The sequence below is a fragment of the Streptomyces sp. AC512_CC834 genome, from assembly GCF_019049325.1.
GTDB lineage: Bacteria > Actinomycetota > Actinomycetes > Streptomycetales > Streptomycetaceae > Streptomyces.
This window is the reverse complement of sequence record NZ_JAGMUO010000120.1, coordinates 112718-170160: the sequence shown is the minus strand read 5'-3', so window position 1 is coordinate 170160 and position 57443 is coordinate 112718. Positions and strand designations below refer to the sequence as shown.

The following is a 57443-nucleotide window of genomic DNA, read 5'->3' as shown; positions in this document are numbered from 1 at the left end:
TGGATGCGGGAGAGGGCGAGGGCGAAGAGGAGGTTCGTCGCCAGAAGCGGCTCGACGAGGGTCAGTTCACCGCCGCCCAGGGCGATCGCGCCCAGTACCATGCCGGCCACCATCAGCCCCATGCCGGCCAGCCAGCGTGGCACCCGCACCAGGTCGAGCAGGAGGCGGGGCGAGAGGAAGTCGCCCAGCGGAGCGCGCTGGGCCGCGTTCTGCTGGAGGACGAAACCGAAGCCCAGACAGCATGCGGCGCTCACGGCGAGAACCAGAACCAGAACCGACACGCTGCGTACCTCGATCGTCAGTCGGGTCACGGGGTGCGTCGGGGACGACTCTAGTGCGGGCGGGCGCCGGGTGCCGGGCGAGTGGCGCATTCGGGGTGGGGGAGAGGGCGGGTTCGGTGACAAGTTCCCCTGGTGTCACACGAGTTGACGCGTGTAACGGAGCGATTCCTCTTGACGTCAAGCCTTGGCTGCCGGTTTGCTGTGCGTGATCAGTTCATGGCAATCAGTTCATGGCGATCAGTTCATGGCATTCCGGTCATGGCAATCCGGCTACGACGACCTACCGCGTCGCGTGAGGAAGTTTCCCGCGGTGTCCCCACCTCCGCCTCCCCTCGGCCGCGGCCGCAAACGCGCGGCCCAAGCCTTCGACGAGGCCCTCGACGACGCCGAACTCGTTGCCGTCCGCGCCGCGTTGGCCCAGGGACGATGGCAGTCCGTCCGTTCCTTGCTGGTCCACACGGGTGACGACTGGGACCGCCGCGGGCACCGGGTGGCCGTACTCGCCGGGGAGCCCCACTGCGCGCCCTGGGCCCGCGAGTGGCTGCTCGCCGAACCCGACTCCGCCGACGCGTCCGTCCTGCTTGCCCTCGCCCTGGTCCACCGCGCCCTGCGGGGCAAGGAGAAGCCCGCGCGGGTCCGCGAGGGGTGCCGGGACGCCGCCGCCCTCGTGCCGGACGATCCCACGCCCTGGCTCGGCCTGCTCATGCTGGAGCGTTCGCTGGGCGCCGACGCCGACGTCGTCCGTGTCTTCGACGAGGTGCGAGCACGGTACGCCGATCACCATCACGCCCATCACCTGATGGTGGCCCGGCTCGCCGAGCGCGGCGGCGACGGGGGTCCCGACCCGCTGCACGAGGTGTACGACTTCGCCACCTGGGCCGCCGAGCAGGCCCCCGCCGACTCCCCGCTGGCCATCCTCCCCGTCGTCGCGCACGCCGAGCGCTACCGCGTACTGGCGGCCGCCGGCCACGAGTCCACCGACCCGAACGCCTGTGGCCACTGGGTCGGCCGGCGCGCCCGGCTGGTGATGAAGGCGGCCTTCGACTGGTGGCTGGAGTGGGAGCAGGACGGCCACCCGCGCCGGCTGATCGACCTCAACTTCCTCGCCCACGCCAAGTCCTGTGAGGGCCGCGGCGCCGAGGCCGCCGCCCTCTTCCACCGAATCGGCGAGCACGCCACGCCCGCGCCGTGGTCGTACCCGGACCGCGACCCGGTCTCCGCCTTCCGTGCCGCCCGGGCAGGCGCGCTGGGCACGGCCTGACCGCCCGACGACCCGACGACCCGACGCACACCACCCACACCACCCACACCACCGACACGAAAGAAGGACGTCCTGCGATGACCACGGGCAGTTCGAACACGAGCAGATCCGCGAGCGGTGGCGCCATCAGCACCTTCAAGGGGGAGGAGCGCGCGCTGCGCGCCGACCGGCTGGGCACGGGCGGACTCCTCCTGTCCGTGCTCGCCGCCACCGCCCCGCTGATGGTGGTCGCGGGCGTCATGCCCACCACCTTCGCGGTCATGGGCATCGTCGGACAGCCTCTGCTCTTCGTGGTGCTCGGTGTGGTGCTGATCCTCTTCAGCGTCGGGTACGCCGAGATGAGCCGGCACGTCCACAACGCGGGCGCCTTCTACGCGTACATCTCCCGCGGACTGGGCGGCACCGCCGGCGCGGGCGCCGCCCTGGTCGCGCTGGTCGCCTACAACGCCCTCCAGGTCGGCATCTACGGCATCTTCGGCTTCGAGGTGTCCGGGCTCCTGTCCACCTACGCCGACCTCGATGTGGCCTGGTGGATTCCGGCCCTGCTGGCCGTGCTCGCCGTCGGCGCGCTGGGCTGGCTGAAGATCGACGTCAACGCGCGCGTGCTGGGTGTCCTGCTGCTCATCGAGGTCGTCCTGGTGGTGGTGTTCGACATCGCCGCCGTCGCCGATCCGGGGGCGCAGGGCCTCTCGCTGCACGCCTTCAACCCGGACACGCTGACCGGCGCCGGTGTCGGGACCGCGCTCTGCTTCTGCATCGCCGCCTTCCTCGGCTTCGAACAGGCGCCCGTGTACGCCGAGGAGACCAGCCGGCCGCACGTGCTGGTACCGCGTGTCATGTTCCTGGCAGTGGGCGGGGTCGCGGTCTTCTTCGCGCTCAGTAGCTGGGCCCTGACCGTGGCCACCGGGCCCGACAAGATCGTCGGCACCGCACAGGAACAGAGCGCCGGACTGCTGTTCTTCCTGACCGAGTCACGGCTCGGCGGCACCTTCACCGACGTGCTGCACGTCCTGTTCGTCACCGGCATGTTCGCCGCGCTGCTCAGCTTCCACAACGTCGTCGCCCGCTACGCCTTCGCCATGGGTCGCGAGGGCCTGCTGCCCGCCGCCTTCGGACGGACCAGCGGCTCCAGCGGCGCGCCGGGCACCGGGTCGCTGCTTCAGACCGCCGTGTCCGCGGTCGTGGTCGTCGGGTTCGCGATCGCCGACGACAAGCCGAACGGCGACCCGACCCAGCCCGTACTGCACCTGTTCACCTGGGGCGGCAACATCGGTGCCCTCGGGGTGATCGTGCTGATGGCCGCGGCCTCGTTCTCCGTCGTCGCCTTCTTCGTCCGGCGCGGCGCCGCGGGGGCCCAGGGCGTGCGCCTGGTCACCTCCGCCGTCGCGGGCGTCGCCCTGCTGGTGATCGCCGGTTACACCGTCAAGGACTTCGACGTCCTCGTCGGCGCGGGACCCGACTCCGCCCTGAGCTGGGTGCTGCCCGGCATCATCGGCCTCGCCGCGGTCGCCGGCGTGGTGCAGGGCCTCGTCCTGCGCTCGCGCGCACCCGAGCGGCACGCCCGCATCGGCCAGGGCAACGAGGCGTTCCAACTGGACAAGGCCGCGTCCTCCTGACCCGCACGGGGACGCGCACGCAGGGTCGTCGCGTGAGCGGGTCGGGGGCGGGTCGGGGGCGGCGCGTACGACAGCGCCGCCCTCCCGGACCGCTCCCTCGGTGACCGTCAGGCGTCGGGCTCGGCGGCGGCGGGCTCAGCGTCGAAGGGCTCCGCGTCGGCGGGCTCCGCGGCGAAGTCCAGCAGCACCTTGCAGGACCGGCTCCGGTCCGCGGCCAGTTCGAACGCCGACTCCGCGTCCCGCACCGGCACCACCGCGCTGACCAGCGCGTCGAACGCGGGCTCGGCCGCGAGCAGCAGCAGCGCCTCGTCGAACTCGCCGTCGAAGCGGAACGCCCCGCGCAGCTCGATCTCCCGGCTCACCACCAGGTTCCCCGCGAAGGGGCTCTGCCCGGGCGGCAGCATGCCGAGTTGGACGACCACGCCGCCGCGCCTCACCAGCCGCAGACAGGTGTCGAGACCTGCGGCCACCCCGGACGCCTCGATCGCCGCGTCCACTTCCACCGGCCAACCGGAGTCGTCCGGGTCGTCGGCCCGTACGAGGGAGTCGGCGCCGACGGCCCGCGCGTACTCCAGAGCCGCGGGCAGCAGGTCCGTCACCGTCACGTGTGCCGCGCCCGCCGCCTTCGCCGCCGCGACCACCAGGGCGCCGATCGGCCCGGCGCCGGTGACCAGCACGTGCCGGCCGCTCAGATCCCCGGCCCGGCGTACGGCGTGCAGCGCGACGGAGAGCGGTTCCGCGAGGGCGGCGCGACGCGGGTCCAGGCCGGCCGGGAGGGGGCGCAGTTGGTCGGCGGGGACGACGATCCGCGCCGCGAAACCGCCCTGGACGTGCGGGAAACGGGCCGCGCTGCCCAGGTACCGGGTGTCCCGGCAGACGTTGCGCCGCCCGTCCACGCACTCCGGGCACACTCCGCACGGGGTCGCCGGATGCACGGCGACGGCCGTACCGGCAGCCGGGCCCGGCGGGTCCGCGTCCGGCAGGTCCGCGTCCGGCAGGTCCGCGTCGGGCAGGTCCGCGTCCGGTTTCGGGGAGCCGTACGCCAGGACCGTCCCGACCACCTCGTGCCCGAGCAGCATCGGCTCCCTCAGGCGGAAGTCGCCGACGCCGCCGTGCCGCCAGTAGTGCAGGTCGGAGCCGCACACGCCGCCGTAATGGACGGCGACCAGCGCCTGGCCGGGGCCGGGGCGCACGGCGGGCAGTTCCGCCACCCGCAGGTCGCCCGCGCCGTGGATCACGCAACCGAGCATCGAAGCCGCCTCCCCGGGGGCGAGCGCGGCGTTCACAGGACGCTCGTCATTCCGCCGTCGACGTACAGGATCTGTCCGCCGACGAAGTCCGCGGCGGGCGAGGCGAGGAACAGCAGCCCGCCCACCAAGTCCTCCGTACGACCCCAGCGCCCGGCCGGAGTGCGCCGGCGCACCCAGGCGCTGAACTCATCGTCCTCGACGAGGGGCCGCGTCAGCTCGGTCTCGATGTAGCCGGGACCGAGCCCGTTGACCTGGATGCCGTGCGGGCCCCAGTCCGCGCACATGCCCTTGGTGAGCATCTTCAGGGCGCCCTTGGTGGCCGCGTAGGGCGCGATGCCCGGGCGGACCACCTCGCTCTGCAGCGAGCAGATGTTGACGATCTTGCCGCGGCCGCGCTCCGTCATCCGGCGCGCGGCCTCCCGGCCCACCAGGAAGGCGCTGGTGAGGTTGGTGTCCAGGAGGCGGTGCCAGTCGGCGTCCGCGAACTCCAGCAGAGGCGCCCGCAGTTGCATGCCGGCGTTGTTGACCAGGATGTCGAGCGGACCCACCCGCTCCTCGACCTCCGCGATCCCGGCCGCCACGGACGGACCGTCGGTCACGTCGAACGCCGCCGTGTGGACCTCGCCGGGCAGGTCGGCGGCGGCCTTGGTGAGGCGGTCGCCGTCGCGTCCGTTGAGGACCACCCGGCAGCCGGCCTCCGCGAGGCCGCGGGCCAGGGCCAGCCCGATGCCCCGGCTGGAACCGGTCACCAGGGCCGTGCGCCCGCCGATGTCGAAGAGAGGGTGGGTCGTCATCGTCGTACTCCTCAATGCCCCGTCGGCAATGTCCCGTCGGCAGTGTCCCGTCGGCCGGGCGGCTATATGACCAGGGACAACAGCAGGACCAGGCCACCGGCGACCACCGAAATGACCGTCTCCATGACGGACCAGGTCTTGATGGTCTGACCGACGTCCAGGCCGAAGTACTCCTTCACCAGCCAGAAGCCGGCGTCGTTGACGTGGCTGAAGAAGAGCGAGCCCGCTCCGACGGCCAGGACCAGCAGGGCGGCGTGCGCGGTCGACATGTCGGCCGCCAGCGGCGCGACCAGACCGGCCGCCGAGATGGTCGCCACGGTCGCCGAGCCGGTCGCCAGCCGGATCGCCACCGCGATCAGCCAGCCCAGCAGCAGGGCGGGGATCGACCAGTCCTTGGAGATCTCCAGGATCATCTGGCCCACGCCGGAGTCGATCAGCGTCTGCTTGAAGCCACCGCCCGCGCCGACGATCAGAAGGATGCCGGCGATGGGTGCGAGGCCCTTCTCCACCAGGCCCGACAGCCGGTCCTTGCCGAACCCGGCGGGCCGCAGCAGCGTGAAGATGCCGACGATCACGGAGACGAGCAGGGCGATCAGCGGGTTGCCGATGACGTCGAAGGTGCGCTGCACCAGGTTCTCCGGGTCGTCGACGATGATGTCGACGAGCGCCTTGAGCAGCATCAGCACGACCGGCAGCAGGATCGTGGCCAGGGTGGCGCCGAAGCCCGGGCGCTTCTCCAGCTCCTCGGAGGCGCGCTGCGGGATCATGCGGTCGGGGGCGGGAACGTCCACCCAGCGGGCCGCGTACTTCGAGAACACCGGACCGGCGATGATCACTGTGGGGATGGCGATCAGCACACCCAGCGCGAGCGTCACACCGAGGTTGGCACCGATCGCGTCGATCGCGACCAGCGGGCCGGGGTGCGGCGGGACCAGGCCGTGCATCACGGACAGACCGGCCAGGGCCGGGATGCCGATCCGCATCAGGGAGTAGTTGCCGCGCTTGGCGACCATCAGCACGACCGGGATCAGCAGGACGATGCCGACCTCGAAAAACAGCGGCAGCCCGATGACGGAGGCGATCAGCACCATCATCCACGGCATGGAACGCGGGGTCGCCTTGGCGAGGATGGTGTCCACGATCTGGTCGGCGCCGCCGGAGTCGGCGAGCATCTTGCCGAGGATCGCGCCTAGGGCGATCAGGACGCCGACGCCCGCGACGGTGGAGCCGAGCCCGGCGGTGAAGCTGGTGATGACCTTGTCCAGCGGCGCACCGGCGAACGCGCCGAGCGCCAGTGACCCGATGGTCAACGACAGGAAGGCATGCAGCTTGAACTTGGTGATCAGCAGGACGATGACGGCGATGCCCAGGAGCACGGCGATGCCCAGTTGGGCATGTCCTGCCGAGGTGATCGGCTCGACGGTGTCCGCTGCCAGCATCTCGAAGCTGAGTCTGGTCACGGTGGTTCCCTTGCGGTGATGCGGATTCGGGGGAGACCGGGGCCGTGCGCGCGGGAGGCGGCACGCCCCCAGGGGGGAGGTGCCGGGGGGTTACCGGGCCGGCTCGGGAAGACCCTTCAGGGCGTTCATCGCCCGTTCGGTGATCTCCTCGGGGGTGCCGGCGACGTCCACCGCGACTCCCGCCTCGTCCGGCTGGAGCGGCTGGAGCGTGGCGAACTGGGAGTCCAGCAGGGCGGTCGGCATGAAGTGGCCCTGCCGGTGAGACATCCGGTCCTCGATCAGTTCACGGCTGCCCGTGAGATGCACGAAGACGACACCGGGAGCAGCGGCCCGCAGCCGGTCGCGGTACGACCGCTTCAGCGCCGAACTGCTCACCACCCCGCCCAGCCCGGCACGCCCGTGCGCCCAGCCGCCGATGGCGTCCAGCCAGGGCCGCCGGTCCTCGTCGGTGAGCGGGGTGCCGGCCGTCATCTTGGCGACGTTGGCCGGGGGGTGGAAGTCGTCGCCCTCGGCGTAGGGAACGCCGAGCCGCGCCGCGAGCAGGGGGCCGATGGTGGTCTTTCCCGTGCCCGCCACGCCCATGACCACGACCACGTGGGGGGTGTGCAGTTGCTGCATCGCACTCTCGCTGTCTGCTGTCTTCGTCGACATGTGATGTCGACGTAACTGAAACCCATTAGGTACGACGACTTCAAGAGTCTGTGACATATAAGTCTGACTTTTTATTCCCGTGACGTGCCCCGTACGCTGAGTGCATGAGCACATCGGGCCGGGGGCTGCACGGCCGCGTACTTGACACCCTCGGCCCCGCCATCACAGCGGGCGAATACCCCGCGGGCAGCGTTTTGCGCACGGACGAACTCGCCCAGCGTTTCGAGGTGTCGCGCTCCGTGATGCGCGAGGCGGTCCGGGTGCTGGAGTCCATGCACCTCGTCGAGTCGCGCCGCCGCGTGGGCGTCACCGTCCTGCCCGAGTGCGAGTGGAACGTCTACGACCCGCAGGTCATCCGCTGGCGCCTGGCCGGCACCGAACGCCCCCGGCAGCTTCGCTCCCTCACCATGCTGAGATCGGCGATCGAACCCGTCGCGGCGGGCCTGGCGGCACGCCTCGCCACGCCGGAGCAGTGCGCCGAGCTGACCGAGTGCGCGCTCGGCATGGTCGCCAACTCACGCGGTCACCGGCTCGAGGAGTACCTCTTCCACGACGTGGCCTTCCACCGCGTCATCCTGACCGCCTCCGGCAACGAGATGTTCGCCCGGCTCGGCGGCGTCGTCGCCGAGGTCCTGGCCGGCCGCACCCACCACGACGTGATGTTCGAGGACCCCGACCCGGCCGCCGTCACCCTGCACGTCCAGGTCGCCGAGGCGGTCCGCGCCCGTGACGCCGAGCGCGCGGAGGCGCTGACCCGGGAGATCACGGTGGGGGCACTTCAGGAGCTGGACATCCTGGCGCCCTGAGCGGCGCCGGCGGAGGCGTCAGCCGAGGACGTCCCCGTCCACGTACACCCACGCCCCGTCGACCCGCTCGAACCGGCTCCGCTCGTGCAGCGAGCCACCCCGGTAGGACGCCCGGAACGTCACGGTCCCGGCGGAGTGGAAGGCGGACCCGTCGCCCGTGCCCAGGATCTCAAGGCCGGTCCACCGCGTGCCCGGATCGAGGTCGAGGCGCTCCGGTCGCGTCCCGGGGTGCCAGGTCCGCAGCAGGTACCCCGCGTCCAGGCGCACGAAGGCGCTGTAGCGCGAGCGCATCAGGGCCTCGGCGGTCGGCGCCGAAGCCGCCCCCGAGTGGAAACGGCCGCAGCACTTCTCGTACGGGTCGGGCAGTCCGCAGGGGCAGGAACGCGTCGTCATGGCGGCCATTGTGCCCGCTCGCCGAAGTGCTGAACCGGTGCCGGAACGCAGAAGACCCCTGCTCAGCAGGGGTCTCGACTGGTATTGGTACTGGTGTCCGAGGGGGGACTTGAACCCCCACGCCCGATAAAGGGCACTAGCACCTCAAGCTAGCGCGTCTGCCATTCCGCCACCCGGACAAGGTGTCTGTTGTGCGGGGCGTTGCCCGCGGCGACGACGTAAACATTACCAGGCTTTCCGGGGTGGCCGATCACCCCCTCCTTGGGCGCGGACGGCCGGAGGGGGAGGATGAGGGGGACCCACCAGCAGTGACGTCAGCACTGACACCAGCAGTGACAGCGGGAGGAACCACGTGAGCGACTCGGGCACGGCCAGGAGCGTCACCGGCGAGGACGAGGTCGTCGACCTCTGCCGCGAGCTGATCCGGATCGACACCAGCAACTACGGCGACCACTCGGGGCCGGGCGAGCGCAAGGCCGCCGAGTACGTCGCCGAGAAGCTCGCCGAAGTGGGACTCGAACCGAAGATCTTCGAGTCCCACCCCGGACGCGCGTCCACGGTGGCCCGGATCGAGGGCGAGGACCCGTCCAGGCCCGCGCTGCTCATCCACGGCCACACCGACGTCGTCCCGGCCAACGCGGACGACTGGACCCACCACCCCTTCTCCGGGGAGATCGCCGACGGGTGCGTGTGGGGGCGCGGCGCGGTCGACATGAAGGACATGGACGCGATGACCCTCGCGGTCGTCCGCGACCGGCTGCGCAGCGGGCGCAAGCCGCCGCGGGACATCGTGCTGGCGTTCCTCGCCGACGAGGAGGCAGGCGGCACGTACGGCGCGCGTCACCTGGTCGACAACCATCCCGACCTCTTCGAGGGCGTCACCGAGGGGATCAGCGAGGTGGGCGGCTTCTCCTTCACCGTGAGCGAGCAGCGCCGCCTCTACCTGATCCAGACGGCCGAGAAGGGCATCCACTGGATGAAGCTGACCGTGGCCGGTACCGCCGGGCACGGGTCGATGATCCACCGTGACAACGCCATCACCGAGCTGTCCGAGGCCGTCGCGCGCCTCGGCCGGCACAAGTTCCCCGTCCGCGTCACCAAGACGACCCGGGCCTTCCTCGACGAACTCGGCGACGCGCTCGGCACCGAGCTGGACCCGGAGGACATGGACGGGACGATCGCCAGGCTCGGCGGCATCGCCAAGCTCATCGGCGCGACCCTGAGCAACACCGCCAACCCGACCCAGCTCGGCGCGGGTTACAAGGTCAACGTCATCCCCGGCGAGGCCACCGCGCACATCGACGGGCGCTTCCTGCCCGGGCACGAGGAGGAGTTCCTCGCCGACATCGACCGGATCCTCGGACCAGCGGTGCGGCGCGAGGACGTGCACGCCAACAAGGCCGTCGAGACCACCTTCGACGGCGCGCTGGTCGACGCGATGCAGTCCGCTCTGGTGGCCGAGGACCCGGCCGCGAAGGCGATCCCCTACATGCTCTCCGGCGGCACGGACGCCAAGTCCTTCGACGACCTCGGCATCCGGGGCTTCGGCTTCGCGCCGCTCAAGCTGCCGCCGGAGCTGGACTTCGCGGGCATGTTCCACGGCGTCGACGAGCGGGTGCCGGTGGACGGACTGCGGTTCGGCGTGCGGGTGCTCGACCGCTTCATCGACGCGTCCTGATTCGTCCCGGAGAAACGCGACTTCCGCGCGCGACGGTATTCGACCGCGCGTGCGGAAGTGGACCGGGAAGAGTGAATGCGCTCATAAGCTCGTAGCCTGATTACTCCCTCCTCGTTACAGGTGATGCGATCGGTAATTTGGGATCGCGTTTGCCAACTAGGAGGAACAATGCTCAAGAAGGTCGTCGCCGCCGCGGCAGCCACCGGTGGTCTGGTTCTCGCGGGCGCGGGCATGGCCGTCGCCGACTCCGGTGCCCAGGGTGCCGCCGTGCACTCGCCCGGCGTCCTTTCCGGCAACGTCGTTCAGGTTCCCGTGCACGTGCCGGTGAACGTCTGCGGCAACACGATCTCCGTGATCGGTCTGCTGAACCCCGCCTTCGGCAACGTCTGCATCAACAAGTGACGTTGTGCCTCGCCCCATGAGGGTCTGAGTCCGCCGGCCCCGGAGCGCACGCCATGCGCTCCGGGGCCGACGGCCTTTCAACGGCCTTTCGAGGGACCTTCGAGGGGCCTTCGGGGCGGGGGAACGACGGCAAGGCCGGAATTCCCGGCATTCTCGGTACCACGGGACCAGGACAAGGCAGGGATCCAGGAAATGCGACAGGTCACCCGCAAGGGCCTGATGACGATGGCGGCGGCCACCGGCGTGATCGCCGCCGCGGGCGGCACCGCCCACGCCGACTCGGGCGCGCACGGCTCGAGTTCGGATTCGCCCGGCGTACTGTCGGGCAACACGGTGCAGGCTCCGGTGCACGTGCCGGTGAACGTCTGCGGCAACACGGTCGACGTCGTCGGCATCCTCAACCCGGCGATGGGCAACGCGTGCGCCAACCAGGGCGGCGGTGCCTCCGGCGGACACGGGGACTCCGGCGGATACGGCGACTCCGGCGGCCGGGACGGCTCGCGCGGGGGCGCGCACGCCGGCGGTCACGCCTCGGACTCGCCGGGCGTCGCCTCCGGCAACCACGTCGAGGTGCCGATCGACGTGCCGGTGAACGTCTGCGGCAACACCATCGACGTCGTTGGCGCCCTCAACCCGAGCATCGGCAACGACTGCGGCAACGGGGGTGGCGGCGGGGATCATTCCACGCCGCCCGACGACCACGAGACGCCTCCGGGGGAGCCCGGCACCCCCGAGACTCCGGACGGCCCGGGCGGGTCTGACGGCCCGGACGGCGGGACGCCGGAAGGCTCCCCGCACGACAACCGGCCGGACACCCAGACCGTCGCCCAGCCCCGTGGCGACGCCCGGCTCGCCGAGACCGGCAGCGAACTGCCGCTGGGCCTCGCCCTGCCGGTGGGCGCGGGCGCGCTGCTCGCGGGCACGGTGCTCTACCGCAAGGCGCGCGCCTCGGCGTGAGAAGGGCGGACGGGAACACGCAGTGGGCTCCGCACCGGCGGGGCCCGCTCCGTCTCCGCCTCCGTCACCCGCGCCCGCCCGGGCCCGGTCACCGGCTCACCAGGTGGCGCGCACCTGGCGGATGATCCGCCGCCGCAACCGCACCTTGCGGCTGCCGTCGCGCAGCAGGGTCAGGCGGTACAACTCCCAGTGTCCGTACTCGGCATGGTCCGTCAGTTGACGCGCCGCCTCCTTGCGGGAGACCCCGCGAGGTAGGTACACATCGACAAATTCGTATTCCGGCATCGAATCTATTGTGCGGGCTGGGGCCAGGTACGGATAGCGTCTGCACTATGTCTGATGCTGCGCAGCCCACCGCTGCCGAGGTACGCGCCGCCGCCGAGGCGGTCAAGACCGCGCTCGACCGCCACCTTGCCGCGGTCGAACGCCGGTCGGGCGAGGACGACCCGGCCGTCTACGACGCGTTCAACGAGCTGGCCGCGGCCGCGGAGGCGTACGACGAACTGCTCTACGACCGGTACGACGAGGTCACTCCCTTCGAGATCCCCGGCGCCGACGACACGCTGCCGCCGTACACGGGACCCGAGGAGCCCAGCGCGCTGAGCGTCCTGATCCGCCGCGACTACGCGGTGGCCGAGCCGCAGCGGCTGATGGCCCAGGCCCGCCGGGTCGAGGCGGTGGACGAGGACGGGCAGGGCGCGGAGGCCTCGGGCACCGTGCACGGCGCGCTCGGCCTCCTCTTCGGTGAGTTCGAGCCGGACGAGATCGCCTCCCGGCACAAGGAGTTCGGGCTGGAGGAGGGCGACTCCACGCTCTGGGTGACGGCCGCGGACGAGACCGCCGACCCGGGCGAATGGCTGGAGGCCCCGTTCGAACAGGTCGACCCGCAGCGGGTGGTCTGCCGCTTCGACGTCAGCGCGGTCTTCGACGAGGAGTTCGACGACGGCATCGATGACGACGACGAGGACGACGACGAGGACGACGAAGACGACGAGGGCAGCGACGGCGACGGCGGCATGGCGGAGCTGGACGAGGACCTCGACACGGATCTCGAAACGGATCTCGACACGGACCTCGACGAGGACGGCGAGCCGGCGCCGCTGGAGGCGGACCGCTGACCGGCGGCCCCCACGTTCCGCCGGTCGCCCGGCAGGACGGTCGGCACACATGACAGCGGCGAATCGGCCGGGCAACCGTCGGCCCCGTGGCCCGGGCTCATGATTGGACAGTCTGCCCCGGCGACACGCCGCCGAAGTGGCGCTTCTGCCGGGAGGGACTGTCCAAACACCGACCGCTACGGGAGTCACCAACAGCCCCGGGCCCGCCGGATCCCCGCCGTGGACGACCGGGCGGGGTCAGTCCGCCGGCGGGATCTGGGGTGTGAGCAGCACCGGTAGGCGGGTCGTCCGGGGCTTGGCCGGGACCTCGGCCACGGCGTGGGGCAGCGCCTGCTCGACGCCGTGGACGACGGACAGATGCTGGGCGGCCCGGCCGAAGGCCGTGTAGACCCAGGGGCGGCTGAGGGCCTGCGCGGCATCGCCGGGCAGCACCACGACCGCCGCGGGCCACCGGCCGCCCAGCGCCTGGTGGGCGGTCAGCGCCCATCCGTGCCGTACGGTCCGCTCCACCTGGTCCCTGGGAACGACCACGGCCCCGCCGGCGCACGACAGGTGCAGGCCCTCGGCGTCGGCGCTCACCACCCGGCCCGGCAGCGTACGGCCCGGCGCGGGGGAGTGGACGACCCGGTCGCCGGGGTCGAAGCCGCCGAAGCGGCCGGGGCCGGGGTTCAGCCGTTCCTTCAGTGCCGCGTTGAGCGCCCGTGTGCCCGCGGCGCCGCCGTGCCCCGGCGTGATCACCTGGGTCTCCTCGGCGGGGACGCCGATCGCGCGCGGCACCGAGTCCGCGACGAGCTGGACGGTGCGGTGCACGGCCTCGCCCGCGTCCCGCACCGGCACGATCACGACCTCCTTGCCGGGCGCCTCCACCTGCCCCAGCTCGCCGATGCCGACGCCGGAGACCAGTTCGCCGAGCGGGCCCGGGTCCGGACGCCGCGAGGCGATCTGGGGGCAGGCACGCGCCGCCAGCAGGTCCGCGAAGACCCGGCCGGGACCCACGGACCAGAGCACCGCCGGGTCCCCGGCCAGCACCAGCCGGGCCCCGTCCGGCAGCGACTCCGCCAGCAGGGCGCCCGCTTCGACGTCGAGCTGCGGCGCGTCGAGCACGACGAGCAGATCGAGGTCCAGCGCACCGTCGGCATCCCGCCCGGGCCCCTCGGCCCCGGTCAGCAGCCCGGCCAGGGTGACGGCGGCGGGTGGGGCCGGGACGGAGCCCTCGGAAGCGGCCGTTCCCGAAGGGGAGGACGGCACGGACGACGGATCGCCCAGCAGGGCGGCGAAGCGGTCGCGGCCGAGCGGGCCTGGCGCGGCGGCCCAGGCGCGCAGCCCCAGGGCGTGCGCGGCGTGCAGCAGGGCGGCCGGCTCGGCCAGGGACGCCTCGCCGCCGGTGTGCAGGACCAGTCCGTGGGCCGCGACGGCACGGATCAGGTCGGCGGCGGCACCCGGGGCGGAGGCGGCGGCCCGCTCCCAGTCCGCGGCGGAACCGTCCTGCTTCGGCGCCGAGTTGACCAGCCGCGCCAGACCGTCGGCGAGGCTCTCCTCGGCGAGCGCGTACCGCTCCAGACCGATCAGCACCCGGACCGGGCGCTCCTCGCGCTCCTCGCTCTCCTCGTCCGTGCCCTCGGCACCGCCCGCCGTCTTCTCCGGGCAGGCGCCGGTCTCCTCCAGGGCGTCCTGGAAGGCCAGCGCCTCGCCCTCGGCGAGCGTGCTCTGCACAGCGGCCTCGGGATCCGGTACGCCCCGCTGCGCCAGCGTGGCGGTGAGCCGCGGCAGCTCCAGCGCGGTGTGCCCGGCCAGGGCCGCCTGCTCCAGAAGCCATACGGTGACGGCGCGGCCGCGACGCTCGTCGTCCGGGCCGCACTCCGCGCCCAGCAGCGCACGGGCGAACCCGTCCGCCTGCTCCGGCCGCACTCCGCCCACCCGGAGCAGTTGCCAGGGGTCCGCGCGCAGCGCGTCCTCGGCGCCCTCGCCGAGGAGCGCGGCGGTCTGCGGCGCGAGCGTCTCGGGCGCGCCGCCCTCGGCCAGCACGCGCCGCACCGTCTGCACGGCCTCCGGCGCCGGGCCCGAAGGCATGGCGGCCGGCTCGACGGGCACCGGCCGGGGCTGTCGTACCGGCTCCGGGGCGGGGCGGCGCGCGGGCTCGGGGGCGCCGAAGACCGCGGCCGCCGGCTTCTCGCCGCTCTCCACGGCCCGTACCGCGGCGAGCAGATCGGCCGCCGTGCCGCTGAGCCCGCCCCCGGCCTCGATCGGCCCCTGCCGCTCGGCCTTGCGCCGCTCGATCCGCTCCCGCTCGAGCCGCTGAGCAGCGAGCTCGGCCTCGACCTCGGACACCTGCGCGGCCGCCCCGTCCCCGGCCTCACCGCTCCGCTCCCCGGCTGCCCCGCTCGGCTCCCCGGCGGCCGTCTCGTCCCCGGCGGGTTCCCCAGCCGGCTCCCCGGCCGGGGACGAGACGGCCGCGTCCCGCTCCTCGCCGTCCGCCCGGCCGGTCTCCTCGGCTCCGTCGGACTCGTTCGGGTGAACAGCGACGTCCGGCGTGGACGCGTCCGCCGTGCCCGGGCGCTCCGGCCCGGTGTCCACGGCGTCCGTGGTGTCCTCGGCGGCGGGCTCGGGCTCCGTGCTCACAGCGTGCTCCAGTCGTGATCGGGGTAGCGGTGCACGGGCGCCGACACGTCGTCGAGCGCCCGGCAGATCTCGTCAGGAAGACTAAGGGTCTCCACTGACAACGCCGCCGTGAGCTGCCGCGCGTTGCGCGGGCCGATGATCGGGGCGACCACCCCGGGCCGGTCGCGGACCCAGGCCAGGGCCACCTGGAGCGGGGTCACCGCGAGCCCGTCCGCCGCCGTCGCGACCGCGTCCACGACGTGCCCGGCCGTCTCGTCGAGGTAGGGCTCGACGAACGGCGCCAGATGGTCCGAGGCGCCCCTCGAGTCCGGCGGCGTCGCGTCCTTGCGGTACTTGCCCGTGAGCACGCCGCGGCCCAGCGGCGAGGACGGCAGCAGACCGACACCCAGGTCCAGGGCGGCCGGCAGGACCTCCCGCTCGACACCCCGCTGGAGCAGCGAGTACTCCATCTGGGTGCTCGCCACCCGGTTCCGGGCGCCCGGCGCCGCCAGTTGCCAGGTCGCCGCCTTGGCAAGCTGCCAGCCGCAGAAGTTGGAGACCCCCGCGTAGCGCGCACGGCCGCTGCTCACCGCCACGTCGAGGGCGTGCAGCGTCTCCTCCAGCGGCGTGTGGGGGTCGAAGGCGTGCAGGTGCCACACGTCGACGTGGTCGGTGCCCAGACGGGCGAGCGAGGCGTCCAGCGCGGACAGCAGATGGGCGCGCGACCCGTCGAAGCGGCGGTCGGGGTCCGGCACGCTGCCGGCCTTGGTCGAGATCACCAGGTCCCGGCGCGGCACCAGGCCCTCCATGAGCCGCCCGAGCAGATACTCGGACTCCCCGTCGCCGTACACGTCCGCGGTGTCGACGAGGGTCCCGCCCGCTTCCCAGAAGGTCTTCAAGAGGTCCGCGGCGTCATGATCGTCGGTGTCCCGGCCCCAGGTCAGGGTGCCGAGACCGATGCGGGACACGCGCAGGCCCGTGCGGCCGAGATGCCTCTGCTCCATGAACGCCGACATTACTGGCCACGGCTTGCGCTGTGGGGGCCTGTGGACAACCGATTTCCGCGCGCTAAGGTCGGGGCACCAGCCACGTTACTGATCGGTAAGGGGAATCGGCCATGCAGCTCGGTATCAACCTCGGCTACTGGGGTGCCGGAATGGACGCGGACAATCTGGCGGTCGCCCAGGAGGCCGACCGGCTCGGATACGCCGTGTGCTGGGCCGCCGAGGCCTACGGCTCCGACGCGGCCACCGTGCTGACCTGGGTCGCCGCCCAGACCGAACGCATCGACGTCGGCTCGGCCATCTTCCAGATCCCGGCCCGGCAGCCCGCGATGACCGCGATGACGGCCGCCACCCTGGACTCCCTCTCCCAGGGCCGCTTCCGCCTCGGCCTCGGCGTGTCGGGACCCCAGGTCTCCGAGGGCTGGTACGGCGTCAAGTTCGACAAGCCGCTCGCCCGCACCCGCGAGTACGTCGAGATCGTACGCAAGGCGATGACCCGCGAGCGGCTGTCCTACGAGGGACAGCACTGGACGCTGCCGCTGCCGGGCGGCCCCGGCAAGCCGATCAAACTGACCGTGCACCCGCAGCGCGAGCACATCCCGCTGTACATCGCGGCGATCGGCCCGAAGAACCTGGAGCAGACCGGCGAGATCGCCGACGGCGCCCTGCTCATCTTCCCCTCCGCCGACCACCTGGAGGAGACCGCCGTCAAGCACCTGCGCGCCGGGCGCGAGAAGGCCGGCAAGAGCCTTGACGGGTTCGACATCTGCCCGACCGTGCCGCTGGCCCTCGGCGACGACAAGGACGTCACCACGCTCGCCGACACCTTCCGCCCCTACACCGCGCTCTACGTCGGCGGCATGGGCAGCCGCAAGCAGAACTTCTACAACCAGCTCGCCCAGCGCATGGGTTACGAGCGCGAGGCCGCCGAGATCCAGGACGCGTACCTGTCCGGCGACAAGCAGGGCGCCGCCGAGGCCGTACCGCACGAGCTGATCGACCAGACGACGCTGCTCGGCTCCGTCGACCGCATCGCGGACCGGATGAAGGCCTACGCCGCGGCCGGTGTCACCACCCTGACCCTCGCCCCCGCGGGCTTCACCCTGGACGAGCGACTCGCCGCGCTCCGCGCCGGCACCGAGGCCCTGGAGCGCGCCGGACTGGCCTAGGGCCGTCCGGCGGCACAGGGAGGTTTCTGCGGGACGTTTCTGCGGCCGTGGTGGGGGCTCGGGGGTCTTCCCCGCCACGGCCGTCACGAGGAACAACGCGCCCACCCGCGCGGGGTTACGCCTCCTGGTGCTCCCGGCCGTCCTTCTTCTGGCGGAGTTGTCCGCCGCACCTGTTGCCGTGCCCCCTCTCCCGCACTTGACTCGTGCTTCGCGGAGTGTGTGGAACCTGCGGAACCACACAGAGGCAGAGCAGAGGCAGAAAGGTGCCACCGATGCTTTCGGCCAGGAGCCTTTTCCAGGAGATCCTCGACGACGACGAGTCCTTCCGTCTCTTCTGCTCCATCGCCGCCAGCGGAGAGTCCCAGGGCGGCTGGGAGAACGCCCGCATCGCCGCGCTGGTGCCGCAGAGCGAGCGCGCCCTCGCCCCCAAGATCACCCGGCACGGCGCGGACGAGGACAAGCACGGCCGGATCTTCCACGCCCTGCTCAGGAAGCGCGGCCTCGAACCCGTCGGGGTACCGGCCGAGACCGACTACACGATGCTCCTGGAGCGGCACGGCATCGGCCTCGCCCACGAGAAGCTCAGGGCCGACCAGCCCCTCACCGTGCGGGACGTCATCACCTACCTCGCGCACAGCAGGGTCACCGAGCAGCGCGCGGCCGAGCAGATGGCGCTGCTCCTCAAGCACTTCGCGGACCATCCGGACCTGGGCCGGGCGGTCCGGATGATCTCCGCCGACGAGGACAACCACCTCGCCTACTCCCACGAGGAACTGCTGCGCTACGCCGACGCCGGACACGGCCCGTACATCCGGGCGACGCTGCGCGAGTGCGCGCTCGCCGAGATCCGCGTCCACCGGGACGTCAGCCTCGCCGTGATGGCCCGCATGGGGCGCCTCCTCGGCTGGTCGCGCGCCAGGTCGGCGCTGCTCGCGGCGGGCATCCACGCGACGTACGCCGGGGAACGGCTGGCCGGCTGGCGCCGCATGGTGACGCTGCGGACCCCCGAACGGCGCAACCCGCTCGGCGCCCCCGCCCCCGCCGCCGCGGCCCCCGAGTCCGGGGCCGACGCATCGGGCCGTCCGGCACCGGCTTCCGCGGCCGGGGCCGACGCACTGGGCGGTCCGGCACCGGTTCCCGCGGCCGGGGCCGATGCGCCCGGCCTCCCGGCACCGGCCCCTACAGCCAGCCCCGGCGCTTGAACTGCCGGAACAGCAGCACCTCCAGCAGGGCCATCAGCGCGATCACCGCCGGGTAGCCCCACAGCCAGTGCAGCTCCGGCATGTGGTCGAAGTTCATGCCGTAGATCCCCGCGAGCATCGTGGGGACCGCCGCCATGGCCGCCCACGCGGAGATCTTCCGCATGTCGTCGTTCTGCCGGACACTCGTCTGCGCCAGATGAGCCGACAGGATGTCCGAGACCAGCCGGTCCAGGCCCTCCACCGACTCGTTCACGCGCGTGAGATGGTCGTTCACGTCGCGGAAGAACGGCCGAGCCCTGTCGTTCACGAACGGCACCCGACCGCCGTACGCCCCGGTCCCGGCCAGCCTCGCCAGCGGGGGCGCGAGCGGGCCGGTCGCCCGGCGGAACTCCAGGACCTGCCGCTTGAAGGTGTAGATCCGCGACGCGGTGTGCCGGGAGCCGCCGCCACCCGGCGAGAAGACCTCGGCCTCCAGCTCCTCCAGGTCGGTCTGGAGCTCGACCGCCACCTCCAGGTAGTGGTCGACCGTGGCGTCCGCGATCGCGTACAGCACGGCGGTGGGACCCTTGCCGAGCAGTGCGGGCTCGTGCTCCAGACGCCGTCGTACGGCCTTCAGCGGGGAGCCCTCGCCGTGCCGGACCACGACCACGAACGCGTCACCGAGGAAGATCATGAGCTCGCCGGTGGAGACGGCGTCGCTGTCCGGCTCGTACACCACCGGCTTGAGGACGGCGAAGATCGAGTCGTCGTACACCTCCAGCTTGGGCCGCTGGTGCGCCTTGAGGGCGTCCTCCACGGCCAGCGGATGCAGCCCGAACTCCTGGCTGACCAGCTCGAATTCCTCCTCCGTCGGCTCGTGCAGCCCGATCCACACGAAACCGCCCGCCCTCCGCGCCTCGCCGAGCGCGTCCGAGAAGTCCTCGGGCCCGTCCGTGCGGCGCCCGTCGCGGTAGATGGCACAGTCGACGATCACCGAACGCATTCTCCCCTCGCCCCGGTGCTACCGCACCGCGCCGTACGCCTACCCTGGCCGCATGCCCACGCTGATCCTGGTCAGGCACGGACGTTCCACCGCCAACACCGAGGGGCTGCTCGCCGGCTGGACGCCCGGCGTCGCCCTCGACGAACGCGGGGCCGCACAGGCCGCCGCGCTGCCCGGGCGGATCGCCGGCCTGCCCCTCTCCGAGATCGTCACCAGCCCGCTGCAGCGCTGCCAGGAGACCCTCCGGCCGCTGCTCGACGCCCGGCCCGAGCTGCGGGCACACACCGACGAACGGATCGGTGAGTGCCACTACGGCGACTGGTCCGGCCGCAAGCTCGCCGAACTCAAGGACGAGCCCCTGATGGAGGTGGTGCAGGCACACCCCTCCGCCGCGGCCTTCCCGGGCGGCGAGTCGATGCGCGCGATGCAGACCCGCGCCGCCGAGGCGGTACGCGAGTGGAACGCGCGCGTGGAGCGCGACCACGGGGCCGACGCCGTCTACCTCATGTGCTCCCACGGCGACATCATCAAGTCCCTCGTCGCGGAGGCACTGGGCCTTCATCTCGACCTCTTCCAGCGGATCTCCGTCGAGCCCTGTTCCGTCACCGCGATCCGTTACACCCGGCTGCGCCCGTTCCTCGTCCGCCTCGGCGACACCGGTGACTTCGCCTCCCTGGCACCGCACGAGGAGCCACCCGGCGACGAGGCCCCGGTCGGGGGCGGTGCGGGCGCACCGTGATCGTCCGCCGCAGTAGGGTGAACCGGTCGCGGCAGTGCCCCCGATCTTCCGCTTCCCCGATTCCCGACTTCCATGGAGACAGGACGTGTCCCGTCAGGTGTACCTCTACGACCAACCGGAACGTTTTGTGGCCGGTACGGTCGGGCTGCCCGGGCGCCGTACGTTCTTCCTCCAGGCCATCGCCGGCTCCCGGGTGACCAGCGTGGCCCTGGAGAAGACCCAGGTCGCCGCTCTCGCCGAGCGCATGGACGAGCTTCTGGACGAAGTCGTACGGCGCAGCGGCGGCAGCACCGTCGTCCCCGCCACGGCGCCCACCGGGCCCGCCGACACGGCGCCGCTGGACACCCCCGTGGAGGAGGAGTTCCGGGTCGGCACCATGGCGCTGGCCTGGGACGGCGAGGACCAGCTCATGATCGTCGAGGCGCAGGCCCTCGTGGAGCTGGACGCCGAGTCCGAGGAGGACCTGGCGGAGGCCGAGGAGCGGCTCCTCCAGGACGAGGAGAACGGCCCCCCGATGCTGCGGGTCCGCCTGACCGGCGCGCAGGCCAGGGCCTTCGCCAAGCGTGCCCTCGACGTCGTCAACGCCGGGCGGCCGCCGTGTCCGCTGTGCAGCCTCCCGCTCGACCCGGAAGGACACGTATGTCCGCGCCAGAACGGATACCGCCGCGGGGCGTGACCACCGACGCGGCGGCGGCCGAGTTGCTCGCACGGGGCGAGCTGACCGTGCGCGGACGCATCCGTGACGCGTCCAACGCGGCGCTGTACTGCACGGTGACCCACGAGGGGCGCGAGGCGGCCTGCGTGTACAAACCGGTCGCCGGGGAGCGGCCCCTGTGGGACTTCCCCGACGGCACCCTCGCCCAGCGCGAGGTCGCCGCCTACGAGGTCTCCGAGGCCACCGGCTGGGGCCTGGTCCCGCCCACCGTGCTGCGCGACGGGCCGTACGGCGAGGGCATGGTCCAGCTCTGGATCGAGGCGGCGGGGGAGACGGAACTGCTCGCCCTGGTCGACGAGGAGGAACCCGGCGCCGGCTGGAAGGCGATCGCCCTCGCCGAGGTGGGCGAGGGCCGCACCGCACTGCTCGTGCACGCCGACGACGAGAGGCTGCGCCGGCTCGCCGTCCTCGACGCCGTGATCAACAACGCCGACCGCAAGGGCGGCCACCTGCTGCCCGCGGACGGGGAGCGGCTGTACGGCATCGACCACGGGGTCGCCTTCAACGCCGAGAACAAGCTGCGCACCCTCCTGTGGGGCTGGGCGGGCGACCCGCTCACCGGGGAGGCCCTGGCGGTCCTCGACGCCCTCAGGGAGGCACTGAAGGACGGCGGGCCCCTTGCGGTCCGGCTCGGCACGCTCATCACGCCCGCCGAACTCGACGCCACACGCGCGCGGGTCGACGCCCTGCTGACCTCGGGGAAGCACCCCGAACCGAACGGCGAGTGGCCGGCCATCCCCTGGCCGCCCGTCTAGCCGTCCCACCGCCGTCCTGCCGCAGCCCCGCCGCAGTCCCGCCTCCGATCAGCACGGCGGCGGGTTCCGCGCAAGAGCGCCGGACCGGCCATCCTGCCCGGTCCGGTTCGTGTACGGAACATCCGTCCGGTTAGGCTCATGACATGCATGCCTGGCCCGCTTCCGAGGTCCCCGCCCTGCCTGGTCAGGGTCGCGACCTGAGGATCCACGACACCGCGACCGGCGGCCCGGTCACCCTTGACCCCGGTCCCGTCGCCCGCATCTACGTCTGCGGCATCACGCCGTACGACGCCACCCACATGGGGCACGCGGCCACCTACAACGCGTTCGACCTCGTGCAGCGCGTGTGGCTCGACAACAAGCGGCAGGTTCACTACGTCCAGAACGTCACCGACGTCGACGACCCGCTCCTGGAACGGGCCGTGCGCGACGGCGTCGACTGGACCTCCCTGGCCGAGCAGGAGACCGCCCTCTTCCGCGAGGACATGACGGCGCTGCGGATGCTGCCGCCGCGGCACTACATAGGCGCCGTCGAGGCCATACCCGGCATCGTCCCGCTCGTCGAGCGGCTGCGCGACGCGGGCGCGGCCTACGAACTCGAGGGCGACACCTACTTCTCCGTCGAGGCGGACCCCCACTTCGGCGGCGTCTCGCACCTCGACGCTGCCACCATGCGGCTGCTCTCCGCAGAACGGGGCGGTGACCCGGACCGGCCGGGCAAGAAGAACCCGCTCGACCCGATGCTGTGGATGGCCGCCCGGGAGGGCGAGCCGAGCTGGGACGGCGGCTCGCTCGGCCGCGGGCGCCCCGGCTGGCACATCGAGTGCGTGGCCATCGCCCTCGACCACCTCGGCATGGGCTTCGACGTTCAGGGCGGCGGCTCCGACCTCGCCTTCCCGCACCACGAGATGGGCGCCTCGCACGCTCAGGCGCTCACCGGCGAGTTCCCCATGGCCAAGGCGTACGTCCACGCCGGCATGGTCGGTCTCGACGGCGAGAAGATGTCCAAGTCCAAGGGCAACCTGGTCTTCGTGTCGCGGCTGCGCCGCGAGGGTGTCGACCCGGCCGCCATCCGGCTCACGCTGCTCGCCCACCACTACCGCTCCGACTGGGAGTGGACCGACCAGGTGCTTCAGGACGCCCTCGCCCGGCTGGAGCGCTGGCGGGCCGCCGTATCCCGACCCGACGGCCCGTCCGCCGAGGCACTCGTCGAGGAGATCCGCGAGGCCCTCGCGGACGACCTGGACTCCCCGGCCGCACTCGAGGCGGTCGACCGCTGGGCCGCACGCCAGCAGGCCGGCGGCGGCACGGACATCGGGGCGCCGGGCGTCGTCTCCCGCACGGTGGACGCGCTGCTGGGCGTGGCGCTGTAACCGAGCGCACAGTCGCACAGTCGTACAGGCAGACGTAGACGTAGACGTAGACGCAGACGAAGGCAGGTGGCGCTTCCCGGCGGGAAGCGCCACCTGTTCTCGTTCTGTCCCGTTCGCTCAGTCCTCCGACGACTCCTCGTCGTCCCCGCTGGGCTTCGGCGGCCTCGGCGGGCGGGTCCGGCCACTCGGGTTGTCCCGCAGGAACGGCGTGCCGGACGGCCCGTCGCCGCCGTCCGCCGTGGCGTGCCCGCCAGGCCCGGAGCCGTCCCGGCGCCGCAGATACCGCTCGAACTCCCGGGCGATCGCCTCTCCCGAGGCCTCCGGCAGCTCCGCGGTGTCCCGGGCCTCCTCCAGCGACTGGACGTACTCGGCGACCTCGGTGTCCTCGGCGGCGAGCTGGTCCACCCCCACCTGCCAGGCACGCGCGTCCTCGGGCAGCTCACCCAGCGGGAGACGCACCCCGATCAGGTCCTCCAGCCGGTTCAGCAGGGCCAGCGTGGCCTTCGGGTTCGGCGGCTGCGACACGTAGTGCGGCACCGCGGCCCACAGTGACACGGCCGGTACGCCCGCGTGCGTGCACGCTTCCTGGAGGATGCCGACGATGCCCGTGGGCCCCTCGTACTTGGTCTCCTCCAGGTCCATGCGCCTGGCCAGGTCGGCGTCCGACGTGGTCCCGCTGACCGGGACCGGACGGGTGTGCGGGGTGTCGCCCAGCAGGGCGCCCAGGACGACCACCAGCTCGACGCCCAGCTCGTGGGCGAAGCCGAGCAGCTCGTTGCAGAACGAGCGCCAGCGCATGGACGGTTCGATGCCACGGACGAGGACGAGGTCGCGCGGTTTGTCGCCGCCGACCCGGACCACCGACAGCCTCGTCGTCGGCCAGGTGATCTTGCGGACGCCGTCCTCGATGAACACCGTGGGACGGTTGACCTGGAAGTCGTAGTAGTCCTCGGCGTCCAGCGCCGCGAACACCTCGCCCTTCCACTCCTTGTCGAGATGCGCGACCGCGGTGGAGGCGGCGTCACCGGCATCGTTCCAGCCCTCGAACGCGGCCACCATGACCGGGTCGACCAGCTCGGGAACCCCCTCGAGCTCGATCACCCAGCGCCTCCTTCCGACGTGCCCTCGCGTACCCCCCAACCTTACGGCGTGCCGAGGGGCCGCCCGCAGCCCCCTTGCACGGGGGAGTGAACGGATCACTGCCCCGTCCCCGGCGTCCGGACACCCGCCGCCGCTGCCGGATCACAGGGTGGAACGCAGCCACTGCTCCACGGACGCGATGTGCACCGTCGCCCAGGAACGCGCCGCCTCCGCGTCCCGGTCGCGCAGCGCGCCGAGGATCGCCCGGTGCTCGCGCAGGGTGCGGCCGACCGCGTCCTCCTGGGTCAGCCCGCGCCAGACCCGGGCCCGCGTGGTCGGTCCCGACAGACCGTCGAGCAGGGAGCAGAGCACCGAATTGCCCGCGGCCCCCACGATGCCCCGGTGGAACTCCAGATCGCCCGCGACCAGCTCCTCCACCGACGGTTCGGCACCGAGCGCCGTCAACCGGGCCTCCAGCGCGTCCAGTTCCGCGTCGGTGATCCGGGAGGCCGCCATCGCGGTCGCCGCCGGCTCCAGGATGCGGCGCACGGCCAGGAACTCCAGCACCGTGTCGTCGCGGTGGAAGTCGACGACGAAGCCGATGGCCTCGAGGAGCAGTTGCGGATCCAGGCTGGTGACGTACGTGCCGTCGCCCTGCCGCACGTCCAGGATCCGGATCAGCGACAGGGCCCGCACGGCCTCGCGCAGGGAGTTGCGGGAGAGTCCGAGCCCGGCGGCGAGCTCGCTCTCCTTGGGCAGCCGGTCGCCGGGCCGCAGCGCGCCGGAGACGATCATGCCCTTGATCTTCTCGATCGCCTCGTCGGTGACCGCCACGGCCGACCTCCCTGTGCTTCACAACGCCCCTGCACCTCACAACGCGCCGAGACATCCGATGTCTCACGCCATTATGCGGGCTCGCGCCACACGGAACACACACGCGGCGGGCGGCGGGCGGCGACCCCATCGGCGTGGAGCCGCCGCCCCGCCCTGCTCCGAGCGGGCCGGTCCTACGTCTTGCCGGTCCTACTTCTTGTCCAGCACGTCCTGGACCTGCGCGCGGACGTCGTCCGTGGCCAGACCGCGGATCGTCAGCGTCGTACGCCGGCGCAGCACGTCGTCGGCCGTCTCGGCCCACTCGTTGTCCCGGGCCCACACGACCTGCGCCCAGATCTCCGGGGCGTCCGGGTGGACGCGCTGGGCCAGCGCCGGGCTCTCGTTCGCGAGCCGGGCGATGTCGAAGGCCAGCGAGCCGTAGTGCGTGGCCAGATGCTTGGCGGTGTCCGCCGCCATGCGCGGGCCGGGCGCCGGGCCGTCCACCAGCAGCCGGTGGGCCACCGCGCGCGGGTTGGCGACGCCGGGCAGCGGCAGCTTCTTCGGCAGCGACGCGATCGGCTCGAAGTCGTCGCCCAGCGGGTGGCCCGGCAGCGCCTCCAGCTTCTTCATGACGGTGCGGCCGATGTGGCGGAACGTCGTCCACTTGCCGCCCGCGACGGAGAGCATGCCGCCCCGGCCCTCGGTGACGACCGTCTCGCGCTTGGCCTTCGAGGTGTCACCGGGACCGCCCGGCAGCACGCGCAGCCCCGCGAACGAGTACGTGATCAGGTCCCGGTCGAGCTGCTGGTCGCGGATGGAGAACGCGGCCTCGTCGAGGATCTGGGCTATGTCCTTGTCGTTGACCGCGACGTCCGCCGGGTCGCCCTCGAACTCCTCGTCGGTCGTGCCGAGCAGCAGCATGTCCTCCCAGGGGAGGGCGAAGGTGATCCGGTACTTGTCGATCGGGGTGGCCAGCGCGGCCTTCCACGGCGCGGTGCGCTTGAGCACCAGGTGCGCGCCCTTGGAGAGGCGGATGGACGGGGCGGCGTCCGGGTTCTCCATGCGGCGCAGGTGGTCGACCCAGGGGCCGGTCGCGTTGAGCACCAGGCGGGCGTCCACGCCGAACTCGTCACCGCTCAGCCGGTCCTTCAGCTCGGCGCCTGTCACCCGGCCCTTGGTGAAGCGCAGACCGGTGACCTCGGCGTGGTTGAGGACGACCGCGCCGGAGTCGACCGCCGCGCGCACCGTCATCAGCGCCATGCGGGCGTCGTTCATCTGGTCGTCGCCGTACACGGCCACGGCCTTGAGGTTGTCGGTGCGCAGCTCCGGCACGTCCTGCGCGGCCTTGGCCGGGGAGAGCAGGTGGCCGACGCCGTCCCCGAAGGCGGACAGCGCCGAGTACGCGAAGACACCGGCACCCAGCTTCGCCGCGCCGTGCGGCCCGCCCTTGTACACGGGGAGGTAGAAGGTGAGCGGGTTCGCCAGGTGGGGGGCCACCTGGCGGGAGACCGCACGGCGCTCGAAGTGGTTCTCCGCCACCAGCTTCACCGCGCCGGTCTGCAGGTAGCGCAGTCCGCCGTGGAGCAGCTTGGAGGAGGCGGAGGAGGTGGCGCCGGCGAAGTCGCCGGCATCGACCACGGCCACCCTGAGGCCGGACTGCGCGGCGTGCCAGGCGGTGGAGATGCCCAGGATGCCGCCGCCGATCACGAGAAGGTCGTACGACGCCTTGGAGAGCTGCTCCCGGGTCTCGGCCCGGCTCGGGTTGGAGCCGGAGGCCGGGTGCGTACCCAGGGCAGGCACGGACTGCAGGGTGGACTGAGTGGTCATGGTGGTTCTTACTCCTCGTCCTCGAGCCAGCCCATGGTCCGCTCGACGGCCTTGAGCCAGCTCTTGTACTCACGGTCGCGGGTCTCCGCGTCCATGCGGGGGGTCCACTCGGCGGCCCGCCGCCAGTTGGCGCGCAGGTCGTCGGTGCTGTTCCAGAAGCCGACGGCCAGACCGGCGGCGTAGGCGGCGCCGAGGCAGGTGGTCTCGGCGACCATCGGGCGCACCACGGGGGCGTCCACGAAGTCGGCGAGGGTCTGCATCAGCAGGTTGTTGGAGGTCATGCCGCCGTCGACCTTGAGGGCGGTCAGCTCCACACCGGAGTCCTTCGTCATGGCGTCCGCGATCTCCCGCGTCTGCCAGGCGGTGGCCTCCAGCACGGCGCGCGCGAGGTGCGCCTTGGTGACGTACCGGGTGAGGCCGGCGATCACACCGCGGGCGTCGGCGCGCCAGTACGGGGCGAACAGGCCGGAGAAGGCCGGCACGAAGTAGGCGCCGCCGTTGTCCTCGACCGTGAGGGCGAGGGTCTCGATCTCGGCGGCGGTGGAGATCAGGCCCATCTGGTCCCGCATCCACTGCACCAGCGAGCCCGTGACGGCGATCGAGCCCTCCAGGGCGTAGACCGTGTCCTGGTCGCCGATCTTGTAGCCGACCGTGGTCAGCAGGCCCGAGTAGGAGTTGATCAGCTTGTCACCGGTGTTCATCACCATGAAGGTGCCGGTGCCGTAGGTCGACTTGGTCTCGCCCTCGGAGAAGCAGGTCTGGCCGAACAGGGCCGCCTGCTGGTCGCCGAGCGCGGAGGCGACCGGGATGCCGCCGAGCAGCTCGCCCAGCCGGCCGCCCGTGATCTCGCCGTACACCTCGGCGGAGGAGCGGATCTCCGGCAGCATCTGCATCGGCACGCCGATGGACTCGGCGATCTTCTCGTCCCACGCCATGGTGTGCAGGTTCATCAGCATGGTGCGCGAGGCGTTGGTGACGTCGGTGATGTGCTTGCCGCCATTCACCCCGCCCGTCAGGTTCCAGACGACCCAGGTGTCCATGGTGCCGAAGAGCAGGTCGCCCGCCTCGGCGCGCTCGCGCACCCCCTCGACGTTGTCGAGCAGCCAGCGGGCCTTGGGACCGGCGAAGTAGGAGGCGAGGGGAAGGCCGGTCTCGCGGCGGAAGCGGTCCTGGCCGACGTTGCGGCCGAGGTCCTTGCACAGGGCGTCGGTGCGCGTGTCCTGCCAGACGATGGCGTTGTGGACGGGCTCACCGGTGTTCTTGTCCCAGACCAGCGTGGTCTCGCGCTGGTTGGTGATGCCGATCGCCTTGATGTCGTCGCGGGTGATGCCGGCCTTCGCGACCGCCCCGGCGACGACCTCCTGGACGTTGGTCCAGATCTCGGTGGCGTTGTGCTCGACCCAGCCCGGCTTGGGGAGGATCTGCTCGTGCTCCTTCTGGTCGACGGAGACGATGCGTCCGTCGCGGTCGAAGACGATGCAGCGCGAGGAGGTCGTGCCCTGGTCGATCGCGGCGATGAACGGCCCGTGGCCGTGGGAGGCGATGCCTGTGGTGTGGGCGTCGGTCACTGTGTGCTCCTGGGATTCCTTGGGGTGGTGGGCCGGTGCGTACGGCTCGTGTTCTGCGGCTCGATCATGACCGGGCGCGAGCCAGGTCAGGCGAACGCGAGGTTGTAGACACCTCCGGCGATCGCGCCGCCGATCAGCGGACCGACGACCGGGATCCACGCGTAGGACCAGTCGGAACCGCCCTTGTTGGGCAGGGGCAGCAGGGCGTGCACGATGCGCGGGCCGAGGTCGCGGACCGGGTTGATCGCGTAGCCCGTCGGACCGCCGAGCGACAGGCCGATGGAGACCACCACGAACCCGGTGATCAGGGCGCCCAGCACGCCGAGGCCGTTGCCCTCGTCGTTGAGCCCCTGGGTGAGGATCGCGAGCAGCAGGACGAAGGTGCCGATGATCTCGGTGGCGAGGTTCTGGACCGTGTGCCGGATCTCGGGACCGGTGGAGAAGACGCCCAGGACGGGTCCCGCGCCCTTCTCCTGCGCCTCTACGGACTTGGCCGTCGTGTCCTGTGCGCCCGGACCGCCGACGATCTCCCGGTCGGTGAGGTGCGCCTGGAACTGGCCGTAGTAGGCGACCCAGACCAGGACCGCGCCGATCATGGCGCCGAGGATCTGGCCCGCGAAATAGGTCGGGACGTTGTTCCAGTCGCCGTCCTTGATCGCGATGCCGACCGTCACGGCCGGGTTGAGGTGGGCCCCGGAGAGCGGGCCCGATATGTACGCGGCCGTCATGACGGCGAAGCCCCACCCGAAGGCGATGGCGACCCAGCCGGCGTTGCGTGCCTTGGAGGCCTTGAGTGTGACGGCGGCGCACACGCCGCCGCCGAGCAGTACGAGTAGGGCGGTACCGATGGTCTCGCCGATGAAGATGTCGGAGCTGGACACCCGCGACTCCTTTGTCCTTCGTCCAGGGAAAGCCGAACCCCGGGTCCCTCCGGGTGTTCCGGCGCCCTCGGTATGAGAGCGATGGCGGCCCTTGGCACTGTCACACTCTAACGCGTATTGCCGGTAGGTGTTCGACAATGCCGACCGATGGACGCGAGTCTCGTTCGACGTCACGCGTGCGTCAAGAGCTGTGTTATCGAAAGCACGATCGTTATTGATCGTCGTGGGCTATCGATCTTCGGGTGCGGTCGCCCCGCCGGGAAGACGCCGAGGGCCGGAACGCGCTCGGCGTCCCGGCCCTCGGCTCGTACCTCGCACCCGCGTGCCCGCGTGCCCTGCCTGGATGTCTAGAACCGCCCGGCGCCCAGGTCCCGCGACACCGCGCGGGCGCAGTCCCGTACCGCCGCGACCAGCTCGGGCCGCAGCTCACCCTCCCGGCACAGCCGCTCCACGGCCCCGGTGATGCCGACCGCGCCGACCGGCATGCGTCTGCGGTCGTGGATGGGGGCGGCGACGGAGGCGATGCCCTCCCAGGTCTCCTCGACGTCGGCGGCGTACCCACGCGCGCGTGTGATGTCCAGGATGTGTTCGAACCGGTCCGGCTCGCAGACGGTCCGGTCCGTGTACGCCTTGCGGTCGGCCTCCAGCGCCTCGCTGTGCGCGACCGGGTCGTACGCCGACAGCACCTTGCCCAGCGCCGTGGAGTGCAGCGGCTGCATGGCCCCGATCTCCAGGACCTGCCGGCTGTCGTCGGGCCGGAAGACGTGGTGCACGATCAGGACGCCCTGCTGGTGCAGGACGCCGAGGTGGACGCTCTCGCCGCTGGAGCGGGCCAGGTCGTCCGTCCACACCAGGGCGCGGGCCCGCAGCTCGTGGACGTCGAGGTAGGTCGTACCCAGGCGCAGCAGCTCCGCGCCCAGTTGGTAGCGCCCGGAGGCGTCGTCCTGCTCGACGAAGCCCTCGTGCTGGAGGGTGCGCAGGATGCCGTGCGCGGTGCCTTTGGCCAGACCCAGCGACGAGGCGATGTCCGACAGGCCGAGCCGCCGCTCGCCGCCCGCCAGCAGGCGCAGCATCGCTGCCGCCCGCTCGAGCGACTGGATGTTCCGTGCCATCGGCGTACTGCCTCCGTCCCCTTCGAGTGCCGACCTCGGCGTCGCTGACGTTGTTCGGCAATGCCGAACACTACCGGTCCATGCCGACCTCTCGCCAATGGTCGGCGGGCAACTGTTGCACTTCGGCCACGTCCCCGTGACCGTGGCCTGCCTCCGCGGTCCTCCGCGGTCGTCCGCTGTCCTGCGCCGGCGCCCCGGGAACAGGGCGCGGCACGCTCCCGGGCGGAGGGCGGACTCCTCCGTTCGGCGGGTATCCGCCCCGCCATACTCGTCCGTCTCGTGGACGCCCCGACCATCGGCCCCCGGTCCCGGCTACCCTGGCGGCGTGCGTTCTCCCCCGGGGCGTCCACAGCGGACGGTGCCGGGCAGACGCAAAGCCGACAGCCGTCGCATCATAGGGAGCCCTTTCATGGCCTCGTCGCCATCCACCCCGCCCGCCGACACCCGGACCCGTGTGTCCGCCCTCCGAGAGGCCCTCGCCACCCGTGTGGTGGTCGCCGACGGCGCGATGGGCACCATGCTCCAGGCGCAGAACCCCACGATGGACGACTTCCAGCAGCTCGAGGGGTGCAACGAGGTCCTGAACCTGACCCGCCCCGACATCGTCCGCTCGGTGCACGAGGAGTACTTCGCGGCCGGCGTCGACTGCGTCGAGACCAACACCTTCGGCGCCAACCACTCCGCCCTCGGCGAGTACGACATCCCCGAGCGCGTCCACGAGCTGTCCGAGGCCGGCGCGCGCGTCGCCCGCGAGACCGCCGACGAGTTCGCCGCCCGGGACGGCCGGCAGCGCTGGGTCCTGGGCTCCATGGGCCCCGGCACCAAGCTCCCCACGCTCGGCCACGCCCCGTACCCCGTCCTCCGCGACGCCTACCAGCGCAACGCCGAGGGCCTGGTCGCAGGCGGCGCCGACGCGCTGCTGGTGGAGACCACGCAGGACCTGCTCCAGACCAAGGCCTCCGTGCTCGGCGCCCGGCGCGCCCTGGACGCCCTGGGCCTGGATCTGCCGGTCATCGTCTCCGTGACGGTAGAGACCACCGGCACCATGCTGCTCGGCTCGGAGATCGGCGCCGCGCTCACCGCGCTGGAGCCGCTCGGCATCGACATGATCGGCCTGAACTGCGCCACCGGCCCGGCCGAGATGAGCGAGCACCTGCGCTACCTCGCCCGCCACTCCCGCGTCCCGCTGTCCTGCATGCCCAACGCCGGTCTGCCCGTCCTCGGCAAGGACGGCGCCCACTACCCGCTGACCGCGCCCGAGCTGGCCGACGCGCAGGAGACCTTCGTCCGCGAGTACGGCCTGTCCCTGGTGGGCGGCTGCTGCGGCACCACCCCCGAGCACCTGCGCCAGGTCGTCGAGCGGGTCCGGGACACCGCCCCCACCGAGCGGCAGCCGCGGCCCGAGCCCGGCGCCGCCTCGCTCTACCAGACCGTGCCCTTCCGGCAGGACACCTCCTACCTGGCCATCGGCGAGCGGACCAACGCCAACGGCTCGAAGAAGTTCCGCGAGGCCATGCTGGACGGCCGCTGGGACGACTGCGTGGAAATCGCCCGCGACCAGATCCGCGAGGGCGCGCACATGCTCGACCTGTGCGTGGACTACGTCGGCCGGGACGGCGTCGCCGACATGCAGGAGCTGGCCGGACGCTTCGCCACCGCCTCGACGCTGCCGATCGTCCTGGACTCCACCGAGGTCGACGTCGTCCGCGCCGGCCTGGAGAAGCTCGGCGGCCGCGCCGTGATCAACTCGGTGAACTACGAGGACGGCGCCGGCCCCGAGTCCCGGTTCGCGCGCGTCACGAAGCTGGCGCGGGAGCACGGCGCCGCGCTGATCGCGCTGACCATCGACGAGGTGGGCCAGGCCCGCACCGCCGAGAAGAAGGTCGAGATCGCCGAACGGCTCATCGAGGACCTCACCGGCAACTGGGGCATCCACGAGTCGGACATCCTCGTCGACTGCCTGACCTTCACCATCTGCACCGGCCAGGAGGAGTCCCGCGGGGACGGCGTGGCCACCATCGAGGGCATCCGCGAGCTGAAGAAGCGGCACCCGGACGTGCAGACCACCCTCGGCCTGTCGAACATCTCCTTCGGCCTCAACCCGGCCGCCCGCATCCTGCTGAACTCCGTCTTCCTGGACGAGTGCGTCAAGGCCGGCCTGGACTCCGCGATCGTGCACGCGAGCAAGATCCTGCCGATCGCCCGCTTCGACGAGGAGCAGGTCACCACCGCCCTCGACCTCATCTACGACCGCCGCCGCGAGGGCTACGACCCGCTGCAGAAGCTGATGGCGCTCTTCGAGGGCGCCACGGCCAAGTCGCTGCGCGCGTCCAAGGCCGAGGAACTGGCCGCGCTGCCGCTGGACGAACGCCTCAAGCGCCGCATCATCGACGGCGAGAAGAACGGCCTCGAACCCGACCTGGACGAGGCACTCCGGGAACGTCCGGCCCTCGAGATCGTCAACGAGACCCTGCTCGACGGCATGAAGGTCGTCGGTGAACTGTTCGGCTCCGGCCAGATGCAGTTGCCGTTCGTGCTCCAGTCCGCCGAGGTCATGAAGACCGCGGTGGCCCACCTGGAACCGCACATGGAGAAGACCGACGACGACGGCAAGGGCACCATCGTGCTCGCCACCGTCCGCGGCGACGTCCACGACATCGGCAAGAACCTCGTCGACATCATCCTGTCCAACAACGGCTACACCGTCGTCAACCTCGGCATCAAGCAGCCGGTCTCCGCGATCCTGGAGGCGGCCGACGAGCACCGCGCCGACGTCATCGGCATGTCCGGGCTCCTGGTCAAGTCCACGGTGATCATGAAGGAGAACCTGGAGGAGCTCAACCAGCGGGGGCTGGCCGCCGACTACCCCGTCATCCTCGGCGGCGCGGCCCTCACCAGGGCCTACGTCGAGCAGGACCTGCACGAGGTCTACGACGGCGAGGTCCGCTACGCCCGCGACGCCTTCGAGGGCCTCAGGCTCATGGACGCCCTGATCGGCATCAAGCGGGGCGTGCCCGGCGTGAAGCTGCCCGAGCTGAAGCAGCGCCGGGTGCGGGCCGCCACCGTGGAGATCGACGAGCGGCCCGAGGAGGGACACGTCCGCTCCGACGTAGCCGTCGACAACCCCGTCCCCGAGCCGCCCTTCAGGGGCACCCGCGTCGTCAAGGGCATCCAGCTCAAGGAGTACGCCTCCTGGCTCGACGAGGGCGCCCTCTTCAAGGGCCAGTGGGGCCTCAAGCAGGCCCGCACCGGCGACGGACCGTCCTACGAGGAACTGGTCGAGTCCGAGGGCCGGCCTCGGCTGCGCGGCCTGCTCGACCGGCTCCAGACGGACAACCTGCTGGAGGCGGCCGTGGTCTACGGCTACTTCCCGTGCGTCTCCAAGGACGACGACCTCATTGTCCTCGACGACGACGGCAACGAGCGCACCCGGTTCACCTTCCCCCGCCAGCGGCGCGGCCGCCGGCTGTGCCTGGCCGACTTCTTCCGCCCGGAGGAGTCCGGCGAGAGGGACGTCGTCGGCTTCCAGGTCGTCACCGTCGGCTCCCGGATCGGCGAGGAGACGGCCCGCATGTTCGAGGCCAACGCCTACCGCGACTACCTCGAACTCCACGGCCTGTCCGTCCAGCTCGCCGAGGCCCTCGCCGAGTACTGGCACGCGCGCGTGCGCTCCGAACTCGGCTTCGCGGGGGAGGACCCCGCCGTGATGGAGGACATGTTCGCCCTGAAGTACCGGGGCGCCCGCTTCTCCCTCGGCTACGGCGCCTGCCCCGACCTGGAGGACCGCGCGAAGATCGCCGCGCTCCTCGAGCCGGAGCGCATCGGCGTCCAGCTCTCCGAGGAGTTCCAGCTCCACCCCGAGCAGTCCACCGACGCCATCGTCATCCACCACCCGGAGGCGAAGTACTTCAACGCCCGCTGAGGCCACGTACCGCCTCCCGGGCCACACCAGGCGTTCGCGCCCCGCACGACGTACACTGGTCGGTCCACTGCAGGCCGGTTCCCTTCGTGGGAACCGGCCTGATCGTCCCTCAAGGAGGTACGTGGATGACCAGCACGGTCCCCGCGCTCGGAACCCGTACGGCCGAAGGCTCCGCCCTCCAGGCCGTGCTCCTCGACATGGACGGCACCCTGGTGGACACCGAGGGCTTCTGGTGGGACGTCGAGACGGGGGTCTTCGCCTCCCTCGGCCACACCCTCGACGACTCCTGGCGCCACGTGGTGGTCGGCGGCCCCATGACCCGCAGCGCGGGCTTCCTCATCGAGGCCACCGGCGCCGACATCACACTCGCCGAACTCAGCGTGCTGCTCAACGACGGCTTCGAGCAGCGCATCGGCCGTGACCTGCCGCTCATGCCGGGAGCCGCCCGGCTGCTCGCGGAGCTGTCCGCCCACGAGATCCCCACGGCCCTGGTCTCCGCCTCGCACCGGCGCATCATCGACCGTGTGATCACCACGCTCGGCCCCCGGCACTTCGCCCTCACCGTCGCAGGCGACGAGGTACCGCGCACCAAGCCCCACCCCGACCCGTACCTGGCCGCCGCGGCCGGACTCGGCGTGGACCCGGTCCGGTGCGCCGTCGTCGAGGACACCGCGACGGGGGTCGCCGCCGCGGAGTCCGCCGGCTGCCACGTCGTGGCGGTGCCCTCGGTCGCCCCCATCACCGCGGCCGCGCGGCGCACGGTCGTCGCCTCTCTGGAAGAGGTCGACCTGACATTTCTGCGCGGTCTGATGACACAAATGCGCTAGGCGTTCACCGAGCGTGCGGCGGCGTTGGGACGGCAATTGCGACAAGGGCCGCCCGAGGCATCACGACGGGTGTCCACCGGGTATTTCCGACGCCTCGAGTGGCTGAATTCCGGTACGGGCACCCCAATTCCAACTGTGATGTTCCCCACGTTTCCAGGGGTCGACAGTGGTGGACGGGTGTGCTGCCTGCCGCTTGGCGAACGTTGTCGAGGAGTCCTTGTGTCCTGATTGGAGAGACCCTGCACTAATCCTTCCACTGTCGGGTTTTCGGTGCGTCCACACCCGGTTTCGCTCCGTGATGAGTGCTCAACTCCGGTGGCTGCGAGCGCCCGTGCGGGCGCGGACTAACCTCGTCGCAAGAACATCGGCCACTACCCCCGTGATCCGCCGCGACACCCCTGCATGCCGGATACACGGACCGACAGCTCTGGAGAAACTCGAGCATGAACCGCAAGACTTTGGTGCTGCCGGCAGTCGTCGGCCTGCTCGCGCCGGTGCTCGCCGCCTGCGGCGGGTCCGACAGCGGCAGCGGCGGCGGGGACGCGATCGTCGTCGGCACCACGGACCGGTTCACCACGGAAGAGGCGCCCGCGCCTCTCGACCCGGCGTACGCCTACGACGTCGGCGCGTGGAACATCCTGCGCCAGACCTCGCAGACCCTGATGGTGCAGCCCCGCGGCGACGGCGAACCCGTGCCCGAGGCCGCCGAGCAGTGCGGATTCACCGACACCGGAAGTGAGCGCTACGCCTGCACCCTGCGGGACGGCCTGGAGTTCGCCAACGGCGACCCCGTCACCGCGGAGGATGTGAAGTACTCCTTCGAGCGGGCCGTGAAAATCGACGCCGACACACAGGTGGCCTCGCTGCTCTCCACCGTGGACACCATCGAGACGAAGGGCGACCGGCAGGTCATCTTCCACCTCAACACGGCGGACGCCACCTTCCCGTTCAAGCTGACGACGCCGGTCGCCGGCATTGTCAACCCGGACGACTACGAGAAGGACAAGCTGCGCGAGGGCTTCGAGGTGTCCGGCTCCGGCCCGTACACGATGAAGGCCGAGGTCGAGGGCGACGCGATGACCAAGGCCGTGTTCACCAAGAACCCCAATTACAAGGGGAGTCTGACGGTGAACAACGACAAGGTCGAGATCGTGTCGTTCACCGACGCCGACGCGATGGGCAAGGCCATCGAAAAGGGCGACATCGACGTGATGACCCGCGCGATGACGCCGGATCAGATCCAGCAGCTCTCCAAAGCCACGGACAGCGAGGTCGATCTGGTCGAGGTGTCCGGCCTCGAGATCCGCTACCTGGGCTTCAACACGGAAGCCGCGACGGTGAAGGACAAGGCCGTCCGCAAGGCGATGGCCCAGCTCATCAACCGCGACAAGCTCGTCGCCGCCGTGTACGGCTCGCAGGCCAAGCCGCTGTACTCGATGGTTCCGGCCGGCATCACCGGCCACTCCAACTCGTTCTTCAACAAGTACGGCGACCCCAGCGTCGACAAGGCGAAGGACATGCTGGAGGACGCGGACATCACCACGCCGGTCAAGTTCACGATGCACTACACGACGGACCACTACGGTTCCGCGACCAAGCATGAGTTCGAGCAGCTCCAGAAGCAGCTCAACGACAGCGGTCTGTTCGACGTGGACATCAAGGGCACGCCCTGGAACAAGTTCAACCTGGCCGAGCGGAGGGGCGAGTACGACGTCTACGGCATGGGCTGGTTCCCCGACTTCCCGGACGCCGACAGCTTCACCGCGCCGTTCCTCGACAAGAACAACACCCTGGGCTCGCCGTACGCGAACCCGAAGATCATCAACGACCTGATCCCCAGGTCCCGCGCCGAGGCCGACCGGCTCTCCGCGGTGGACATCCTCACCGAGATCCAGGACATCACCGCCGAGGACGTGCCGCTGATCCCGCTGTGGCAGGGCAAGCAGTACGTCGCCACCCGCGACGACATCACGGGCACGGCCTACCTCCTCAACTCCTCCTCCTCGATCCAGTTGTGGGAGCTGGGCCGGGGTGTGAGCGACTGACACCCGCACCGGTCAAGCCCGAAGGGCGCCCTCTTCTCCATCGGAAGAGGGCGCCCTTCGGGGTTCGTCAGCGCGCCGGCCGGGCGCCGCGGCGAGCGGCCTACTGCGCGCCGGGACGGACCAGGCCGCTCTCGTACGCGTACACCGCGGCCTGCACCCGGTCCCGCAGGCCCAGCTTGGTGAGCACATGGCCCACGTGCGTCTTGACGGTGGTCTCACTGACGAAGAGGTCGGCGGCGATCTCCGCGTTGGACAGCCCGCGGGCCACCAGCTTGAGCACCTCGACCTCACGGTCCGTCAGCGTGTGCAGGGTGTCCGGCACCGGCTCGTCGCCGGAGGGCAGATGCGTGGCGTACTTGTCGAGCAGCCGCCGGGTGATGCTCGGCGCGAGCATCGCCTCGCCGTTCGCCACCACGCGGATCGCCTGCACCAGCTCGTTGGCCGGGGCGTCCTTGAGCAGGAAGCCGCTGGCGCCCGCCTTCAGCGCCTCCACCACGTACTCGTCGAGGTCGAACGTGGTCAGGACCAGCACCTTCGCCGGGCCGTCCCGCTCGGGCCCGGTGATCTGCCGGGTCGACTCCACACCGTCCATCCGCGGCATGCGGATGTCCATCAGCACCACATCGGGCTGCAGCGCCCGCACCTGGTCGAGTGCCTGGAGGCCGTCTCCGGCCTCGCCGACGACAGCGATGTCCTGCTCCGCCTCCAGAATCATCCGGAAGCCTGTGCGCAGCAGCGGCTGGTCGTCGACCAGTAGGACGCGGATGGCCACGTAAGTCTCCTTCGCTAGTCCGGCCCCATTCTGCCCTGCTCGGTGTCGCCGGAGTCGGCCGCCCTCACCGGCAGCGGATAGGGCGGGGGAGTGCCGCCGAACTCCGGACAGTGCGCCTGGTGGTCGCACCAGCCGCAGAGCTTGGTCGGCCGGGGCCGCCAGTCGCCCGTCTCGGTCGCCAGCCGGATCGCCTCCCACAGCGCCAGCAGCTTGCGCTCGACCCGCTCCAGGTCCGCCGGGACGGGGTCGTAGGTGAGCACGTCGCCGCTGCCGAGATAGACGAGCTGAAGGCGGCGCGGGACGACCTTTCTCAGCCGCCACACCACCAGCGCGTAGAACTTCATCTGGAACAGCGCGCCCTCCGCGTACTGGGGCCGGGGCGCCTTGCCCGTCTTGTAGTCGACGATCCGCACCTCGCCGGTGGGGGCCACGTCGACCCGGTCGATGATGCCGCGCAGCCGCAGCCCGGACTCCAGCTCGGCCTCGACGAACATCTCCCGCTCGGCGGGCTCCAGCCGGCTCGGGTCCTCCAGGGTGAACCACCGCTCGACGAGCTGCTCCGCCTCGGTGAGCCACCGCGCCAGCCGCTCGCCCTCCGGATCGTCCGCGAACAGCTCGCCCACCTCCGGCCTGCTCTCCCGAAGCCGGTCCCACTGGCCCGGGACCAGCGACTTCGCCCGCGGTGCCGTGCGCTCGCCCGCCGGGGCGTCGAAGAGCCGCTCGAGCACCGCGTGCACCAGGGTGCCCCTGGTCGCCGCCTCGCTGGGCTTCTCGGGCAGCCGGTCGATGACCCGGAACCGGTACAGCAGCGGGCACTGCATGAAGTCGCCCGCCCTGGACGGCGAGAGCGAGGCGGGCGGTACGGCCACGGCCACGGGCGCGGCGGAGGGGGCCGCGGCCCCCTCCGGCCGGGCGGGCCCGTCGGCGTCCTGCGCGACATCCTCGATACTCGTCTCCATGCCCACAGACCTTACGGCCCGCCACTGACAGTGACCCAGCCCGCCGCCGTGACCCCCGCGCCGGAAGGGCGCGACGGAAGGGAGGGACAGGGGTGCCGGGGCTGAACGGGCGGGGACGGACGCATACCATCGACAGGAGACCCTCCCGTCCGGCAGGCGGGAGACGCTTCGAACGAGGGGACATCGTGGACGTGAGCGGCGGGAGCGGGCAGCCGCGGTCCGGCAACGACGAGTCGGCCGGGCCCCAGGCACGTCCCACGGCCCCGACCCCCGACTCCGCACCACCGGACCCCACGGACCCCACGGGCTCCGAAACGCCGGGTCCAACGACACTGGGTCCGGTGACGTCCGGCTCCGAGACGCCGGGTCGAGCGACGTCCGGCTCCGAGACGCCGGGTCGAGCGACGTCCGGCTCCGAGACGCCGGGTCGAGCGACGTCCGGCTCCGAGACGCCGAGTCCAGCAACGCCCGGCCCCGAGACATCGGGCTCTCCGACCCCGGAAGCCGACGCTCCGGAAGCAGAGGCTCCCGACCCCGGCCCGAACACCCCGGGCGACGCGACTCGGGCCCCGGACCCGGGCCGGACTCCGGACCCGGACCCGGGCCGGACTCCGGATCCGGGCCCGAAGGCCGACCCGTCCGGCGGCGGTGACGACGCCACGAGCCCGTGGTCGAAGCCGCCATCGCACGGTGACGGCCCCTCCGACGCCCCCGCGGGCCCCCGGCACGCTGCCCACGGCGCCGGCGGCCCGCGGCACCGTACCGAGGCCCACACCGACGGTGCGGGCGGACCGGGGCGGCCGCCGCAGCGCCGGCCGGAACCCGGCGGCGGGCTCCTGATGGGCCGGCCCTTCGGCGTACCCGTGTACGTCGCGCCGAGCTGGTTCCTGGTCGCGGCCCTGATCACCTGGGTGTTCGGCGGCCAGCTCGACCGCGTGCTGCCCGAGCTGGGCGCCGCCCGCTACCTGGTCTCCCTCTTCTTCGCCGTCGCCTTCTACGCCTCCGTCCTCGTCCACGAGCTGGCCCACACCGTCGCCGCCCTCCGCTTCAAGCTCCCGGTGCGCCGCATCCAGCTCCAGTTCTTCGGCGGTGTCTCCGAGATCGAGAAGGAGGCCGAGACCCCCGGCCGCGAGTTCGTACTGGCCTTCGTCGGCCCCCTGCTCTCCCTCGTCCTCGCCGGCGTCTTCTACGTCGCCCTGCTGCCCGTCGAGCCCGACGGCGTCACCGGCGTGCTGCTGGCCGGCCTGATGGTCTCCAACCTCCTCGTGGCCGCCTTCAACCTGCTGCCCGGCCTCCCCCTCGACGGCGGCCGCATGCTCCGCGCCGTCGTCTGGAAGATCACCGGCAAGCCGATGCACGGCACCATCGCCGCGGCCTGGGTCGGCCGGGCCCTCGCCCTCTCCGTCCTCGTCGGACTGCCCCTGCTCACCCAGTCCGGGGCCCTCGGCTCCGACTCCGTGGACGACATCGGCATGGACACCGTGATGGACGCCCTGCTCGCCGCGATCCTCGCCGCGATCATCTGGACCGGCGCCGGAAACAGCCTGCGCATGGCCCGCCTGCGCGAACACCTCCCCGAGCTGCGCGCCCGCGCCCTCACCCGGCGCGCGGTCCCCGTCCCGGCCGACACCCCGCTCTCCGAGGCCCTGCGCCGCGCCAACGCCTCCGGAGCCCGCGCCCTGGTCGTCGTCGACGCCGACGGCAGGCCCGCCTCACTGGTCCGCGAGGCCGGCATCGTCGGCGTACCCGAGCACCGTCGCCCCTGGGTGCCGGTCGGCACCCTCGCCCAGGACCTCACCGACGGCATGCGCGTCTGGGCCGAGCTGTCGGGCGAGGAACTCCTCGACGCCCTGCGCGCCAACCCGGCGACCGAATACCTGGTGGTCGAGGAGACCGGCGAGATCTACGGCGTCCTGTCCGCGGCCGACGTGGAGCGCGCCTTCGTCAAGGCCATGGCAAGGCCGAGCTGAACGCGCCCCGAAGGGGCGCGGGGAACTGCGCGAGCAACCCCCTACGGCCCGCGCCGTTCGCACGCACCGCAGCCACCACACCCCTGCACCGGTCAAGCCCCCCGCAGGGAACCGGTAGGCTGGTCACATGTCCGAACCGACCGGTGCCGCCCGCAGGCGCGGGCCCTTCAGGGTCGGGGACCAGGTTCAGCTCACCGACCCCAAGGGCCGCCACTACACGTTCACGCTCGAGGCCGGGAAGAACTTCCACACCCACAAGGGTTCCTTCCCCCACGACGAACTGATCGGTGCTCCCGAGGGAAGCGTTGTCCGCACCACGGGGAACGTCGCCTACCTCGCGCTGCGACCCCTGCTCCCCGACTACGTCCTGTCCATGCCCCGCGGGGCAGCCGTCGTCTACCCGAAGGACGCGGGCCAGATCCTCGCCTTCGCCGACATCTTCCCCGGCGCACGCGTCGTGGAGGCCGGCGTGGGTTCCGGCTCCCTCAGCAGCTTCCTGCTGCGCGCCATCGGCGACCACGGCATGCTGCACTCCTACGAGCGCCGCGAGGACTTCGCCGAGATCGCCCAGCAGAACGTGCAGCGCTACTTCGGCGGCCCGCACCCCGCCTGGCAGCTCACCGTCGGCGACCTCCAGGACAACCTGTCCGACGCCGACGTCGACCGTGTCATCCTCGACATGCTCGCCCCCTGGGAGTGTCTGGAGGTCGTCTCCAAGGCACTCGTGCCCGGCGGCATCCTGTGCTGCTACGTCGCGACCACCACCCAGCTCGCCCGCACCGTCGAGTCCATCCGCGAGATCGGCTGCTTCAACGAGCCGACCTCCTGGGAGTCGATGATCCGCAACTGGCACGTCGAGGGCCTCGCCGTCCGCCCCGACCACCGGATGATCGGACACACCGGCTTCCTGCTCACCGCCCGCCGTCTCGCCGACGGCGTCGAGCCCCCCATGCGCCGCCGCCGCCCCGCCAAGGGCGCCTACGGCGACGACTACGACGGCCCCAACGCCGGCGGAGGCTCCGGCCGCTAGCGGGCCCGTGCCGCGATCAACGTACAGACGCCGTGGTGGAGTTCCGGCAGCGTCCCGGAACTCCACCACGGCGTCGTCGCGTTGACGAACACCACGGAAGGGACAAGCGGCGACTCGGGAATCGGAACCAGTACCCACCCCGCCGTTCCCCCGCACTGTGACGTGTGGCACGATGCTGGCCACCCCCACCGGCACAGCCCTCACAGGAGACACTCCTCGTGCAGCACCCCGCCGTTCCGGACCTCTCGCACACGCACACCCGCCCGATCCACTGGGTCGCCACCGCCACGGCCGTCGCCGCGGTCGTCGCTCTGTCCTCGGTCCTTCAGCCCGACGCCGCGACGGCGGCCCAGAGCCCCGCCCCCGGTCCCAAGAGCGCACCGGCCCAGCACATCGCGCCGCCCGATCCGGCGACGGCGGCCTTCCCCCTGGACTGCGGCCCGGTCAAGACCCTGGTGCGGAAGCAGGCCTCCGGCGACCTCGACGGCGACGGCCGCCCCGAGACGGTGGCCGCCGTGCGCTGCGAAGCGCCCATGGGCACGCCGCCCGACGGGGTGTACGTCCTCACGCAGGACGCCGACGGCGGCAAGCCCCGCGTCGTGGCCACCCTGGTGGACCCCAAGGACCGCCACACCGTCACCGAACTCTCGGTGCGCGACGGCGCCGTCCGCGCCACGCTTCTCGGCTACTCGACGGCCGACGTGCCCAGTTGCTGCCCCGATGTCACGGACCACGCGAAGTGGCAGTGGAAGAACGGCGCGTTCGTCAGCGACACGCCCTCCCAGGCACGCACCGTGTGACCGGCGACCCCGCCCCGGACGCTGTGACACAACAGACAACGGTCACGGAACGTATGCGCAAAGTCACATTTTGGTCACTCTGAGTCCGGACCGTAGACCTCGGCCCTGTCCGAAACACGACGTACGTGGATGCACTCGCCCGGACACTCCTTCGCGGAGTCGACCACGTCCGTGAGAAGCGGCAGCGGCACGGGTGTTGTCGCTCCCGGCGCCTGCAGCAACTCGTCACCCGCGCCCTTGACGTAGGCCAGACCGTCGATGTCCAGCTCGAACACCTCGGGCGCGTACTGGGCACAGATGCCGTCGCCGGTACACAGGTCCTGATCGATCCAGACCTCCAGAGCCCCGCCGTCGACTCCGGCCTTCTGCTGCACGCTCATCTCTCCTGCCGTTTCCTGCGCCGAGCCCTCCGGGAATCCGGCCAGCTCCGACGGGTGTTGAACACTTCGACCCTACCTCCGCCTGGGTTCCCATCACGTTCGGTGGGTATTCCCCTGGCGTGAGGGAGAGCGCAAGGGTGAAGATCGGACACACCCCGACAGTCTTTGTGATCTAGGGGTTTCAATCGACACCCACCCAGGTAGGGTCTGGAAGCGTCCAGCTCCCCATGGAGGAGGTGAGGACCGTGGCAGCCCACGACGACGACATGAACCGCGGCATCCGCCCGGGACGCGGGTCCGAGGACCCGGCCGGGCAGGTGGCCTACCTTGAGCAGGAGATCGCCGTCCTGCGACGCAAGCTCGCCGAATCTCCGCGACACACGAGAATCCTCGAAGAGCGGATCGTCGAACTGCAGACCAACCTGGCAGGCGTGTCCGCCCAGAACGAGCGGCTCGCCGGCACACTCCGCGAGGCCCGCGACCAGATCGTGGCCCTCAAGGAGGAGGTCGACCGGCTGGCCCAGCCACCGGCAGGCTTCGGCGTCTTCCTGCAGGCGAACGAGGACGGCACCGCCGACATCTTCACCGGCGGCCGCAAACTCCGGGTGAACGTCAGCCCGAGCGTCGAGCTCGACGAGCTCCGACGCGGCCAGGAAATGATGCTCAACGAAGCACTCAACGTGGTCGAGGCCATGGAGTACGAGAGCGTCGGCGACATCGTCACCCTCAAGGAGATCCTCGAGGACGGCGAGCGCGCCCTGGTGCTCGGACACACCGACGAGGAACGGGTGGTACGGCTCGCCGAACCACTGCGCGGCCTCACCATCCGCCCAGGCGACGCCCTCCTGCTCGAACCCCGCTCCGGCTATGTCTACGAGGTCGTTCCCAAGAGCGAGGTCGAGGAACTCGTCCTCGAAGAGGTCCCCGACATCGGTTACGAGCAGATCGGCGGCCTCGGCGGACAGATCGAGGCCATCCGTGACGCGGTCGAGCTCCCCTACCTCTACCCCGACCTGTTCCGGGAGCACGAGCTGCGTCCGCCCAAGGGCGTCCTGCTCTACGGGCCCCCCGGATGCGGCAAGACACTCATCGCCAAGGCGGTCGCCAACTCACTGGCCAAGAAGGTCGCCGAAGTGACCGGCCAAGCCGCAGGCAAGAGCTTCTTCCTCAACATCAAGGGCCCCGAGCTGCTCAACAAATACGTCGGCGAGACCGAGCGGCAGATCCGCCTGGTCTTCCAGCGGGCCCGGGAGAAGGCCAGCGAGGGCACCCCCGTCATCGTCTTCTTCGACGAGATGGAATCCCTCTTCCGCACCCGCGGCTCCGGCGTCAGCTCGGACGTGGAGAACACCATCGTCCCGCAGCTCCTCGCCGAGATCGACGGCGTGGAGGGCCTGCAGAACGTGGTCGTGATCGGCGCCTCCAACCGCGAGGACATGATCGACCCCGCCATCCTGCGGCCCGGCCGGCTCGACGTGAAGATCAAGATCGAGCGTCCGGACGCCGAGGCGGCCAAGGACATCTTCGGCAAGTACCTCACCGAGCGCCTCCCGCTCCACGCGGACGACGTCACGGAGCACGAGAAGGACCGGGCGGCCACCGTCCAGAGCATGATCCAGACCGCGGTGGAACAGATGTACGCGGAATCCGAGGAAAACCGCTTCCTCGAAGTCACCTACGCCAACGGCGACAAGGAAGTCCTCTATTTCAAGGACTTCAATTCCGGCGCCATGATCGAGAACATCGTGGGCCGCGCCAAGAAGATGGCGATCAAGGACTTCCTGGAAGCGAACCAGAAGGGCCTTCGCGTCTCCCACCTCCTCCAGGCCTGCGTGGACGAGTTCAAGGAGAACGAGGACCTGCCCAACACCACCAACCCGGACGACTGGGCCCGGATCTCCGGAAAGAAGGGCGAACGGATCGTGTACATCCGTACACTCGTCACCGGAAAACAGGGCGCGGACACCGGACGCTCCATCGACACGGTGGCGAACACCGGTCAGTACCTGTAAAAGGCGGGGCGGCTGCGGGTGCCCTCAGTGGGTACCCGCAGCCGACTGTTTTCCGGAGCCCCGGCTGGAGCAAGGCAATGACGCAAATGATCTCCCCGCCAGCGCAAAGGCGTTCTAGGCTCTTCCATACCGCCGAGTCGCGCAGTGCGGGGACGGGCACCGCACACGCATCGGAGCGCCAGCGGTACTTGAACGGCGCCCACTACGGGCGCTGCCGGGCAAGGAGGGCCGCATGACCGTACGGCGAGTAATGGGTATCGAGACGGAGTACGGGATCTCCGTCCCCGGCCACCCGAACGCCAATGCCATGCTCACCTCGTCCCAGATCGTCAACGCCTACGCGGCGGCGATGCACCGGGCCCGCCGGGCCCGCTGGGACTTCGAGGAGGAGAACCCGCTCCGGGACGCGCGAGGCTTCGACCTCGCCCGCGAGGCCGCCGACAACAGCCAGCTCACCGACGAGGACATCGGCCTCGCCAACGTGATCCTCACCAACGGAGCACGGCTCTACGTCGACCACGCCCACCCCGAGTACAGCGCTCCCGAGGTCACCAATCCCCGGGACGCCGTGCTGTGGGACAAGGCCGGCGAACGGATCATGGCCGAGGCCGCCGAGCGGGCCGCCCAGCTACCCGGTGCCCAGCCCATCCACCTCTACAAGAACAACACCGACAACAAGGGCGCCTCCTACGGCACACACGAAAACTACCTGATGAAGCGGGAGACCGCCTTCTCGGACATCGTGCGCCACCTGACCCCCTTCTTCGTCTCCCGCCAGGTCTTCACCGGCGCCGGCCGCGTCGGCATCGGCCAGGACGGACACGAACACGGCTTCCAGCTCAGTCAGCGCTCCGACTACTTCGAGGTCGAGGTGGGCCTGGAGACGACGCTGAAACGGCCCATCATCAACACCCGCGACGAACCGCACGCCGACGCCGAGAAATGGCGCCGCCTGCACGTGATCATCGGCGACGCCAACCTGTCCGAGATCTCGACCTACCTCAAGCTCGGGACGACGGCCCTGGTCCTGTCCATGATCGAGGACGGCTTCATCGCCGTCGACCTCGCCGTGGACCAGCCGGTGCGCACCCTCCACCAGGTCTCGCACGACCCGACACTCAAACAACTGGTCACGCTGCGCAGCGGCCGCACCCTGACCGCCGTACAGCTCCAGATGGAGTACTACGAGCTGGCCCGCAAATACGTCGAGGAACGGTACGGCGCGGACGCCGACGACCAGACCAGGGACGTCCTGGGCCGCTGGGAGGACACCCTCAACCGGCTCGAGAACGACCCCATGAGCCTGGCCGGCGAGCTGGACTGGGTCGCCAAGCGAGAGCTCATGGAAGGCTACCGCCGCCGGGACAACCTCGACTGGGACGCCGCCCGGCTGCACCTCGTCGACCTCCAGTACGCCGACGTACGGCCCGACAAGGGCCTGTACAACCGTCTGGTGGACCGCGGCCGCATCCAGCGGCTGCTGGACGAGAACGAGGTCGAGCGCGCCCGTACGAAGCCGCCCGAGGACACTCGTGCCTACTTCCGCGGACGCTGCCTGGAGCAGTACGCGGACGACGTCGCGGCGGCCTCCTGGGACTCGGTGATCTTCGATCTGCCGGGCCGGGACTCGCTCCAGCGGGTCCCAACCCTGGAACCGCTTCGCGGAACGCGTAATCACGTCAAGGAGCTTCTGGACCGCTGCCGCACCGCGGAAGACCTGGTCAGGGTCCTGTCCGGCGGGTGAGCGGGCCGAGCGGGTACCGGGGAGGAAACGGCCGGACAGGGTGGAAAATCCCGGGTCCGGGAATCATGGAGATGGCCCCCGTACGTTGAGGAGAGTGCGGGGCCGATGTCGGACCCGGCTTGTAGGGTCTGATCTTGACCGAGCAACTGTGTCGGGCGAACCGAGCGGGGTGAGGGTTATGGCGACCAAGGACACCGGCGGCGGACAGCAGAAGGCCACACGGTCCACCGAGGAGGTCGAGGAGCAGGCGCAGGACGCGCAGGCATCGGAGGACCTCAAGGAACGCCAGGAAAAGCTGAACGACGACGTGGACTCCGTCCTGGACGAAATCGACGATGTGCTCGAGGAGAACGCAGAGGATTTCGTTCGCTCATTTGTTCAAAAGGGTGGCGAGTAGCCTTCGAAATGAAGGTTGCAGCGGGGGGTTCGCTTGTTGATCGAAGGAGCTGGTAGGCGTTGCTCGCGGTGTAAGGACCACAAGCCGCGGGCAGCGTTTGCACGAAACAAGGCGATGCGTGACGGGCTGCAGGCCTACTGTCGAGAGTGCGCTGCGACCTATCACCAAGAACGCCAGGTGGCCAAGGGGCGCAACGTCCGCCCGCGAGTGGAGGTACCCGAGGGGCACAAGCTCTGCCGGACGTGCGGGGAGATCAAACCACACAGTGAGTGGACCCGGAATCGCACAGCTTCTGATGGTCTGGCGACGCTCTGCAAGTCCTGCAAGGCGGCGCAGGGCCGAGCAGGCCACCTGAAGCGCCAGTACGGCATCACCGAAGCAGAACGTGATGCCCTGATCGCAAGTCAAGGCGGCGTCTGCTGCATATGTCTTGCCGCTCCCGCCGCACATGTGGATCACTGCCACGAGACGGGTAGGGTCCGTGGCGTACTGTGCTTCAGCTGCAACGCTGCGCTGGGGCAGTTCAAGGACCGGCCCGATGCCATAAGGCGGGCTGCCGCTTACGTGGAGGGAAACGCGTGGAAGCCAACACTCGTAGCACCGGGCGTCTACCGGCTGCCTTCCTGACGCCCGGGTCCTCTTCCTTCATGGACTTCATCGGTGTGCACCAGCCGGAGATGCTCCCGGGCAACCGGCAGTTGCCGCCGGTGCAGGGCGCCGTCGAGGCACCGCACGGCACCACGATCGTGGCGGTCACGTTCCCCGGTGGTGTCGTTCTCGCCGGTGACCGCAGGGCGACCATGGGCAACATGATCGCGCAGCGGGACATCGAGAAGGTCTTCCCGGCCGACGAGTACTCGGCGGTGGGCATCGCCGGTACGGCGGGTCTGGCCGTGGAGATGGTGAAGCTGTTCCAGCTCGAGCTGGAGCACTTCGAGAAGGTCGAGGGTGCGCAGCTTTCCCTGGAGGGCAAGGCGAACCGCCTGTCGACCATGATCCGGTCCAATCTCGGCATGGCGATGCAGGGTCTGGCCGTGGTGCCGCTGTTCGCGGGATACGACGTGGACCGGGGCAGGGGCCGCATCTTCTCGTACGACGTGACGGGCGGTCGGTCGGAGGAGCAGAGCCACGCGACCACGGGGTCGGGGTCGATCTTCGCCCGTGGCGCGATGAAGAAGCTCTTCCGGGAGGACCTGACCGAGGAGCAGGCCACGACGCTCGTGGTGCAGGCGCTGTACGACGCGGCAGACGACGACTCGGCGACCGGTGGTCCCGATGTCGCCCGCCGGATCTACCCGATCATCACTGTGATCACCGAGGACGGCTTCCGTCGGCTCGGCGACGACGAGTCCGCGGAGCTGGCCCGCGCGGTGCTGGAGCGGCGGCTCGAGCAGCCCGACGGTCCCAGGGCGGCGCTGCTGTAGCGGGGGGCCGGCCTTCGTGTTGTCAGGTGGTCCAGTGACTTCGACAGAAAGGGACGGATAACCGGTGTCGACGCCGTTCTATGTATCTCCTCAGCAGGCGATGGCGGACCGGGCGGAGTACGCCCGTAAAGGCATCGCGCGTGGTCGCAGCCTGGTCGTGCTGCAGTTTGCCGATGGCATCGTGTTCGTCGGCGAGAATCCGTCCCGTGCGCTGCACAAGTTCAGCGAGATCTATGACCGGATCGGCTTCGCGGCCGCCGGCAAGTACAACGAGTACGAGAACCTGCGGATCGGTGGTGTGCGCTATGCCGATCTGCGCGGTTACACGTACGACCGTGACGATGTGACGGCTCGCGGGCTGGCGAACGTGTATGCCCAGACGCTGGGCACCATCTTCTCCAGTCAGGCCGAGAAGCCGTACGAGGTGGAGCTGGTCGTCGCCGAGGTGGGCGACAGTACGGACGGCGACCAGATCTACCGGCTGCCGCACGACGGCTCGATCGTGGACGAGCACGGCTCGGTCGCGGTGGGGGGCAACGCGGAGCAGATCAGCGGGTATCTGGACCAGCGGCACCGGGACGGCATGACGCTGGCCGAGGCGCTGAAGCTGGCGGTGCAGGCGCTGTCCCGGGACACGAACGGCAGTGAGCGGGAGATTCCGGCGGAGCGGCTGGAGGTCGCGGTGCTGGACCGTACGCGTCCGCAGAAGCGGAAGTTCAAGCGGATCGTGGGTGGTCAACTGTCGCGGCTCCTGGACGCGGGTGCGGGTGCCGGTGTCACCGAGACGTCCGAGGCGGACGAGGCGGACGTCGACGAGCCGGGCGTCGAAGGGGACGAGGAGTAGGAGCGGGGGTCTGCCGTCGCTGGACCCGCGTGTCTTCGCACAGGTCATCGCGGCGGCGCTGTGGACCCCCGTACCACCAGGCCGACCGGCAGGTCCCCCTTCTCGGGGGGCCGTCCGTCCAGTACGGCCAGCAGGGCCCGCATGCCGCGTTCGCCGAAGGCCTCCGCGTCGAGGCGGACCGTGGTCAGCTCGGGGTCGATGGCCGTGGCGAGGCCGAGGTCGTCCAGGCCGGTGACGGACAGGTCGTCGGGGACGCGGAGTCCGGCTCGCCGGACGGCCTTGTAGGCGCCGGCGGCCAGTTTGTCGTCGTCGCAGACCAGTGCCGTGGGGGGCCGGGGCCCGGATGCGGCGAGGGCGGCCTCGGTGGCCGTGCGGGCGCCCTCGATCGAGATGGGGGCGCGGATCGTGCGGAGGTCGGTGCCGGGGACGTCGGCGAGCCGGGTCGCCAGTTCGCGGGCGCGTACCTCGAAGGTCCAGGACGGGATGTCCGCCGCGAGGTGGAGGAAGCTGCGGTGGCCCAGGGACAGCAGGTGTTCGGTGACCTGGCGGATGCCGTCGGCGATGTCCAGGTTGACCGTGGCGGCGCCCAGGCTGCCGTCCGGGTCGCTGTCCAGCATGACCAGGGGGAGTTGGTCGCCCCGGATGGCAGTGAGCGCGTCGGCGGCCATGGAGGAGGCGATGACGCCGTCCAGGGCGGCCTGCGCGGAGGCGAAGGGGTCCCTGGCCGGGCCCACGCCCTCGGGTGAGGGGTAGAGGACCACGCCGAATCCGTGCTCGGCGGCGACCCGTGCGGCGCCCGTGTACACCTCGGCGAAGAACTCAGTGGTCAGTGCGGGGACGACCAGCAGGACGGTTCGGGTGCGGCCGAGGCGGAGATTGCGCGCGGCGAGGTTGGGGCGGTAGCCCAGTTCGAGTGCGGCCTCGCGGACGCGTTGGGCCGTGGGTTCCGAGACGCGGCCGCGCCATTTGTCGCCGAGCACCAGGGAGACCGCGGCCTGGGAGACGCCGGCGGCCTGGGCGACGTCCCGGCTGGTGGGGCGGGTGCTGCCTTGTGCCACCGTTCGCCTGCGCTTTCGTCTGGACTCGTGAACAGGCGACATGGTACGTATGGCACACGTAGTTATACGTACAACGTCGTGGGTTGTTCCAGAGAACCAGAGAAGGGGGTGCGTTGTGGTCGCCGGGTATCTGGACATTCTCCGGGCGCGGCATGCCGTACGGCTGCTCGCCGGGACGCTCGTCGGACGGCTGCCCAACGCCACCGCGGCGATCGCGATCGTGTTGTTCGTGCGGGCCGAGGGCGGCTCGTACAGTCTCGCGGGTGCGCTGGCCGCCGTGTACGGCGTCGCCAACGCCGTGGGGCAGCCCGTGCTGGGGCGGCTCGTGGACCTGCACGGTCAGCCGCGGGTGCAGTTGCCGGCCGCCGTGCTGTCGGCGCTGGCCATGGCGGGGTTCGCGTTCGCCGGTACCGGGACGGCCGTGCTCGCGTATGGGGCGGTCGGGGCCGCGGGGCTGTTCACGCCGCCGCTGGAGGGCGGTCTGCGGGCGCTGTGGCCGAGTGTGCTCGGCAAGGAGGACCAGGTGCACACGGCGTACGCGATGGACGCCGTGGCGCAGGAGGTCATGTTCACCGTGGGGCCGCTGCTCGTGACGGTGTGCGTGTCGCTGTGGTCGCCGGTGGCCGCGCTGCTCGTGCTGAACGCGGTGGGGGTGCTGGGTGCGCTGTCCGTGGTCGTGTCGCCGCCCTCGCGCGCGTGGCGGTCGGCGCCGCGCGAGGCGCACTGGCTCGGGGCGCTGCGTTCGGGCGGGCTGCTGGCGCTGTTGGGGGCCTTCCTGTTCGTCGGGATGGCGCTCGGGTCCATCACGGTCGCCTCCGTGCCGTATGCCGACGAACACGGTGGTGACGCCGTCTACGGGTGGCTGATGGCCGCGCTGGGTCTTGGCGCGCTGGTCGGGGGAGCCCTTTACGGGGCGCGGCGGTGGGGTGGTGAGCCGGCGCGGCGACTGCGGGTGCTGGTGGCCCTGCTGGCGGTCTGTTACCTGCCGCTGACGCTGATGCCGGGCGTGGTGGCCATGGTGCTGCTCACCGTCCTCGCGGGTGTCTTCCTGGCGCCCTGTATCGCCTGTGCGTTCGTCCTCGTCGATGTGCACGCGCCGCGCGGCACCGTGACGGAGGCGTTCTCGTGGCTGGTGACGACGTTCACCGTGGGCGCCTCGGTGGGTACGGGCCTCGCGGGGCCCGTCGTGGAGCACGGCGGGGCCCTGTGGGGCTTCGCCCTGCCCGGGGCGGCGGGGTGCGTGTCTCTGCTCGTACTGGCGTGCACCGGGCGGGTCCTCGCAGCTCCCGCCGGGGGAGCGGTGGTTGCGGCTTCATCGGAAAATGATCCAAACCGTGCCGTCGAACCCCGTTTCAGTTCGGGTCATCAGGCGTAATGTTCAGTCATGGACCGCCGCATTTTCGGGCTGGAGAACGAGTACGGCGTCACGTGCACGTTCAGGGGACAGCGCCGCCTGTCGCCTGACGAGGTGGCGCGGTACCTCTTCCGCCGTGTCGTGTCATGGGGCCGCAGCAGCAATGTCTTTCTGCGCAACGGGGCCCGCCTCTATCTCGACGTGGGATCACATCCGGAATACGCGACACCCGAGTGTGACAATGTGACTGAACTCGTCACCCACGACAAGGCGGGCGAGCGCATTCTCGAAGGACTCCTGGTGGACGCCGAACGACGCCTGCACGAGGAGGGAATCGCGGGCGACGTCTACCTCTTCAAGAACAACACCGACTCCGCCGGCAACTCCTACGGCTGTCACGAGAATTACCTCGTGGCCCGGCACGGGGAGTTCTCGCGGCTCGCGGACATCCTCATTCCGTTCCTGGTGACCAGGCAGTTGCTCTGCGGCGCCGGAAAGGTGCTGCAGACGCCGCGCGGTGCCGTGTACTGCGTCAGCCAGCGGGCCGAGCACATCTGGGAGGGCGTCTCCTCGGCGACCACCCGCTCCCGGCCCATCATCAACACGCGCGACGAGCCGCACGCCGACGCCGAGCGCTACCGGCGCCTGCACGTCATCGTGGGCGACTCGAACATGTCCGAGACGACCATGCTGCTCAAGGTCGGCGCCACCGACCTGGTGCTGCGCATGATCGAGGCGGGCACGGTGATGCGCGACCTCACCCTGGAGAACCCGATCCGGGCGATCCGCGAGGTGAGCCACGACATCACCGGGCGCCGCAAGGTGCGCCTGGCCAGCGGCCGGGAGGCGTCCGCGCTGGAGGTGCAGCGGGAGTACTACGAGAAGGCCGTGGACTTCGTCGACCGCCGCGGCATCCGCACCGGCACCGTCGAGCGCGTGCTGGAGCTGTGGGGCCGCACCCTGGACGCCATCGAGGCCGAGGACCTCGACCGCATCGACACCGAGATCGACTGGGTCATGAAGTACAAGCTCATCGAGCGGTACCGGGCCAAGCACAACATGACCATGTCGCATCCGCGGGTCGCGCAGATAGACCTCGCCTACCACGACATCCACCGCCGTCGTGGCCTGTACTACCTGCTGGAGAAGAAGGGCCAGGCCGCCCGGGTCGCCAACGACCTGAAGATCTTCGAGGGCAAGTCCGTGCCGCCGCAGACCACTCGGGCCCGGCTGCGCGGCGACTTCATCCGGCGGGCCCAGGAGCAGCGCCGGGACTTCACCGTCGACTGGGTCCATCTCAAGCTCAACGACCAGGCGCAGCGCACCGTGTTGTGCAAGGACCCGTTCCGTTCGGTGGACGACCGGGTGGAGAAGCTGATCGCCGGAATGTGACCCGAGCGGAATGTGACCCGAGCGGTATGAGACCGGACGGGTGAGACACGCGTCACCGCACGAGAGGGCGGAACGCCACACACCCGAGCGGGATGAGACCGGACGGGTGAGACACGCGTCACCGCACGAGAGGGCGGAACGCCACACGGGCACCGTACGTTAGCCGTACGGTGCCCTTCTCACGCCGTAGAGTTGCGCGCACGCCAGCAAGCAGACCCAGATCGATACGAGGCCCCCACCGTGCGCCGACGCTCACTCCTCATCGCCGTCCCCGCGGGACTGGTCACGCTCGCCGCATGCGGTGACGACGACGACTCCGGCTCATCGAGCAACGCGAGTGACAGCGCGTCACCCGAGGCGTCGGCCACCTCGGCGCCGCCGCCGCCGAAGATCGTCGACGGTCCGCTGCCGGCGATCACCGCGGGGACGAAGTTCGACGAGAAGCCGACCGTCGCCAAGGGCAGCGGCGAGCCCTCCAAGGACCTCGCGGTCAAGACGGTCGTCGCCGGCGGCGGCAGGGCCGTCGCGGAGAACGACTACGTGTCGGCGAACTACCTCGGCCAGGTGTGGCAGAGCGCGAAGGTCTTCGACAACTCCTACGACCGCAAGACGCCTCTCGTCATCCAGCTCGCCCAGGGCAGCATCATCGACGGCTGGCGGTACGCGCTCGCCGGCAAGAAGACGGGCAGCCGCGTCCAGTTCTCCGTGCCGCCGACCTGGGGGTACGGGGAGCAGGGCAATGAGCAGGCGGGCATCAAGGGCTCCGACACGCTGGTGTTCGTGGTCGACGTGCAGGACACCTTCAACGCCACGAGCTCGGCCAAGGGCAAGGAAGTCCCCCAGGACGACGCCGCCCTGCCGAAGGTCGGCACCAACACCGACGGCAAGGCGCCCTCCATCGAGGTGCCGAAGGCCGACGCGCCGAAGAAGCTCGCGGCGGAGTACGTCCTGGAGGGCGACGGCGCCGAGGTTGGTGCCCAGGACAGCGTGCTCGTGCAGTACAAGGGCGTGTTGTGGGACGGCGGCAAGGAGTTCGACTCCACGTACGGCAGGAAGGAACTGACCTCGTTCTCGCTCCAGCAGGTCGTCAAGGGCTGGGCGCAGGGCCTGACGGGCAAGAAGGTCGGCAGCCGGGTCCTCATCGTCATTCCGCCGGACCTGGGCTACGGCGACAGCCCGCCGGAGGGCAGCGGCATCGAGAAGGACTCCACACTCGTCTTCTCCGTCGACATCCTCGCGAAGATGTGACGGCTCGAAGATGTAAGACTTGGGCCGTTGCCTTTCCGTAGACAAGCAGGAGCTGAACACGTGAGCATCGACAAGCCCGAGGTCGACTTCCCGGGCGGCGAGCCCCCGGCGGACCTCGAGATCAAGGACATCTGGGAGGGCGACGGCCCGGTTGCCGAGGCCGGTCAGACCGTGACCGTCCACTACGTGGGCGTGGCCTTCAGCACGGGCGAGGAGTTCGACGCGAGCTGGAACCGCGGGGCGCCGTTCCGCTTCCCGCTCGGCGGCGGCCGCGTCATCGCGGGCTGGGACCGGGGCGTGCAGGGCATGAAGGTCGGCGGCCGGCGTCAGCTAACCGTCCCCGCCCACCTCGCCTACGGTGACCAGAGCCCGACGCCGGCGATCAAGCCCGGCGAGACGCTGATCTTCGTGGTCGATCTGCTCGGAGTCTGATCGAGGTCCGAGCGGACGTTGATCCGAGCGGACGTTGATCCGATCGGACAGTGATCCGAACGGACAGTGATCAGAGCCGGTCATCCGGGGTCCATGCCTGTGCGGGCATGGGCCCTCGGCTTTTGCCGCGCCACCCCGGGGCGGTACGGTCATCCGTCGTAAGCACCATAGGGAGAAGGGCGTCGATGGCCATTGCCAAGGCCGAGCGGCTGATGAACCTGGCGCTGTGTCTGCTCGGGACGCGGCGGCCACTCAGCAAGCGCGAGCTGCGCGAGTCCCTGGAGGCCTACCTCGAGGCGGGCTCCGACGACTCCTTCAACCGCATGTTCGAGCGCGACAAGGACGACCTCAGGGAACTCGGGCTGGTCATCGAGACCGTCGAGAGTCTCGACGGCGAGGTCGGCTACCTGGCCCGCCGCGACAGCAACCGGCTGCCGCCCATCACCCTGGACGCCGAGGAGGCCGCCGCGCTCGGGCTCGCCGCGAAGGTGTGGCAGCAGGCCCGCCTCGCCGGTGCCGCGAGCGGCGCGCTGCAGAAGCTGCGCGCGGCCGGGCTGCCCGAGGACGTCGACCCGTACGAGGCGCACAGCGCGCTGGAGCCCCGCATCCCGGTGCACGAGGCCGCCTTCGAGCCGCTGATGCTGGCCTGCCGCGACCGCCGGCCGGTCGTCTTCGACTACCGCAAGGCCAACGCGGCCCAGCCCGAGCCCCGGCACGTGGAGCCGTGGGCGCTGGAGTGCTGGCGCGGCCACTGGTACCTGGCCGGGTTCGACCGCGACCGCGGTGCCGAGCGGGTGTTCCGGCTGTCGCGGATCACCGGCAGGGTGCGCTCGCGGGGCGCGCGGTTCACCGCCCCCGTGCCCGACGTCGTCACCGTCCGCGAGACGGTCGCGAGCTGGGCGGGGGAGACCGCCGACCGCTCCGCGCTGATCCGGCTGCGCACGGGCTCGGGGTACCCCCTGCGGGCGAAGGCCACGGGGGCCCGGGAACTCGGCGACGGCTGGGACGAGTTGGAGATTCCGTACGGGCACGGCCTGGACGCGTGGCTGGTGGAGTTCGGCCCTGACGTGGTGGTGCTGGAGCCCGCGGAGTTGCGTGCGGACGTGGTGGACCGGCTGCGTGCCGTGGCCAAGGGCTGAGGGGGAGCGGACAACACAGTGGCAGGCAAACCGGTCAGGGCAGTGAACGCCATCGACCAGACCCGACGGATGCTGTCCCTGGTGACGTATCTGCGCGAGCGTCCCGGGGCCAAGGTCGAGGACGTCGCGCGCGCCTTCGGCATCACCGAGGACGAGCTGGTCTCCGACCTCGACGTGCTGCCGATGTGCGGCACCAGCTTCCGCGGCGGCGATCTGCTCGACATCGACACCGACGGCGAGCGCATCTGGTGGCACAACCCTGCCGCTCTCGGCGCGGACGCCGCCGAGCCGCTGCGACTGGCCGCCGACGAGGCCACGGCGCTGCTCGTCGCCGCCCGGGCCGTGGCGACCCTGCCAGGACTGCGCGAGAGCGACCGGCAGGCGCTGCTGCGGGCGACCGCCAAGGTGGAGACCTCGGCCGGCGAGGCCGCGGGCGCCAGTTCGCGTCTGTCCGTCACCTTCGAGTCCGAGGGCGGCGTCTTCGCCGACGTCGACCGGGCCATCTCGGAGCGCCGCCGGCTGTGGATCCGCTACTACTCGCCGGCCCGCGACGAGGTCACCGAGCGCGAGATCGACCCCATCCGGCTCGTCAGCGTCGGGCACACCTACGTGGAGGCCTGGTGCCGCCGCTCCGAGGCGCGGCGCACCTTCCGGCTCGACCGGGTCGCCGAGATCCGCATCCTGGACGAGCCCTCCGCGCCGCCCGAGGTGGAGCTGCGGGACCTGTCGGAAGGGCTGGTGCAGCCCGCCGCCGAGGACCCCGAGGTCGTCGTGGAGGTCGGGCCCGGCGGGCGCTGGGTGGCCGAGTACTACCCGCACGACAGCGCGGATGAACTTCCCGACGGGGGCCTGCGTATCACTCTGCGCACCCCCGACCCGGCCTCCCTGCGGCGGCTGGCGCTGCGGCTCGGGCGCGACGGCCGGATCGTCTCCCCGTCCGCGCTCGCCGACAGCGCCCGGCTGGCCGCCCGCGAGGCGCTCTCGGCGTACGACGGGATCGAGGCGGCCGGGGCGCACGTCGGGACCGAGACGGTCGAGGGGCGGCACGACAGGCAGGAGCGAGGACTGTGAGCGAGCCCCTGGGGCCGGGGACAGGGCCAGGGACCGGACCAGCGGGGACAGGACCAGCAGGGACAGGACCGGGGACAGGACCGGGGGCAGGCGGGCCGGGTATGACGGCGGCGTCCGCGTTCGCCGGTATGAGACGCG

Annotated in this window: 51 protein-coding genes, 1 tRNA gene and 1 pseudogene (2 of these 53 running past the window's edge); 32 read left to right on the top strand and 21 right to left on the bottom strand. The window is 71.0% G+C overall.

What is annotated here, in order from left to right; translation table 11 throughout:
* Positions 1 to 281: the start of a DMT family transporter gene (locus tag KUM40_RS37550; RefSeq protein ID WP_217170795.1), read on the bottom strand. Its footprint begins 613 nt before the window's first position; the window shows 281 of its 894 coding nt (coding positions 1–281); it begins with the start codon at positions 279 to 281; its stop codon lies beyond the left edge, outside the window.
* Positions 282 to 591: 310 nt separating this feature from the next.
* On the opposite strand from KUM40_RS37550, the gene KUM40_RS37545 reads away from it, so the two are divergent.
* Positions 592 to 1542 carry a hypothetical protein gene (locus tag KUM40_RS37545; RefSeq protein WP_217170794.1) on the top strand — a complete coding sequence of 317 codons (951 nt, stop codon included), beginning with the start codon at positions 592 to 594 and terminating at the stop codon, positions 1540 to 1542.
* 77 nt (positions 1543 to 1619) lie between these two features.
* On the top strand, positions 1620 to 3158 hold the full coding sequence (locus KUM40_RS37540) for an APC family permease (RefSeq protein WP_217170793.1): 1539 nt from the start codon (positions 1620 to 1622) through the stop codon (positions 3156 to 3158).
* 107 nt (positions 3159 to 3265) lie between these two features.
* Here KUM40_RS37540 and KUM40_RS37535 read toward each other — a convergent pair whose 3' ends face one another.
* The 4 genes from KUM40_RS37535 to KUM40_RS37520 all read right to left on the bottom strand — a co-directional run bounded on the left by KUM40_RS37535 (position 3266) and on the right by KUM40_RS37520 (position 7280).
* On the bottom strand, positions 3266 to 4408 hold the full coding sequence (locus tag KUM40_RS37535) for an L-idonate 5-dehydrogenase (protein ID WP_217170913.1): 1143 nt from the start codon (positions 4406 to 4408) through the stop codon (positions 3266 to 3268).
* A 32-nt stretch (positions 4409 to 4440) separates the two neighbouring features.
* Complete coding sequence (locus tag KUM40_RS37530; RefSeq protein WP_217170792.1) at positions 4441 to 5202, bottom strand: SDR family oxidoreductase; 762 nt, start codon at positions 5200 to 5202, stop codon at positions 4441 to 4443.
* 62 nt (positions 5203 to 5264) lie between these two features.
* Entirely contained in the window at positions 5265 to 6662 is a 1398-nt protein-coding gene (locus KUM40_RS37525; RefSeq protein ID WP_217170791.1) for a GntP family permease, read from the bottom strand.
* Positions 6663 to 6752: 90 nt separating this feature from the next.
* The gene (locus KUM40_RS37520) at positions 6753 to 7280 is read right to left on the bottom strand and encodes a gluconokinase (RefSeq protein ID WP_217170912.1); all 528 of its coding nucleotides are present in this window, start codon (positions 7278 to 7280) and stop codon (positions 6753 to 6755) included.
* Positions 7281 to 7417: 137 nt separating this feature from the next.
* On the opposite strand from KUM40_RS37520, the gene KUM40_RS37515 reads away from it, so the two are divergent.
* Positions 7418 to 8119 carry a FadR/GntR family transcriptional regulator gene (locus tag KUM40_RS37515; RefSeq protein WP_217170790.1) on the top strand — a complete coding sequence of 234 codons (702 nt, stop codon included), beginning with the start codon at positions 7418 to 7420 and terminating at the stop codon, positions 8117 to 8119.
* Positions 8120 to 8137: 18 nt separating this feature from the next.
* Here the strand turns inward: KUM40_RS37515 and KUM40_RS37510 are convergent, their stop codons facing one another.
* Both KUM40_RS37510 and KUM40_RS37505 read right to left on the bottom strand, forming a co-directional pair.
* A complete protein-coding gene (locus KUM40_RS37510) occupies positions 8138 to 8521 on the bottom strand; it encodes a YchJ family protein (protein ID WP_374227463.1) in 384 nt (127 codons plus the stop codon).
* 82 nt (positions 8522 to 8603) lie between these two features.
* Positions 8604 to 8691: transfer RNA gene (locus KUM40_RS37505), tRNA-Leu, on the bottom strand.
* Positions 8692 to 8864: 173 nt separating this feature from the next.
* Here KUM40_RS37505 and KUM40_RS37500 point away from each other — a divergent pair.
* The 3 genes from KUM40_RS37500 to KUM40_RS37490 all read left to right on the top strand — a co-directional run bounded on the left by KUM40_RS37500 (position 8865) and on the right by KUM40_RS37490 (position 11549).
* Positions 8865 to 10190 carry a M20/M25/M40 family metallo-hydrolase gene (locus KUM40_RS37500; protein ID WP_217170788.1) on the top strand — a complete coding sequence of 442 codons (1326 nt, stop codon included), beginning with the start codon at positions 8865 to 8867 and terminating at the stop codon, positions 10188 to 10190.
* Positions 10191 to 10358: 168 nt separating this feature from the next.
* Positions 10359 to 10592: a chaplin ChpH gene (gene chpH / locus KUM40_RS37495; protein WP_003977150.1), complete on the top strand. Its 234-nt coding sequence runs from the start codon at positions 10359 to 10361 to the stop codon at positions 10590 to 10592.
* Between the two features lie 192 nt (positions 10593 to 10784).
* The gene (locus KUM40_RS37490; protein WP_217170787.1) at positions 10785 to 11549 is read left to right on the top strand and encodes a chaplin; all 765 of its coding nucleotides are present in this window, start codon (positions 10785 to 10787) and stop codon (positions 11547 to 11549) included.
* 96 nt (positions 11550 to 11645) lie between these two features.
* Here the strand turns inward: KUM40_RS37490 and KUM40_RS37485 are convergent, their stop codons facing one another.
* A complete protein-coding gene (locus KUM40_RS37485; RefSeq protein WP_217170786.1) occupies positions 11646 to 11834 on the bottom strand; it encodes a DUF5703 family protein in 189 nt (62 codons plus the stop codon).
* Positions 11835 to 11881: 47 nt separating this feature from the next.
* On the opposite strand from KUM40_RS37485, the gene KUM40_RS37480 reads away from it, so the two are divergent.
* The gene (locus tag KUM40_RS37480; RefSeq protein WP_217170785.1) at positions 11882 to 12667 is read left to right on the top strand and encodes a hypothetical protein; all 786 of its coding nucleotides are present in this window, start codon (positions 11882 to 11884) and stop codon (positions 12665 to 12667) included.
* 237 nt (positions 12668 to 12904) lie between these two features.
* Here the strand turns inward: KUM40_RS37480 and KUM40_RS37475 are convergent, their stop codons facing one another.
* A complete protein-coding gene (locus KUM40_RS37475; protein ID WP_217170784.1) occupies positions 12905 to 15286 on the bottom strand; it encodes a helix-hairpin-helix domain-containing protein in 2382 nt (793 codons plus the stop codon).
* Positions 15283 to 16269, bottom strand: coding sequence for an aldo/keto reductase (locus tag KUM40_RS37470; protein WP_217170783.1), 987 nt, complete (start codon positions 16267 to 16269; stop codon positions 15283 to 15285). The genes KUM40_RS37475 and KUM40_RS37470 overlap by 4 nt, the downstream gene beginning before the upstream one ends.
* Positions 16270 to 16382: 113 nt before the next feature.
* Between KUM40_RS37470 and KUM40_RS37465 the strand changes: the two genes are divergently transcribed.
* Both KUM40_RS37465 and KUM40_RS37460 read left to right on the top strand, forming a co-directional pair.
* Positions 16383 to 17438, top strand: a complete 1056-nt coding sequence (locus tag KUM40_RS37465) for an LLM class F420-dependent oxidoreductase (RefSeq protein WP_217170782.1) — start codon at positions 16383 to 16385, stop codon at positions 17436 to 17438.
* Positions 17439 to 17710: 272 nt separating this feature from the next.
* Positions 17711 to 18484 (top strand): annotated as a pseudogene (locus KUM40_RS37460) (ferritin-like domain-containing protein); the annotation flags it as partial.
* Positions 18485 to 18617: 133 nt separating this feature from the next.
* On the opposite strand, the gene corA reads toward KUM40_RS37460, so the two are convergent.
* Positions 18618 to 19613 carry a magnesium/cobalt transporter CorA gene (gene corA, locus KUM40_RS37455; RefSeq protein ID WP_217170781.1) on the bottom strand — a complete coding sequence of 332 codons (996 nt, stop codon included), beginning with the start codon at positions 19611 to 19613 and terminating at the stop codon, positions 18618 to 18620.
* 61 nt (positions 19614 to 19674) lie between these two features.
* Between corA and KUM40_RS37450 the strand changes: the two genes are divergently transcribed.
* The 4 genes from KUM40_RS37450 (at position 19675) to mshC (ending at position 23204) form a co-directional block, all read left to right on the top strand.
* On the top strand, positions 19675 to 20361 hold the full coding sequence (locus KUM40_RS37450; protein WP_217170780.1) for a histidine phosphatase family protein: 687 nt from the start codon (positions 19675 to 19677) through the stop codon (positions 20359 to 20361).
* Between the two features lie 85 nt (positions 20362 to 20446).
* On the top strand, positions 20447 to 21037 hold the full coding sequence (locus KUM40_RS37445; protein ID WP_217170779.1) for a DUF3090 domain-containing protein: 591 nt from the start codon (positions 20447 to 20449) through the stop codon (positions 21035 to 21037).
* The gene (locus KUM40_RS37440; protein ID WP_217170778.1) at positions 21001 to 21831 is read left to right on the top strand and encodes an SCO1664 family protein; all 831 of its coding nucleotides are present in this window, start codon (positions 21001 to 21003) and stop codon (positions 21829 to 21831) included. The genes KUM40_RS37445 and KUM40_RS37440 overlap by 37 nt, the downstream gene beginning before the upstream one ends.
* Before the next feature lie 143 nt (positions 21832 to 21974).
* Complete coding sequence (gene mshC / locus KUM40_RS37435; protein ID WP_217170777.1) at positions 21975 to 23204, top strand: cysteine--1-D-myo-inosityl 2-amino-2-deoxy-alpha-D-glucopyranoside ligase; 1230 nt, start codon at positions 21975 to 21977, stop codon at positions 23202 to 23204.
* Positions 23205 to 23321: 117 nt separating this feature from the next.
* Here the strand turns inward: mshC and parJ are convergent, their stop codons facing one another.
* From parJ to KUM40_RS37405, 6 genes are all read right to left on the bottom strand, one after another.
* Positions 23322 to 24305: a filament polymerization regulator ParJ gene (gene parJ, locus KUM40_RS37430; RefSeq protein ID WP_217170776.1), complete on the bottom strand. Its 984-nt coding sequence runs from the start codon at positions 24303 to 24305 to the stop codon at positions 23322 to 23324.
* Between the two features lie 141 nt (positions 24306 to 24446).
* Positions 24447 to 25118 (bottom strand): FadR/GntR family transcriptional regulator, encoded by a 672-nt coding sequence (locus KUM40_RS37425; RefSeq protein WP_217170775.1) that lies wholly within the window; start codon positions 25116 to 25118, stop codon positions 24447 to 24449.
* A gap of 189 nt (positions 25119 to 25307) precedes the next feature.
* Positions 25308 to 26924, bottom strand: coding sequence for a glycerol-3-phosphate dehydrogenase/oxidase (locus KUM40_RS37420; RefSeq protein ID WP_217170774.1), 1617 nt, complete (start codon positions 26922 to 26924; stop codon positions 25308 to 25310).
* Between the two features lie 8 nt (positions 26925 to 26932).
* On the bottom strand, positions 26933 to 28492 hold the full coding sequence (gene glpK / locus KUM40_RS37415; RefSeq protein WP_374227462.1) for a glycerol kinase GlpK: 1560 nt from the start codon (positions 28490 to 28492) through the stop codon (positions 26933 to 26935).
* 86 nt (positions 28493 to 28578) lie between these two features.
* Positions 28579 to 29373, bottom strand: coding sequence for an MIP/aquaporin family protein (locus KUM40_RS37410; protein WP_217170773.1), 795 nt, complete (start codon positions 29371 to 29373; stop codon positions 28579 to 28581).
* Between the two features lie 347 nt (positions 29374 to 29720).
* Positions 29721 to 30485, bottom strand: coding sequence for an IclR family transcriptional regulator (locus tag KUM40_RS37405; protein ID WP_217170772.1), 765 nt, complete (start codon positions 30483 to 30485; stop codon positions 29721 to 29723).
* A 409-nt stretch (positions 30486 to 30894) separates the two neighbouring features.
* Between KUM40_RS37405 and metH the strand changes: the two genes are divergently transcribed.
* The 3 genes from metH (at position 30895) to KUM40_RS37390 (ending at position 37279) form a co-directional block, all read left to right on the top strand.
* Complete coding sequence (gene metH / locus KUM40_RS37400; protein WP_217170771.1) at positions 30895 to 34407, top strand: methionine synthase; 3513 nt, start codon at positions 30895 to 30897, stop codon at positions 34405 to 34407.
* A gap of 125 nt (positions 34408 to 34532) precedes the next feature.
* A complete protein-coding gene (locus tag KUM40_RS37395) occupies positions 34533 to 35234 on the top strand; it encodes an HAD family phosphatase (RefSeq protein ID WP_217170770.1) in 702 nt (233 codons plus the stop codon).
* Between the two features lie 443 nt (positions 35235 to 35677).
* Entirely contained in the window at positions 35678 to 37279 is a 1602-nt protein-coding gene (locus KUM40_RS37390; protein ID WP_217170769.1) for an ABC transporter substrate-binding protein, read from the top strand.
* Positions 37280 to 37379: 100 nt separating this feature from the next.
* Here KUM40_RS37390 and KUM40_RS37385 read toward each other — a convergent pair whose 3' ends face one another.
* Both KUM40_RS37385 and KUM40_RS37380 read right to left on the bottom strand, forming a co-directional pair.
* A complete protein-coding gene (locus KUM40_RS37385) occupies positions 37380 to 38051 on the bottom strand; it encodes a response regulator transcription factor (RefSeq protein WP_217170768.1) in 672 nt (223 codons plus the stop codon).
* Between the two features lie 14 nt (positions 38052 to 38065).
* Positions 38066 to 39010 carry a RecB family exonuclease gene (locus tag KUM40_RS37380; RefSeq protein ID WP_217170767.1) on the bottom strand — a complete coding sequence of 315 codons (945 nt, stop codon included), beginning with the start codon at positions 39008 to 39010 and terminating at the stop codon, positions 38066 to 38068.
* 341 nt (positions 39011 to 39351) lie between these two features.
* Between KUM40_RS37380 and KUM40_RS37375 the strand changes: the two genes are divergently transcribed.
* From KUM40_RS37375 to KUM40_RS37365, 3 genes are all read left to right on the top strand, one after another.
* A complete protein-coding gene (locus KUM40_RS37375) occupies positions 39352 to 40980 on the top strand; it encodes a site-2 protease family protein (RefSeq protein ID WP_374227461.1) in 1629 nt (542 codons plus the stop codon).
* 127 nt (positions 40981 to 41107) lie between these two features.
* Positions 41108 to 42010, top strand: coding sequence for a tRNA (adenine-N1)-methyltransferase (locus KUM40_RS37370; protein ID WP_217170765.1), 903 nt, complete (start codon positions 41108 to 41110; stop codon positions 42008 to 42010).
* Between the two features lie 218 nt (positions 42011 to 42228).
* Positions 42229 to 42810, top strand: coding sequence for a hypothetical protein (locus tag KUM40_RS37365; RefSeq protein WP_217170764.1), 582 nt, complete (start codon positions 42229 to 42231; stop codon positions 42808 to 42810).
* Positions 42811 to 42884: 74 nt separating this feature from the next.
* Here the strand turns inward: KUM40_RS37365 and KUM40_RS37360 are convergent, their stop codons facing one another.
* Positions 42885 to 43190: a ferredoxin gene (locus KUM40_RS37360; protein WP_217170763.1), complete on the bottom strand. Its 306-nt coding sequence runs from the start codon at positions 43188 to 43190 to the stop codon at positions 42885 to 42887.
* 245 nt (positions 43191 to 43435) lie between these two features.
* Here KUM40_RS37360 and arc point away from each other — a divergent pair, with 245 nt between their 5' ends.
* The 6 genes from arc (at position 43436) to prcA (ending at position 49611) form a co-directional block, all read left to right on the top strand.
* Positions 43436 to 45202 (top strand): proteasome ATPase, encoded by a 1767-nt coding sequence (gene arc / locus KUM40_RS37355; protein WP_217170762.1) that lies wholly within the window; start codon positions 43436 to 43438, stop codon positions 45200 to 45202.
* Between the two features lie 232 nt (positions 45203 to 45434).
* Complete coding sequence (dop, locus tag KUM40_RS37350; protein ID WP_374227460.1) at positions 45435 to 46946, top strand: depupylase/deamidase Dop; 1512 nt, start codon at positions 45435 to 45437, stop codon at positions 46944 to 46946.
* Between the two features lie 178 nt (positions 46947 to 47124).
* Positions 47125 to 47343, top strand: a complete 219-nt coding sequence (locus KUM40_RS37345; protein WP_043374843.1) for a ubiquitin-like protein Pup — start codon at positions 47125 to 47127, stop codon at positions 47341 to 47343.
* Between the two features lie 33 nt (positions 47344 to 47376).
* Positions 47377 to 47970: an endonuclease VII domain-containing protein gene (locus KUM40_RS37340; protein ID WP_374227459.1), complete on the top strand. Its 594-nt coding sequence runs from the start codon at positions 47377 to 47379 to the stop codon at positions 47968 to 47970.
* Positions 47922 to 48767 carry a proteasome subunit beta gene (prcB, locus tag KUM40_RS37335; RefSeq protein ID WP_217170760.1) on the top strand — a complete coding sequence of 282 codons (846 nt, stop codon included), beginning with the start codon at positions 47922 to 47924 and terminating at the stop codon, positions 48765 to 48767. Before KUM40_RS37340 ends, prcB begins: the two co-directional genes overlap by 49 nt.
* 64 nt (positions 48768 to 48831) lie before the next feature.
* Entirely contained in the window at positions 48832 to 49611 is a 780-nt protein-coding gene (prcA, locus tag KUM40_RS37330) for a proteasome subunit alpha (RefSeq protein ID WP_217170759.1), read from the top strand.
* Positions 49612 to 49655: 44 nt separating this feature from the next.
* Here the strand turns inward: prcA and KUM40_RS37325 are convergent, their stop codons facing one another.
* Positions 49656 to 50669: a LacI family DNA-binding transcriptional regulator gene (locus tag KUM40_RS37325; protein WP_217170758.1), complete on the bottom strand. Its 1014-nt coding sequence runs from the start codon at positions 50667 to 50669 to the stop codon at positions 49656 to 49658.
* A gap of 115 nt (positions 50670 to 50784) precedes the next feature.
* Between KUM40_RS37325 and KUM40_RS37320 the strand changes: the two genes are divergently transcribed.
* The 7 genes from KUM40_RS37320 to KUM40_RS37290 all read left to right on the top strand — a co-directional run.
* The gene (locus KUM40_RS37320; RefSeq protein ID WP_217170757.1) at positions 50785 to 52044 is read left to right on the top strand and encodes an MFS transporter; all 1260 of its coding nucleotides are present in this window, start codon (positions 50785 to 50787) and stop codon (positions 52042 to 52044) included.
* A gap of 9 nt (positions 52045 to 52053) precedes the next feature.
* Positions 52054 to 53415, top strand: a complete 1362-nt coding sequence (gene pafA, locus KUM40_RS37315) for a Pup--protein ligase (RefSeq protein WP_217170756.1) — start codon at positions 52054 to 52056, stop codon at positions 53413 to 53415.
* A gap of 240 nt (positions 53416 to 53655) precedes the next feature.
* Positions 53656 to 54663 (top strand): FKBP-type peptidyl-prolyl cis-trans isomerase, encoded by a 1008-nt coding sequence (locus tag KUM40_RS37310; protein WP_217170755.1) that lies wholly within the window; start codon positions 53656 to 53658, stop codon positions 54661 to 54663.
* A 60-nt stretch (positions 54664 to 54723) separates the two neighbouring features.
* Entirely contained in the window at positions 54724 to 55095 is a 372-nt protein-coding gene (locus tag KUM40_RS37305; protein ID WP_217170754.1) for an FKBP-type peptidyl-prolyl cis-trans isomerase, read from the top strand.
* 185 nt (positions 55096 to 55280) lie between these two features.
* Positions 55281 to 56234 carry a YafY family protein gene (locus KUM40_RS37300; protein ID WP_217170753.1) on the top strand — a complete coding sequence of 318 codons (954 nt, stop codon included), beginning with the start codon at positions 55281 to 55283 and terminating at the stop codon, positions 56232 to 56234.
* Positions 56235 to 56252: 18 nt separating this feature from the next.
* The gene (locus tag KUM40_RS37295) at positions 56253 to 57305 is read left to right on the top strand and encodes a YafY family protein (RefSeq protein WP_217170752.1); all 1053 of its coding nucleotides are present in this window, start codon (positions 56253 to 56255) and stop codon (positions 57303 to 57305) included.
* 101 nt (positions 57306 to 57406) lie between these two features.
* Positions 57407 to 57443, top strand: the 5' end (the start) of a protein-coding gene (locus KUM40_RS37290) for a hypothetical protein (RefSeq protein WP_053142264.1). It continues 224 nt past the right edge of the window; only the first 37 of its 261 coding nucleotides appear in the window; the start codon lies at positions 57407 to 57409; its stop codon lies off the right edge, out of view.

What these genes read in the sequence shown, in the direction of transcription:
- KUM40_RS37540 (WP_217170793.1), top strand. Translation starts at nt 1,620, where the DNA reads ATGACCACGGGCAGTTCGAACACGAGCAGATCCGCGAGCGGTGGCGCC.
- KUM40_RS37535 (WP_217170913.1), bottom strand. Translation starts at nt 4,408, where the DNA reads ATGCTCGGTTGCGTGATCCACGGCGCGGGCGACCTGCGGGTGGCGGAA.
- KUM40_RS37530 (WP_217170792.1), bottom strand. Translation starts at nt 5,202, where the DNA reads ATGACGACCCACCCTCTCTTCGACATCGGCGGGCGCACGGCCCTGGTG.
- KUM40_RS37520 (WP_217170912.1), bottom strand. Translation starts at nt 7,280, where the DNA reads ATGCAGCAACTGCACACCCCCCACGTGGTCGTGGTCATGGGCGTGGCG.
- KUM40_RS37515 (WP_217170790.1), top strand. Translation starts at nt 7,418, where the DNA reads ATGAGCACATCGGGCCGGGGGCTGCACGGCCGCGTACTTGACACCCTC.
- KUM40_RS37510 (WP_374227463.1), bottom strand. Translation starts at nt 8,521, where the DNA reads ATGGCCGCCATGACGACGCGTTCCTGCCCCTGCGGACTGCCCGACCCG.
- chpH (WP_003977150.1), top strand. Translation starts at nt 10,359, where the DNA reads ATGCTCAAGAAGGTCGTCGCCGCCGCGGCAGCCACCGGTGGTCTGGTT.
- KUM40_RS37490 (WP_217170787.1), top strand. Translation starts at nt 10,785, where the DNA reads ATGCGACAGGTCACCCGCAAGGGCCTGATGACGATGGCGGCGGCCACC.
- KUM40_RS37485 (WP_217170786.1), bottom strand. Translation starts at nt 11,834, where the DNA reads ATGCCGGAATACGAATTTGTCGATGTGTACCTACCTCGCGGGGTCTCC.
- KUM40_RS37480 (WP_217170785.1), top strand. Translation starts at nt 11,882, where the DNA reads ATGTCTGATGCTGCGCAGCCCACCGCTGCCGAGGTACGCGCCGCCGCC.
- KUM40_RS37470 (WP_217170783.1), bottom strand. Translation starts at nt 16,269, where the DNA reads ATGGAGCAGAGGCATCTCGGCCGCACGGGCCTGCGCGTGTCCCGCATC.
- KUM40_RS37465 (WP_217170782.1), top strand. Translation starts at nt 16,383, where the DNA reads ATGCAGCTCGGTATCAACCTCGGCTACTGGGGTGCCGGAATGGACGCG.
- KUM40_RS37450 (WP_217170780.1), top strand. Translation starts at nt 19,675, where the DNA reads ATGCCCACGCTGATCCTGGTCAGGCACGGACGTTCCACCGCCAACACC.
- KUM40_RS37440 (WP_217170778.1), top strand. Translation starts at nt 21,001, where the DNA reads ATGTCCGCGCCAGAACGGATACCGCCGCGGGGCGTGACCACCGACGCG.
- mshC (WP_217170777.1), top strand. Translation starts at nt 21,975, where the DNA reads ATGCATGCCTGGCCCGCTTCCGAGGTCCCCGCCCTGCCTGGTCAGGGT.
- KUM40_RS37420 (WP_217170774.1), bottom strand. Translation starts at nt 26,924, where the DNA reads ATGACCACTCAGTCCACCCTGCAGTCCGTGCCTGCCCTGGGTACGCAC.
- KUM40_RS37405 (WP_217170772.1), bottom strand. Translation starts at nt 30,485, where the DNA reads ATGGCACGGAACATCCAGTCGCTCGAGCGGGCGGCAGCGATGCTGCGC.
- metH (WP_217170771.1), top strand. Translation starts at nt 30,895, where the DNA reads ATGGCCTCGTCGCCATCCACCCCGCCCGCCGACACCCGGACCCGTGTG.
- KUM40_RS37395 (WP_217170770.1), top strand. Translation starts at nt 34,533, where the DNA reads ATGACCAGCACGGTCCCCGCGCTCGGAACCCGTACGGCCGAAGGCTCC.
- KUM40_RS37390 (WP_217170769.1), top strand. Translation starts at nt 35,678, where the DNA reads ATGAACCGCAAGACTTTGGTGCTGCCGGCAGTCGTCGGCCTGCTCGCG.
- KUM40_RS37380 (WP_217170767.1), bottom strand. Translation starts at nt 39,010, where the DNA reads ATGGAGACGAGTATCGAGGATGTCGCGCAGGACGCCGACGGGCCCGCC.
- KUM40_RS37370 (WP_217170765.1), top strand. Translation starts at nt 41,108, where the DNA reads ATGTCCGAACCGACCGGTGCCGCCCGCAGGCGCGGGCCCTTCAGGGTC.
- KUM40_RS37360 (WP_217170763.1), bottom strand. Translation starts at nt 43,190, where the DNA reads ATGAGCGTGCAGCAGAAGGCCGGAGTCGACGGCGGGGCTCTGGAGGTC.
- dop (WP_374227460.1), top strand. Translation starts at nt 45,435, where the DNA reads ATGACCGTACGGCGAGTAATGGGTATCGAGACGGAGTACGGGATCTCC.
- KUM40_RS37345 (WP_043374843.1), top strand. Translation starts at nt 47,125, where the DNA reads ATGGCGACCAAGGACACCGGCGGCGGACAGCAGAAGGCCACACGGTCC.
- pafA (WP_217170756.1), top strand. Translation starts at nt 52,054, where the DNA reads ATGGACCGCCGCATTTTCGGGCTGGAGAACGAGTACGGCGTCACGTGC.
- KUM40_RS37300 (WP_217170753.1), top strand. Translation starts at nt 55,281, where the DNA reads ATGGCCATTGCCAAGGCCGAGCGGCTGATGAACCTGGCGCTGTGTCTG.